The organism is Hafnia sp., assembly GCF_036648275.1.
Lineage (GTDB): Bacteria > Pseudomonadota > Gammaproteobacteria > Enterobacterales > Enterobacteriaceae > Hafnia > Hafnia alvei.
The window spans coordinates 115,344-173,014 of record NZ_JAVXIQ010000008.1 but is presented as its reverse complement, the minus strand read 5'-3'; the positions used below and the strand labels follow the sequence as shown (position 1 = coordinate 173,014).

At 51.0% G+C, this 57,671-nt stretch carries 49 protein-coding genes (1 of these 49 only partly in view); 14 read left to right on the top strand and 35 right to left on the bottom strand.

Annotated elements, in window-relative coordinates; genetic code table 11:
* Window positions 1–432, top strand: partial view of an amino-acid N-acetyltransferase gene (argA, locus tag RSC70_RS10210; RefSeq protein WP_332542344.1) — the end only. Its footprint begins 897 nt before the window's first position; only the last 432 of its 1,329 coding nucleotides appear in the window; its start codon lies beyond the left edge, outside the window; its stop codon occupies window positions 430–432.
* Between the two features lie 37 nt (window positions 433–469).
* On the opposite strand, the gene recD is transcribed toward argA, so the two are convergent.
* The 15 genes from recD to cysD form a co-directional block, all read right to left on the bottom strand.
* Entirely contained in the window at window positions 470–2,329 is a 1,860-nt protein-coding gene (gene recD / locus RSC70_RS10205; RefSeq protein ID WP_332542343.1) for an exodeoxyribonuclease V subunit alpha, read from the bottom strand.
* The gene (gene recB / locus RSC70_RS10200) at window positions 2,323–5,898 is read right to left on the bottom strand and encodes an exodeoxyribonuclease V subunit beta (RefSeq protein WP_332542342.1); all 3,576 of its coding nucleotides are present in this window, start codon (window positions 5,896–5,898) and stop codon (window positions 2,323–2,325) included. Before recB ends, recD begins: the two co-directional genes overlap by 7 nt.
* Window positions 5,898–8,804: a pitrilysin gene (gene ptrA, locus RSC70_RS10195; RefSeq protein WP_332542341.1), complete on the bottom strand. Its 2,907-nt coding sequence runs from the start codon at window positions 8,802–8,804 to the stop codon at window positions 5,898–5,900. The genes recB and ptrA overlap by 1 nt, the downstream gene beginning before the upstream one ends.
* Before the next feature lie 169 nt (window positions 8,805–8,973).
* Window positions 8,974–12,345 carry an exodeoxyribonuclease V subunit gamma gene (gene recC, locus RSC70_RS10190; RefSeq protein ID WP_332542340.1) on the bottom strand — a complete coding sequence of 1,124 codons (3,372 nt, stop codon included), beginning with the start codon at window positions 12,343–12,345 and terminating at the stop codon, window positions 8,974–8,976.
* Window positions 12,346–12,509: 164 nt separating this feature from the next.
* On the bottom strand, window positions 12,510–12,881 hold the full coding sequence (locus RSC70_RS10185; protein WP_332542339.1) for a prepilin-type N-terminal cleavage/methylation domain-containing protein: 372 nt from the start codon (window positions 12,879–12,881) through the stop codon (window positions 12,510–12,512).
* Window positions 12,875–13,342: a DUF2509 family protein gene (locus RSC70_RS10180; protein WP_130971041.1), complete on the bottom strand. Its 468-nt coding sequence runs from the start codon at window positions 13,340–13,342 to the stop codon at window positions 12,875–12,877. Before RSC70_RS10180 ends, RSC70_RS10185 begins: the two co-directional genes overlap by 7 nt.
* Complete coding sequence (locus RSC70_RS10175) at window positions 13,339–13,920, bottom strand: prepilin peptidase-dependent protein (protein ID WP_115104714.1); 582 nt, start codon at window positions 13,918–13,920, stop codon at window positions 13,339–13,341. The genes RSC70_RS10180 and RSC70_RS10175 overlap by 4 nt, the downstream gene beginning before the upstream one ends.
* Window positions 13,911–14,369 (bottom strand): prepilin-type N-terminal cleavage/methylation domain-containing protein, encoded by a 459-nt coding sequence (locus RSC70_RS10170; RefSeq protein WP_063586519.1) that lies wholly within the window; start codon window positions 14,367–14,369, stop codon window positions 13,911–13,913. The genes RSC70_RS10175 and RSC70_RS10170 overlap by 10 nt, the downstream gene beginning before the upstream one ends.
* 241 nt (window positions 14,370–14,610) lie before the next feature.
* Complete coding sequence (thyA, locus tag RSC70_RS10165; protein WP_043495300.1) at window positions 14,611–15,405, bottom strand: thymidylate synthase; 795 nt, start codon at window positions 15,403–15,405, stop codon at window positions 14,611–14,613.
* A 72-nt stretch (window positions 15,406–15,477) separates the two neighbouring features.
* Window positions 15,478–16,347 (bottom strand): prolipoprotein diacylglyceryl transferase, encoded by an 870-nt coding sequence (gene lgt, locus RSC70_RS10160; protein WP_025800256.1) that lies wholly within the window; start codon window positions 16,345–16,347, stop codon window positions 15,478–15,480.
* 210 nt (window positions 16,348–16,557) lie between these two features.
* The gene (locus RSC70_RS10155; protein WP_332542338.1) at window positions 16,558–16,950 is read right to left on the bottom strand and encodes a FlxA-like family protein; all 393 of its coding nucleotides are present in this window, start codon (window positions 16,948–16,950) and stop codon (window positions 16,558–16,560) included.
* 111 nt (window positions 16,951–17,061) lie between these two features.
* Window positions 17,062–17,388 carry a DUF3561 family protein gene (locus tag RSC70_RS10150; RefSeq protein WP_025800258.1) on the bottom strand — a complete coding sequence of 109 codons (327 nt, stop codon included), beginning with the start codon at window positions 17,386–17,388 and terminating at the stop codon, window positions 17,062–17,064.
* A gap of 58 nt (window positions 17,389–17,446) precedes the next feature.
* On the bottom strand, window positions 17,447–18,088 hold the full coding sequence (gene cysC / locus RSC70_RS10145) for an adenylyl-sulfate kinase (RefSeq protein ID WP_432707128.1): 642 nt from the start codon (window positions 18,086–18,088) through the stop codon (window positions 17,447–17,449).
* Window positions 18,089–18,090: 2 nt separating this feature from the next.
* Complete coding sequence (gene cysN, locus RSC70_RS10140; protein WP_187989647.1) at window positions 18,091–19,530, bottom strand: sulfate adenylyltransferase subunit CysN; 1,440 nt, start codon at window positions 19,528–19,530, stop codon at window positions 18,091–18,093.
* A gap of 22 nt (window positions 19,531–19,552) precedes the next feature.
* Window positions 19,553–20,461, bottom strand: coding sequence for a sulfate adenylyltransferase subunit CysD (gene cysD / locus RSC70_RS10135; protein WP_025800261.1), 909 nt, complete (start codon window positions 20,459–20,461; stop codon window positions 19,553–19,555).
* Between the two features lie 373 nt (window positions 20,462–20,834).
* On the opposite strand from cysD, the gene RSC70_RS10130 reads away from it, so the two are divergent.
* Together RSC70_RS10130 and RSC70_RS10125 are read left to right on the top strand one after the other, a co-directional pair.
* Window positions 20,835–21,875 (top strand): aminopeptidase, encoded by a 1,041-nt coding sequence (locus tag RSC70_RS10130; RefSeq protein WP_130987268.1) that lies wholly within the window; start codon window positions 20,835–20,837, stop codon window positions 21,873–21,875.
* Window positions 21,876–22,147: 272 nt separating this feature from the next.
* Window positions 22,148–22,930, top strand: coding sequence for a DUF2076 domain-containing protein (locus tag RSC70_RS10125; protein ID WP_282813821.1), 783 nt, complete (start codon window positions 22,148–22,150; stop codon window positions 22,928–22,930).
* Window positions 22,931–22,982: 52 nt separating this feature from the next.
* Here RSC70_RS10125 and fhuB read toward each other — a convergent pair whose 3' ends face one another.
* From fhuB to fhuA, 4 genes are all read right to left on the bottom strand, one after another.
* Entirely contained in the window at window positions 22,983–24,986 is a 2,004-nt protein-coding gene (gene fhuB, locus RSC70_RS10120; RefSeq protein ID WP_040045335.1) for a Fe(3+)-hydroxamate ABC transporter permease FhuB, read from the bottom strand.
* Entirely contained in the window at window positions 24,983–25,900 is a 918-nt protein-coding gene (gene fhuD / locus RSC70_RS10115) for a Fe(3+)-hydroxamate ABC transporter substrate-binding protein FhuD (protein WP_332542337.1), read from the bottom strand. Before fhuD ends, fhuB begins: the two co-directional genes overlap by 4 nt.
* Before the next feature lie 11 nt (window positions 25,901–25,911).
* On the bottom strand, window positions 25,912–26,718 hold the full coding sequence (gene fhuC / locus RSC70_RS10110) for a Fe3+-hydroxamate ABC transporter ATP-binding protein FhuC (RefSeq protein ID WP_046458929.1): 807 nt from the start codon (window positions 26,716–26,718) through the stop codon (window positions 25,912–25,914).
* Between the two features lie 69 nt (window positions 26,719–26,787).
* Complete coding sequence (fhuA, locus tag RSC70_RS10105; protein WP_442904281.1) at window positions 26,788–28,953, bottom strand: ferrichrome porin FhuA; 2,166 nt, start codon at window positions 28,951–28,953, stop codon at window positions 26,788–26,790.
* 765 nt (window positions 28,954–29,718) lie between these two features.
* Between fhuA and ompC the strand changes: the two genes are divergently transcribed.
* Window positions 29,719–30,867 carry a porin OmpC gene (gene ompC / locus RSC70_RS10100; protein WP_332542335.1) on the top strand — a complete coding sequence of 383 codons (1,149 nt, stop codon included), beginning with the start codon at window positions 29,719–29,721 and terminating at the stop codon, window positions 30,865–30,867.
* A 181-nt stretch (window positions 30,868–31,048) separates the two neighbouring features.
* On the opposite strand, the gene mrcB is transcribed toward ompC, so the two are convergent.
* A complete protein-coding gene (mrcB, locus tag RSC70_RS10095; RefSeq protein WP_332542334.1) occupies window positions 31,049–33,613 on the bottom strand; it encodes a bifunctional glycosyl transferase/transpeptidase in 2,565 nt (854 codons plus the stop codon).
* Window positions 33,614–33,719: 106 nt separating this feature from the next.
* Window positions 33,720–36,158: an ATP-dependent helicase HrpB gene (hrpB, locus tag RSC70_RS10090; RefSeq protein ID WP_332542333.1), complete on the bottom strand. Its 2,439-nt coding sequence runs from the start codon at window positions 36,156–36,158 to the stop codon at window positions 33,720–33,722.
* A gap of 91 nt (window positions 36,159–36,249) precedes the next feature.
* Between hrpB and thpR the strand changes: the two genes are divergently transcribed.
* The 9 genes from thpR to panD all read left to right on the top strand — a co-directional run bounded on the left by thpR (window position 36,250) and on the right by panD (window position 43,723).
* On the top strand, window positions 36,250–36,810 hold the full coding sequence (gene thpR / locus RSC70_RS10085; protein ID WP_332542332.1) for an RNA 2',3'-cyclic phosphodiesterase: 561 nt from the start codon (window positions 36,250–36,252) through the stop codon (window positions 36,808–36,810).
* 55 nt (window positions 36,811–36,865) lie between these two features.
* On the top strand, window positions 36,866–37,573 hold the full coding sequence (gene sfsA / locus RSC70_RS10080; RefSeq protein ID WP_063586507.1) for a DNA/RNA nuclease SfsA: 708 nt from the start codon (window positions 36,866–36,868) through the stop codon (window positions 37,571–37,573).
* 192 nt (window positions 37,574–37,765) lie between these two features.
* Window positions 37,766–38,221, top strand: coding sequence for an RNA polymerase-binding protein DksA (gene dksA, locus RSC70_RS10075; protein ID WP_025800273.1), 456 nt, complete (start codon window positions 37,766–37,768; stop codon window positions 38,219–38,221).
* A gap of 151 nt (window positions 38,222–38,372) precedes the next feature.
* The gene (gluQRS, locus tag RSC70_RS10070) at window positions 38,373–39,248 is read left to right on the top strand and encodes a tRNA glutamyl-Q(34) synthetase GluQRS (RefSeq protein ID WP_234618714.1); all 876 of its coding nucleotides are present in this window, start codon (window positions 38,373–38,375) and stop codon (window positions 39,246–39,248) included.
* A gap of 151 nt (window positions 39,249–39,399) precedes the next feature.
* A complete protein-coding gene (gene pcnB, locus RSC70_RS10065; protein WP_217492954.1) occupies window positions 39,400–40,794 on the top strand; it encodes a polynucleotide adenylyltransferase PcnB in 1,395 nt (464 codons plus the stop codon).
* Window positions 40,791–41,270 carry a 2-amino-4-hydroxy-6-hydroxymethyldihydropteridine diphosphokinase gene (gene folK, locus RSC70_RS10060; RefSeq protein WP_282806969.1) on the top strand — a complete coding sequence of 160 codons (480 nt, stop codon included), beginning with the start codon at window positions 40,791–40,793 and terminating at the stop codon, window positions 41,268–41,270. The genes pcnB and folK overlap by 4 nt, the downstream gene beginning before the upstream one ends.
* Window positions 41,271–41,491: 221 nt before the next feature.
* Window positions 41,492–42,286: a 3-methyl-2-oxobutanoate hydroxymethyltransferase gene (panB, locus tag RSC70_RS10055; RefSeq protein WP_234618716.1), complete on the top strand. Its 795-nt coding sequence runs from the start codon at window positions 41,492–41,494 to the stop codon at window positions 42,284–42,286.
* A 68-nt stretch (window positions 42,287–42,354) separates the two neighbouring features.
* Complete coding sequence (gene panC / locus RSC70_RS10050) at window positions 42,355–43,215, top strand: pantoate--beta-alanine ligase (RefSeq protein ID WP_282806970.1); 861 nt, start codon at window positions 42,355–42,357, stop codon at window positions 43,213–43,215.
* Between the two features lie 127 nt (window positions 43,216–43,342).
* On the top strand, window positions 43,343–43,723 hold the full coding sequence (panD, locus tag RSC70_RS10045) for an aspartate 1-decarboxylase (RefSeq protein WP_063586503.1): 381 nt from the start codon (window positions 43,343–43,345) through the stop codon (window positions 43,721–43,723).
* Between the two features lie 205 nt (window positions 43,724–43,928).
* Here the strand turns inward: panD and RSC70_RS10040 are convergent, their stop codons facing one another.
* From RSC70_RS10040 to RSC70_RS09980, 13 genes are all read right to left on the bottom strand, one after another.
* The gene (locus RSC70_RS10040) at window positions 43,929–45,248 is read right to left on the bottom strand and encodes a polysaccharide deacetylase family protein (protein ID WP_332542331.1); all 1,320 of its coding nucleotides are present in this window, start codon (window positions 45,246–45,248) and stop codon (window positions 43,929–43,931) included.
* Between the two features lie 500 nt (window positions 45,249–45,748).
* Complete coding sequence (locus RSC70_RS10035; protein WP_332542330.1) at window positions 45,749–46,603, bottom strand: tagatose bisphosphate family class II aldolase; 855 nt, start codon at window positions 46,601–46,603, stop codon at window positions 45,749–45,751.
* A 12-nt stretch (window positions 46,604–46,615) separates the two neighbouring features.
* Window positions 46,616–47,059: a PTS galactosamine/N-acetylgalactosamine transporter subunit IIA gene (gene agaF, locus RSC70_RS10030; RefSeq protein WP_234618719.1), complete on the bottom strand. Its 444-nt coding sequence runs from the start codon at window positions 47,057–47,059 to the stop codon at window positions 46,616–46,618.
* A gap of 9 nt (window positions 47,060–47,068) precedes the next feature.
* The gene (locus RSC70_RS10025; RefSeq protein ID WP_025800282.1) at window positions 47,069–47,962 is read right to left on the bottom strand and encodes a PTS system mannose/fructose/sorbose family transporter subunit IID; all 894 of its coding nucleotides are present in this window, start codon (window positions 47,960–47,962) and stop codon (window positions 47,069–47,071) included.
* Window positions 47,952–48,743, bottom strand: coding sequence for a PTS N-acetylgalactosamine transporter subunit IIC (agaW, locus tag RSC70_RS10020; protein ID WP_046458914.1), 792 nt, complete (start codon window positions 48,741–48,743; stop codon window positions 47,952–47,954). Before agaW ends, RSC70_RS10025 begins: the two co-directional genes overlap by 11 nt.
* Before the next feature lie 12 nt (window positions 48,744–48,755).
* Complete coding sequence (gene agaV, locus RSC70_RS10015; protein ID WP_025800284.1) at window positions 48,756–49,238, bottom strand: PTS N-acetylgalactosamine transporter subunit IIB; 483 nt, start codon at window positions 49,236–49,238, stop codon at window positions 48,756–48,758.
* 17 nt (window positions 49,239–49,255) lie between these two features.
* On the bottom strand, window positions 49,256–50,434 hold the full coding sequence (locus RSC70_RS10010) for an SIS domain-containing protein (protein WP_282807930.1): 1,179 nt from the start codon (window positions 50,432–50,434) through the stop codon (window positions 49,256–49,258).
* Window positions 50,431–51,747, bottom strand: a complete 1,317-nt coding sequence (locus RSC70_RS10005) for a D-tagatose-bisphosphate aldolase, class II, non-catalytic subunit (protein ID WP_282807931.1) — start codon at window positions 51,745–51,747, stop codon at window positions 50,431–50,433. The genes RSC70_RS10010 and RSC70_RS10005 overlap by 4 nt, the downstream gene beginning before the upstream one ends.
* 42 nt (window positions 51,748–51,789) lie before the next feature.
* Window positions 51,790–52,563: a transcriptional repressor AgaR gene (agaR, locus tag RSC70_RS10000; protein ID WP_040045358.1), complete on the bottom strand. Its 774-nt coding sequence runs from the start codon at window positions 52,561–52,563 to the stop codon at window positions 51,790–51,792.
* 480 nt (window positions 52,564–53,043) lie between these two features.
* Window positions 53,044–53,508 (bottom strand): DUF1456 family protein, encoded by a 465-nt coding sequence (locus RSC70_RS09995; RefSeq protein WP_025800288.1) that lies wholly within the window; start codon window positions 53,506–53,508, stop codon window positions 53,044–53,046.
* 129 nt (window positions 53,509–53,637) lie between these two features.
* Complete coding sequence (locus RSC70_RS09990) at window positions 53,638–54,090, bottom strand: PTS sugar transporter subunit IIA (RefSeq protein ID WP_025800289.1); 453 nt, start codon at window positions 54,088–54,090, stop codon at window positions 53,638–53,640.
* 241 nt (window positions 54,091–54,331) lie between these two features.
* Window positions 54,332–55,102 (bottom strand): ABC transporter permease, encoded by a 771-nt coding sequence (locus RSC70_RS09985; protein ID WP_040045359.1) that lies wholly within the window; start codon window positions 55,100–55,102, stop codon window positions 54,332–54,334.
* Window positions 55,099–56,046, bottom strand: coding sequence for an ABC transporter ATP-binding protein (locus tag RSC70_RS09980; RefSeq protein ID WP_025800291.1), 948 nt, complete (start codon window positions 56,044–56,046; stop codon window positions 55,099–55,101). The genes RSC70_RS09985 and RSC70_RS09980 overlap by 4 nt, the downstream gene beginning before the upstream one ends.
* 353 nt (window positions 56,047–56,399) lie before the next feature.
* Between RSC70_RS09980 and can the strand changes: the two genes are divergently transcribed.
* On the top strand, window positions 56,400–57,050 hold the full coding sequence (gene can / locus RSC70_RS09975; protein WP_025800292.1) for a carbonate dehydratase: 651 nt from the start codon (window positions 56,400–56,402) through the stop codon (window positions 57,048–57,050).
* A gap of 89 nt (window positions 57,051–57,139) precedes the next feature.
* Here can and RSC70_RS09970 read toward each other — a convergent pair whose 3' ends face one another.
* Window positions 57,140–57,508 carry a DNA-binding protein gene (locus tag RSC70_RS09970; RefSeq protein ID WP_332542329.1) on the bottom strand — a complete coding sequence of 123 codons (369 nt, stop codon included), beginning with the start codon at window positions 57,506–57,508 and terminating at the stop codon, window positions 57,140–57,142.
* Window positions 57,509–57,671 lie beyond the last annotated feature (163 nt).

The window sequence follows — 57,671 nt, the reverse complement described above, 5'->3', positions numbered from 1 at the left end:
GCCAACATTAATGATATCGGCGGTATTTTGGAACTTATCCGCCCGCTAGAGCAGCAAGGTATTTTGGTTCGCCGTTCGCGTGAACAGCTCGAACGGGAAATTGATCAATTCACCATTATTGAGCGAGATAATCTGACCATTGCCTGTGCGGCGCTCTATCCGTTCCCTGAGGAACGGATTGGCGAAATGGCCTGCGTGGCGGTACATCCAGACTATCGCAGCTCCTCTCGCGGCGAAGCCCTGCTCAAACGCGTGGCTGCACAAGCCAGACAAATGGGACTGGAAAAACTGTTTGTGCTCACCACGCGCAGCATCCATTGGTTCCAAGAGCGTGGTTTTACCCCCGCAGAAGTTGACGTGCTCCCGATGCAAAAACAGGAGCTGTACAACTACCAGCGCCGTTCCAAGATTTTGCTCGCCGACTTATCTTGAGGCTACCTCGCGCTGCCCGCAGGATGCGGACAGCCAGCTAGACGGGCAACATCATCCGTTCCATCAACCCGCTTCGACGCAGGGTTGGCGTGCGGATCGCCGTCTTTAAGATTTGCTCGCGGCTAAACAGCGTTAACCGATTTTTCGCACGGGTGATGGCCGTATACAGCAGCTCACGCGTTACGATAGGAGAAAAATCGGCAGGCAGCACCAGCAGAGTATGTTCGAACTCAGAGCCCTGCGATTTATGCACCGTCATCGCGTAGGCCGTTTCGGTCTGCGGTAAACGGCTCGGCTGGACAGATTTAATCGAGCCATCGGGCAGTTGGAAATACACGCGAATATTATTCTCGGCATCAGCCAACGCAATGCCAATATCGCCGTTAAACAATCCCAACGAGCTATCATTGCGCGTGACCATCACCGGACGACCGCTGTACCAACGCTGATGAGCCTGCGTAGGCTTGTGAATAAGCCTTGCTTTGGTTAAGGCCAGCTCAATACGATCGTTCAGTCCAGACTGCCCAAACGGCCCCTCCCGTAGTGCACAAAGCAAACGAAAACGTGAGAAACTCTCAAGAATTTCAGCCGCATCAGCCTGTTCCCATACCCGTTGCAGCGTTGAGCGATAGCCCTCAACGCAGGTTTGGATAAGCGTGGAATAGTCGTCATCCTGCGTCATCGGTGACCATGAGATATCCGAGAACTGCCCATCAAAACAGCGGCGAGCAGCGGAAAAATCTCCGCGATTAACCGCAGAGGCTAACTGCCCGATGCCTGAATTAGCGTCAAAGCGATAGCTCTTCCTGAGTAAACAAATGCTGTCGCGTACCGCAATATCCGGCAGTTCGGCTCCCGCTGGGATCGCCGTCTGACACAGTTCAGAAAGTTGTTTAGCGCGCTCAGGGCGATAGCCAAACTCACTAAAGCGACAAAGATCGCCTAAGACCGCTCCCGCTTCCACCGATGCCAACTGATCGCGATCGCCTAATAGAATCAGTCGTGCACGCTGAGGCAGCGCGGCGATAAGTTTAGACATCATCGGCAAATCCACCATCGAGGCCTCATCCACCACCAGCACATCAACATGCAACGGATTTTCGCGGTGGTAACGCAAACGAATACTGTTCGGCTGCGCACCTAGCAGGCGGTGTAACGTATACGCTTCTTGGGGAATAACTTCGCGCTCAGCGGGGGTTAATTCCAAAGCTTCAACGGCTTTACCCAATGATTCAGTCAAGCGTGCAGCCGCTTTGCCCGTTGGGGCAGCTAATTGAATACGCAGTTTACGTTGGGGATGCAAACGTACCAGCGCCGTCAACAGACGCGCAACCGTGGTCGTTTTTCCTGTACCTGGGCCACCAGAGATAACGGAAACTTGGCGCGTTGCAGCAACGGCGGCAGCGACCTGCTGCCAGTTAACCTCAGCATCTTCAGACCTTGCGGGGAAAAGCTGGGACAAAATCGCCGATAAAGCGGGCGCTGATTCATCTGACGCCGCCTCGTTGCCCGCAAAGAAAGTGGCGACGACGCCTTCATCCTGCCAAAGGCGTTGCAGATATAAGCGTTGATTTTGCAACACCAGCGGTGCGGGATAGCTGCCATCGCTGACCTCGGCCTTAGCCAGCAAACATGCCTGCCACGCAGCCTCATCCATATCACCAAACAGCTGGCTAAGCTCATAGGCAAAATCAGGAAATTGCTTGGCCAGCGAGGTTGAACTGAGCTGGCTCAGCGGCAAACAAACATGACCGGAAGCAGTTTCTAAACTCACCAGCGCCGCAGCCAAAGCCAGATGCGGTTGCCCTTGATTTGCAATTAAGCGCGCAAACTGAACATCCAGAGAACGTAGGTATTTTTGTGCGCCCATGTTTAACAGCAGATCGAAAATCAGCATGTTGCGCCCTCCGAGGCTGAACTAAAGAGCTTATCCATTCCCTCAATGAGCGCGGCATCTGGGCGACAATGGAAAACACCCTGCCCTGGCTTATCTGGCGACATCCCGCGTAGGAAGCAGTAGAAAACGCCGCCGAAATGCTGCTCGTATTGGTAATCAGGCAGCCGATGGCGCAAATAGCGATGCAGCGCCAATGAATAAAGCTGGTATTGGAAATCGTAGCGGTGTTCTGCCATCGCCCCCGCCATCGCCTCTGGAGTATAGGCATTTTCGTCGGCACCTAACCAATTGGACTTATAATCCAACACGTAATAACGCCCTTGCCAGAAAAAGACTAAGTCGATAAAGCCTTTCAACATGCCGCGCACCTGACGGAAATCTAACGGATCGCACTGAGCGGAAAGAGGATCATAACGTTTAATCAGGGCATCCAGTTCAACGCTTTTTAGCAGCTGTTCAATCGGCAGATAAAATTGTAGCTCGGCCTGAATTTGGCTTGGTGGAAGTTGTGCTAAGCAGGGCCCGTTTTCAGCTAATGGCGCGCGTAAAATAGCCTCTAGCCAACGGTCGAGTACAGGAACCCACTGGTCATCCAATCCCTGCAGAGTCACCTGCTCGCTCAGCCATTCAAGATCGCGTGGCTGAGTGAAATCCAACGGTTCTAATAAACTATGTAAAAAGGTTCCCGGTGCCGCACCTTTAGGGAACGTATGCGGCGTGAGCTCTGGCGTGGTTTCAATGTCAGACTCCCCCACCGCATCTACATCCAGTTTGGGAAGCAGGTCGAAAAACGGCGTGCTGCTGTGCTGCTGTAACCCCGAATAACTGGTGACACGCCAGTCATCTTGCATCTTGCGGGTAAACAGCTTGGCTTGAAGATCCTGTGCTTCCGGTGCATTAGGCACCCACGGTGAGGTATCTTCAGTGGAAACAGGCGTCACCACAATATCGTCATTTTGTAGGCGCTGGAGACACTCCAACAGCAACGCGGCATCACCGGGCTCACCTTTTTGCAGCAGGTATCCGATGGCGCTGTTATGCACATCGGTTTCACCCTGTTTTTTTCGACCACCTAAAAACAGAGGCGCCAGCCCGAGACTACAATGATAAACAGAGCGTGTAAGCGCAACGTAGAGCAGGCGCAAGTCTTCTGCCAAGCGCTCTTCTTCCGCCAGCTTAACCGCATCATCGTTATAGTTCAGATCGAGTACCGCTTTGAAATTATCTCTGTCGTGATACAACGGCTGTTTTTGCAGCCGATAACTGCCGATAAAAGGCAGCCAAACTATCGGAAATTCAAGCCCTTTCGATTTATGAATGGTCACCACCTGCACTAAATGGCGATCGCTTTCCAAACGAAGCTGCTGGTTTTCCGACTGCACTGCGGGGTTATCAATTTGCTGCGCTAACCAACGCAACAATGCCGGTTCGCTATCTAACGTTAGCGACGCTTCCTGCAACAGTTCACCGATGTGTAGCACATCCGTCAGACGGCGTTCACCGCCCTCACTGGCCAACAGATTCTCAGCCAGATTTCTGCTCACCATGATTTCACGCAGCATGGGTAATACACCCTGCTTTTGCCAACGCTGACGATAACCATCGAACTCATCAACCAACGCGTCCCACAAGCACTCGTCCTGATTGAAATGGTTAATCTGCTGCGAGTTCAGCCCCATCAAACTGGTTGCCAGAGCGCTGCGCAACAGTCGCTCCTGCTCAGGGGCCAGCACGGCTTGCAAAAGCCACAGTAAATCGCGCGCTTCCGGCGTTTCAAACACGTTGTCACGGTTAGATAAATAGACAGAAGGGATCGCCAGTGCGCTTAGCGCATCACGAATTAACGCTGCTTCAGCACGGCTACGCACCAGAATGGTGATGTCTGATGCTTCAACGGGTTTTGCAATCTCTCGGCCATCTTTATCTTTTTTATTGGTATAAAGCAGCGCTTTGCCCTGCTGCCCCGCCGTCAGCCAATCGCGGATTTGAGCCGCACATTGTGTTGCCAATGACTGTTGATATTCAACGGTGCCGCAGCCTTCGCCCGATTGCAGCCAAATATGCATGGCTTGCTGACGCTGCCCTTCAATTTCAAAACGCAGCGCCTGATTATTCTTGGCCGCTTCAACCGGCAAAAACGGAATATCTTCGAAAAGAAAAGGAGATTCAATCGCAGAGAAAACCCGATTGACTGCGGCGACCATACCGGGCGATGAGCGCCAGTTGGTGCCCAGCGTGTAGTGATGTTTCACTTCGCTACGCGCATACATGTAGGTAAAAATGTCTGCGCCGCGAAAAGCATAAATCGCCTGTTTAGGATCGCCAATCAGCAACAGCGCCGAGTCTGATTGTTTGGCGCTCTCTGTCTGTACATAAATCGCTTGGAAGATGCCATATTGCTGGGGATCGGTATCTTGAAACTCATCGATCATCGCCACGGGATAACGCTGGCGGATCGCCTGAGCCAGCATATCACCACCAGGTTGCTGTAACGCCTGTGAAAGGCGGCTAAGCAAATCATCAAAGCCTAACTGCGCATGTTGGCGCTTTTCCTGCTGAACGCTGGTACGTACTTCACTGAGCGCACGCGATAACAATAGGTCACGCAGAGACAATGGTTCGACCAGTAGCTGATCGATCGCGACAAACACGGCATGCTGTGGAGGCGTGCCTTTCTTGGTCTTTTCCAACAAGATGTTCTGGCCAAAACGTTTGAGCTCATCGGGTAATTGATAATCCTGCGTCTCGGCGGTAGACCAGTCACCAACCGCTGCCAGCCATTTAGGTAGATAACGGCTGCTGTAGCTGCGTTTGTCTACGCCGGAATCCGCGATCAGGCTTTCAATTTCGCCCGCGGCTGCGCACCACTGGGACTTCACGGCATCAATGCGCTCAATAATTTGCTGATGTCGCTGAGCCAGCGTTTCATCATCAGCGATCGCTTGGCGTAATTCAGGAAGTTCCCCATGCAGATAGGGCTGCAAATCACTCAACAGCTGTTCAGGGCCGCTCCACTCTTGGCTCACCACCGCCGCAATATTCAGCGGCAACGGGTAACAATGCCGACGCCAAAAATCGGCGCAGGCTTGGCGGCGCAGCGGCAGTTCATCCTGAACTAAGGTTTGCTGGAACAAAATGCCAGACTCAAAGGCATTATTGCTGAGCATTCGCTGACAAAAACCATGGATGGTATAAATAGCGGCTTCGTCCATCTGGCGCTCTGCCGCTAATAATTGGCTTACCGCATCGGTTTTGTCATCGATAAGATTGAGCAAATCAGACAACAGCGGATTGGTGCTACTGCCACGCACACAGGCCAGCCGTAGATCGTGGATATTGCTACGAATGCGCCCACGCAACTCTTCGGTCGCCGCTTCGGTAAAGGTCACAACCAGAATTTCTTCTACGGACAAGGGGCGAGGATAGGCATTTTCGCCCCCTAACCCCAACAGCAAACGCAGATACAGCGCCGCGATAGTAAATGTTTTACCCGTACCGGCTGAGGCCTCAATCAGGCGCTCCCCAATCAGCGGTAGCGCCAAAGCATCTAACGTTTGTGCCTGAGTCATTATGGAGCAACCTTAACGGGCAGGGTTTGCTGCAACGCAGAGGCGTTTTGGTAAGTAGTCCATCCTTTTGGTGCCGCGTAATGCCCATTGGCGTGACCGCCAAGCACCTGAGACAACAGCGCCATCCCTTGCGGTTTAATCACCGACTGATGGTAGAACGCCACAATATTGTCACGATGTAACATATCGATTTGTTTGATCAACTTGCCGCGCGTATTGAACTCGAAATTGCCACGGTCAAAATCATTCGCAAAGCGACCTGCTTCTTCATCCAACGTCTGTGGACGCTGGCGCAACTGATTAACCAACGCAAGTTTATACTGATTAAAATCAGCTTCTTTTAGCGCTTTCAAACGTTTATCTGCCTGACCATAAAACTCTAGGTAGCGGTTATACAGATAGTCCGGTGCCTGATTGTTACTCTGTAGCAGGAAGCCGATCCCCCATTGGTTACCAATGGATGATGGGAAAGCAAAAACTGCATATCCCAACTGTTCTTTGGTACGCAGCTGGTCGTAGAACCATGGCTGAATAATTTGGCTCAGCAGATTGCTGTAGGCCATCCCCTGAATTTCATCATATCCCGTTGGGATATAAACGGCGCCTAGCGCGGAGTCGCTGCTACTGCCGGCTCGTTGGATATTGGCAAGCTGCTTATGTTCAATCACCACATCCTTTCCATGCCACCAGAGCGTACCGCCGCACTTGAGCCGATCGCGAATGTTTTGCGCCAGGGCTTTCACCTGAATCGCGGTCATATTACCCACCACCAGCAACTCTGGCGTTGCACCTTCAATTAGCTGACTACGATAGTTTTTAATATCGCTTAGCGTAATACCGTCCAGCAGTGCTCTTCGCTCGCTACGTTCGGTGTAAGGCACGCTTGATAGCGCCTGAATAGGCTGCATAGCCTGTTCAAATGCCTTCGCTTTATCCGCTGAATCAAGCTGTTCGCGATACCATGACTTAGCCTGTTCCAGATGCTCTTCGCTGGCATCAAATCCGGCATAGCCCTCCACCAGAGTCGTCAGCAGCTGCGGTAAACGCTGGGTAAAGCCGTTGGCGTTAATGGTTAAACCATCGTTGTAGGTGGTTGAGAAACTAATCCCACCAATCGAAGCCTGATAGGCAAGCTGATCAAGTTCAATGCCCGCCAGATAATCGGTCAGGGCAAACATTACCTGCTCTTTGGCTCCATCGCGGCCAACTTTGTTACGCAGCGAAAGCGTGATATTGGCCTTCGGCTCATCGGCAAAATAGCGGCTCGGCATATACAACGCACGCAGCCCCGGCTGATCCAACACCATCTCCGGTTTTGTCAGGCGTGGTTGAACCGGCTTGATAAGCGAAAAATCATCTGGAATATAAGGATTCAGCGCTGGCAGAGATAAAGAAATACGCTGCTCTAAGTTGTTCCATGCGGCAAACTGCTGCGCGGTAATACGATCAACCTGATAAGGCGCATCAACAAAATACGCAGTTTTGTTATGGGGCTCATTCGGGCTGATAAACCAAATACGGGCATTTTCCGGCGTCATGCTGGCTAAACGTGCATTAATGGCCTGCGGATCATATTTGTCTGCCAGATAGGAAGAATCGAGAACATTTTGCACTGGCACACGCAGCATGTTGTCGACCAACCATTCGATGTAATCCATGTCGCGCGTGATGGATGGATAGCGGAAATCAAGATCGAGCACATGAGCAATTTCATCGAAATAGCTTTGCTTAACGCCCTGTTCACGCAGCAATTTTAAATAATCATACACGGCGGCAATCACACGATCGCGCTCAGCTAAACCTTTATCGGTGAGCGAAACGCTGATGGAGAATACGCCGCCGTTACGATCGATCATTGGGTCTGCACCCGCACCGATAGACTCCGCCAAACCCTGCTTTTGTAACCAATCAGATAGCGTGTTTTTGCTCCGGTTACCGATCAGATAAGCAATATAGGTATCGGTTTTGCTGCGAAACGCTGCGCTATTATTTTCAATGCGGTACTCAATTTTCAGCATCTTGCGCGGCTGCGCAGGAACGTAATGAATGATAATTCCCTGCTGTTCCGGCGTTACCGCCGGTACAGTAATAGGCGGTACGCTCGCATCGCGGTTTGGAATACGGCCAAAAGAGGTCACGGCCAGCTTGGCAAGGTTAGGAAGCGGTTGATTACTGTAAATGACGCCAACCATCAGATTAGCGGAATAATAACGGTGATAGAACGAAACCAGCTCTTGATGAAGCTTGCTGTTCGGCTTATCACTCAGCGTTTCCAGATTACCACCGGAGAAACGAGCGCTTGGATGTTCTGGGTTGAGCGTTTCGGCTGAAACCTGAGCCATTCGCATTCCATCACGTGAACGCGCCATCGTTAGCTCAGCATTCACCGCGTTACGCTCGCGGTCGGCATTCACCGGATCAAGTAAGGGTTCTGCAATAGCATCGGCTAAACGGTCAACGGCTGGCGACAAGGCGTCATTTTCGACCTCAAGATAAAACGCGGTGCGATAAGACGCCGTGCTCGCATTGTGGCTTCCTCCATGCTTTTTCAGAAACTCAGATAAGTTATCCGCCTGTGGATAGCGCTTCGACCCCATCAGAACCATATGTTCAAGATAATGAGCTAAACCCAGCTGTGAGTTAGGATCTTCAAGCGAACCCACGGGTAGTGCCAGCGCGGCAAGAGACTTAGGCGCATCTTTATCTGAAACTAAGATCACCTTCATACCGTTATCAAGCTTAATTGCCTGATAGAGTCGCGGATCGCTGGCGCTTTTATCGATCTTTTCCGCCAATGCCTGCCAGCCAGCAGGTTCAATTTTTGCTGAGCTGGCCGGTATCCACAACAGTGACGCGCTCGTCAGCAAGAATGCAAATACCGTCAGGATGGATAACTGCCTACGCATGAAAAACCTAACCATCATTTACCCCAAAATACTGTCAGCGACAGATAGTATAATGCTGAAAAATAGAGTGATTCAGATACCGTTTCAGCTTAAAAATTAATACCACGTTAAGGCAGACTTAGCGTTCACGCAAATTCAACCTCATAAATTCACACCTGTTTGACCTCTATCAGGCCAAATTACTCCGCGCTAATGGCAAATAATAGTATTCAGCCAGTTGCTGAATTTCGCGCAGTCTCTTCTCGTCCATGGTACGCATAACGCGTTGAATATAGGGATCGGAGCCTTCTCCTATCACCCGCTGGTCGCCCTGCCATGCCAGCAGCAGCTTCATTTGCGCCTTAGACTGAGTTTGTTCATCCCAATCAACAGCACCAGAATCTTTATCGAAGCAGTTATTCAGCCACGCCCAGCCCGTTTTAGGTAGCAGCAATAACGGGCTGCTGCGGCCTTGTCGATATCCTTCAATCAAGGGCAGTAACGCTTTCTCGGCTTCTGTTTTGCTCAGTGCGGCAAAATGCCACGCCGAGTTTTGACGACCAAAGCAACGGCTTTCACCGTCTCCACCGCTAAGGCAATAAAACAGGTGCTCAATCCAGAGAGCCATACCGTCTACCGCGCCCAATACCGCAGGCCGCCAGCGCACTAAGCCATTATCCTGTACCTGTTGCAGCCAGCCGGTTAGCCGCACACCGCCCAGCACATCATCAATTTCGATGCTGTGGCCCGAGGTGCGATATTCTCGAACCTTGGCTGCCACTTCTTGCATCTCTTCCTGCTGTTTTTTCCAATAGATCTCGCCAAAAGCTCCGAACGGCAACCCACCCGCCGAGCGGATACGGCGAAATAGCGTGGTGGGCTCTTCACCATTAATGAGTTGGTTTAGCAGTTGGCTATTGAGCTGATAGCGGCTGAGGTTATCCAGCGTAAACGGCTCTTCATCCGGCAATTCCGTCTCTTCTAAAATAAAGTTTACCCCAAGGCGCATTTGGAAAAAGGCGCGTACGGGATGACGGTAGAAACGAATGAGATCGTCGAGCGTGACCATCGAAATATCTTCTAGGGGCAGCGACTGAGCAAATGCCTGATGAGCCTCTCCGGCGCGCTGCGCCGCAGGTAGCCACTCAGCGGCATAGCTCTGACTTTCGCTATCATTAACATAGTTTTCAGCGGCAAAGGGCACACGCGGATGTTCAATTTGCAGATAGTCCATCACTCGCTGGGCGCTGCTATCAACATCACGCTTTTCATCACCCGGCAAATGATGGCTTTGCGCAATATATTCCATCAATTCACTGACGAGCACCGAGGGATAACGCGGCGCGTTATCCTGAATCGAGCGGCCAATATAGCTGATATACAGACGTTCCTGCGCGGAAAGCAGCGCTTCAAGAAACAGATAACGGTCATCGTCTCGACGGCTTCGATCGCCGCGCTGCACCTTGTTTGCCATCAGATCAAAGCCAAGCGGTGCAATGGTGCGAGGATAGATACCATCGTTCATGCCAAGCAGACAAACCACTTTGAAAGGGATGGAGCGCATTGGCATCAGCGTACAGAAGTTAATCGGCCCCGCCAGAAAACGTTGGCTAATGCGTTCATTATCTAGGCGCGAAACCAGCTCATCACGCAGTATTGAGAGCGGGATCGCCTGTGGATACTCAGCGCTGATCCCGTAGCCAATCACTTTTAGCCACTGCTGTTCAATCAATGCCTGAACGGTTTCCGTTTCGCTATCCTGAACGAAGAATTCATTGAGCATCTCACGGCATAACGGTTGCCATTCTTGTACCCGATATTCGCCGCTCAGGCGCGTGCGCCACTCGCTGAGCCTCATTAATAAGTCTGCAAGCTGGCCCGCGAGTTCGGCAATAAGACCGCTTGATTCGTCGTATGGGAGAACCCCATTCCAGTCACCACAGCGGCTATCCATGGCATAGCCCAGCAGCATGCGAGTTAAACCAAATTGCCACGTGTGCTGGCCTGTTGCAGGAAGATCGAGTTCACGCACGTTGTCATCATCTAGCCCCCAGCGGATCCCAGACTCATCCACCCAGTGGCGTAAGCGACGCAGCCCCTCTTCGCTAATGCCAAAATGCTCAGCTAAGGCAGGAACCTCAAGCAACGTTAAAACGTGTTCGGAGGTAAACCGGCTGTTGGGGAGCTCTAATAAGGTGAGAAATGCCTGAATCACCGGATGGGCTTGTCGCGCGCTGCGGTCAGAAATAGCGAAGGGTAAATAGCGTTCGCGCGGCGCATTACCAAATACGGCTTGGATAAACGGCGTATAGCTGTCGATATCCGCGACCATAACAATCACATCACGCGGCGTGAGAGAAGGATCTTCAGCAAATAGATCTAGCAGCCTATCGTGCAACACCTCAACTTCACGCTGAGGGCTATGGCATAGATTAACGCTAATACTGCGATCGTTCAGATCCAGCAGCCGCTTACCGTTACTGCTTTCCAAACGATCGGGTCGATCGACGATTTGGGCATGATCTTCCAGCTCCAGCAGATCGTGCTGGATACGCTTGAGTAAGTTATCGGGGGCTAGATCTACAAATGCGTGCACTTCCTGTGGTTCACGCTGCGCCAGCAGATACATGTGATCGCGCCCCAGTTTTCCCCATGATGCCAGCAGCGGATTACTTAATTCTTGCTCACCGTCTGGATTGAATAACTCAGACGCGGTTTGCGGATCGCGGAAGAGTTCGATCTCTTGCTGCCGCTGAATATGATGACGCCGTTTACGGCTCTGTAACTTGGCAAGAAATGCATAGTCCTGAATATCCCCCCAATAATAGCGGCATGGATTGGTGAACATCAGATGCACATCAATATGCTTGCCCAGCGCCTGTAGCGCATCGAGATATACCGGCGGCAGCGCCGCAATCCCACAGATAAAGACCCGTTTAGGCAGCCCAGCCGGACACTCGGTTGATTGCTCTAAGGTATGAATAAAGCGCTCATATAAATTGGCACGGTGCCATTCAGGCTGATTAAGCTGCGCGGTGTACTCTTTAAGCGCGACCCAAAGCGGAGCCTGCCACTGCTGAGCTTCGTCCAGCCCGTCAATACGCTCGCCGCGCTCCCAAATCTGTAGCCATTCAGGGCGATACACCAAATATTGGTCATACAGATCCGCCACACGAGCGGCCAGTTGGAAGTGCTTACGGCGGTCTTCATCATCAGAAAGATAACGCGCTAGTGGAGCAAAGGCTTCCTGCTCTAGCATTTGTGGCAACAGCCACATCAGCTTCCAGGTCATTGCATCTTTGCTAAAGGCGCTTTCCTTAGGGATACCCGGCATCACCTGAGTAAAGAGATTCCAAATAAAGGTGGCGGGTAAGGGGAATTCAATATTCGCCGCAATACCAAACTGTTTGGCTAACTCCATCTGCAACCACTGAGCCATACCGGGGCTTTGTACCAAAATCACTTCTTGCTCAAAAGGATTCTGCAAAGGCTGGCCTTCAATAAGCGCCGCAATAAGCTGCTTAAGCAGATCCAATTGATTCGAGTGATAAACAGTAAACATGCTTTCTCCGATAACTCAGGGTTCTGGCGAGTAACAAACGTAGCCAGCGTTGAAGCAGCTTCAAGTATTAAGGTCTATACCCAAAATAATTGGAGTTGCTTCAAGTATGCAGGGTATACACACTTTAGCCTTTCATAGGTAAGGAGGAAATCATTAGCGTTCGCTCACTCGTTCAACTGTTCGCAGATTGTTCTCTCAAGCTTTGCTTGGATGTTCAACGGCGCGGAGATCTTGGCGTTAATCATTTCACAATTCGCCTGTTGCTCAATGTTGACCTCCAACTGCCATGATGTGGGCAGAGGCAAGCGTGTCGGAATCTCCGCAACGGGCACGCCCATTCGATACAGCGTGATAGCCTGTTCGCTGAATTGCCATGCGCGTTGCTGTTGCCATAATCTCATTTGTGCCTGCGTCATCCATTGCTGGTAGTGCAACATGCCGAGAAAACCAACAGATACCAAGAGGATACCCACCATGACCTCAATCAGGCCAAAACCAGACTGACTATGCCCTTTCTGCCTCGATACGGTTAGCATAAATTTTCGCTATCTGCCGATAGATAATCAAGCCAACCGCCTGATAGCTTTAACATCCTAGGCGTTGTCGGTGAGGTCGATAGCGTACTCACCGGATTTCCAATACTCACATAGCTAAATCGTTGTATTTTCATGCCATAAATTTTCGTTTTTACGGCCACACACACTATCCCGATATCAGCACTGATAGCTTTAAAACACACGGTAGCCTGTGCTGATGTTTGGCAAACGTCGGTTAGCGGCGTCGGCCATTTATCCGATATTATCGCCAGATCTAGCGCAGACGCCGCCTGTTGGCGAAGCATCTTGAGCTGTCGCTGATAGCCTAGGTTCTGAACCTGTAACTCCAGACGCCCCTGCTGCGCCCCGACAACCAGCAGTGACAGGCTCAGCATCAGAAGTACCGAAGGCAATAGCATGCTGCCCGATTGTGGGTTGTCGTGGCTATACGCTAAATTCATTTACCCGTCACTCGACCATTCTCAGGCAGAACAAAACGCGACTGCTGCTCAGCCATAAACGGTGGTTTTAGCCGCCTTAATCCCAACAGCACTTCATACCCTCGATAAAGAGGGATCACTTTAAACAGCGAAACATTAATATCCCTTTCATCGGATACCTTTTCCCAACCGTTTCCCGAACATTGCTGTATACCACGTGCTGTTTCTAAAGCTCCGTTGCGGAGACGGTAGCCGAATGAGTCCGCATTAGCCGGTGGGGTGAGATCGATTCGTCCATTGGCGTTCAAATCGTAAAACAGAATAATGCATGAGTTGGCAGCCTCCCCCTCCGCAGATGAAATTTTCGGCTCTGACACCAAGCAGCCCCGCGCACAGAAACCAGCTCGGGTGAGATCTTTGTCCACGCGGTCGAGCAACTGGGTCATATTTTCCTGTATTTGCTGCCAGCGTTGGGTTCGAACGCTGCTGGCTCGCAGCATGACCATAATTTGACTGGTTGATAGCAGGACAATACTCGATAGCAGCAGCGTAACCAGCACGTCTGGCAGCGTCATACCGCTTTGGTGATTTAGTTGCATGGCGGTATTCCTAACAGGCGTTGAGGCTGCGCACATAGCCGAAGACGCCCCTGCGCAGACCAAATAACGCTAACCGTTCCAGCCGAATTGCTGAGATCGATATGCCCGGCTAAAGCATTATTACGCACGCCGTAAAACCCTGCGTTTTTAGTCAGTTGAGAGGCAACAGTGATATCCGATGAGGAAGGAACATACATTCGGGACGTATTCTGTATCCCCACGCTACGCTGCTCGGCATTAACCTCAATTTGCACCGTGCTGTTTTCAGCAAACGCCCGCCGTTGCGCCTGTTGCAAAAAAGTCAGTAATACTTGCCCCGCCTGCTCAAGCTGAAGCGCCATACGCTGCTGCTTAAATCCATGAAGACCATACAGTGCCATGCTTGAAACCAGCAGCATCACCACCATCATTTCCAACAGCGTAAATCCACTCATCCGTGACCATTCCATCGTAAGCCCTTAATCTCTGCCTGATAGGGAGATGACTATAAAACCTGCCTTAGAAAGGAAAAGTGAAACGAATAGCTTTAGGAATGCCCGCCGCAGTCAATTTGATTGCGCAGTGAAACGTGCATCGGAGTTTGCGAAGGACCACGTAAAACCAAGCAGTAATAAGGACGAAAGTTACGGTAAAAAAGGATAAAAAAACGCCAGCACAAGGGCTGGCGCTTTCAAAGCAAATAACGCGATATCAAATCGCAACAGGTGCTTTAATCCCTGGATGTGGGTCGTAGCCTTCGATGTCGAAATCTTCGAATTTATAGTCGAAAATAGATTCTGGCTTACGCTTAATCACTAGCTTAGGCAGCGCACGAGGCTCGCGGCTAAGCTGTAGCTGAGTTTGTTCCATGTGGTTGCTGTACAAGTGGGTATCACCACCGGTCCAGACAAAATCGCCCACTTCCAGATCCAACTGCTGCGCCATCATGTGTACCAGTAGGGCATAGCTGGCAATATTGAACGGTAGGCCAAGGAATACGTCACAAGAACGCTGATACAGCTGGCAGGAGAGCTTGCCGTCTGCCACATAAAACTGGAAGAACGCATGGCATGGCGCTAACGCCATCTGGTCTAACTCACCCACGTTCCACGCCGATACGATAATGCGGCGTGAATCTGGATCTTGTTTCAGTTGTTCCATCACCTTGCTGATCTGGTCAATTTGACGGCCATCAGCCGCGCCCCAAGCACGCCATTGTTTGCCATACACCGGACCCAGATCGCCATTTTCGTCTGCCCACTCGTCCCAAATAGTGACGTTATTTTCGCGCAGGTAAGCCGTATTGGTATCACCGTTCAGGAACCACAGCAGCTCATGAATGATGGAACGTAAATGACAACGTTTGGTGGTGACCAGCGGGAAGCCTTCTTGCAGGTTGAAACGCATCTGATGCCCAAAAATGGACACAGTGCCGGTTCCGGTACGGTCGGCCTTTTGTGTTCCCTCTGCGAGCACTTTTTTCATTAAATCCAGATACTGTTTCATGTCACCTCACGACGTTTATGCTTTTGATACCTGCCGCGGCGTGATCGTCCGCAGCAGGCTATGGAACGTTATTTAAAGAGTTTGCTGTGGCTGAGGGCGACGGTACGCCCAAATCATCATGATCACACCCGCGATAATCATTGGGATAGAAAGGATCTGTCCCATGCTGATCACGCCATCAAACAGACCGAGCTGCGCGTCTGGCTGGCGGAAGAATTCAACGATGATGCGGAATGCGCCATAGCCAATCAAGAACAGTCCAGACACGCTGCCCATCGGGCGCGGTTTGCGGATAAAGAGATTCAGGATGATAAACAGCACTACGCCTTCAAGCAGCAGTTCATACAGCTGTGACGGGTGGCGCGGCAGCACGCCATACTGGTTAAGAATCTCTTGCCACTGTGGATTGGTAGCAGCCAAAGGAATATCTTCGCTACGAGAACTCGGGAACAGCATCGCCCATGGCGTATCAGTGCTCACGCGGCCCCAAAGTTCGCCGTTAATAAAGTTGCCTAAGCGGCCAGCGCCCAAGCCAAACGGGATCAGCGGCGCAATAAAGTCTGACACTTGGAAGAAGTTACGTTTGGTGCGGTGAGCAAATACCATCATCACCACGATGACACCAATCAATCCGCCGTGGAACGACATGCCGCCGTCCCAAACTTTGAAGAGATAAAGTGGGTTTTCGAGGAACAGCGAGAAGTTATAGAACAGCACATAGCCAATACGGCCACCGAGGAATACGCCCAAGAATCCAGCGTACAACAGGTTTTCAACTTCATCTTTCGTCCAGCCACTTCCCGGCTTATTAGCACGGCGCACGGCCAACCACATAGCAAAGACAAAGCCCACTAGATACATCAGGCCATACCAATGTAAAGACACCGGCCCAATAGAGAAAATTACTGGGTCAAAACTAGGAAAATGCAGATAGCTCGTCATCTATCACCACGACAATATCGAATATTTATTCCCTATCACTCCCTTAACCAGAAGGCATTGGGATATCAGCGGGAAGGCAAGTTGCGCATGATAGCATAGGAAAGAAATAGAGCGGGCTTGAGGTTGCGGAAAAGTTATGTAAAACCGTGAATCATCTTGCAGCGGAAAACCTGTCATTTCTTCAGCAGAGATAACAGGTTTGCCAAAAAATCAGATATAAACATCGATCTGATTTTCATCGGTTGGGCGGTTAACGCCGTCACCGGTTTTACCCACTTTATCCAACTGGCTTTGCTGCGCTTGCTCCGCCTCTTGCTGGCGAATGCGGGCGATTTCGGCCTGTAACGCTTTGATTTGGTTTTGAATCAGCTCTTGCTGCTTTTTAATCTCTTCCGGTGAGCCGCCCGAACTGGCTAAATCACGCAGCTGCTGCTGAAGTTCCTGAATTTGTTTCATCAGCTGTTGGACACGGCCTGAACCGCCTCCGGACGTGCTCGCCCCCACGGTGCTACCGCTTCCACTGCCGACGCTTTCGCCGCTGCCGGTTAACGCGGGCGCCCCCCCCGCAGCGGGAACCGACATGGTGATAGATACATTTGCCATAGTAATTATCCTCTGTAACGACTAACCCCAAAGATATTTTTAAAATATCTCTGAGTTATCGGCGAAAGAGGAAAAAACCTGAGCGAAGAATTTTGTCGAACTCAGCAGGAATTACCAGCCTGTCAGCAATAAGAAGGTTTGCCAGAACAGCATCACCACCAGCACCCCACACAACGGCACGCTAATCAGCAGTCGTCCCGACACCAGCTTATTGATACCAATGCCAAGCAGCACTGAAATGGGCATCAGCGCCAGAAAAAACGGCCACGTGTAGAGCAGGAAAAAAGGAGTATTCAGACCATAGACGATAAATGGCAGAACAAAAGCTAACCAATAGAAAGAAAAGCCCAATACCCCGCCAGCAAAGGCGTAGGAAGGCTCTTCTTTCTCCAATGACTTTTTCTTGTCAGAGGGAATGTTGGCAGCGTTTATTAGCATATATCAACCCTGAATAATCATTACATTCACCAAAGGAATAAATGTAATGCAACAATAACTAGGGTTTGATAATAGCGTGATGGCGTAAAACGTCTAACATTTGTGCGACCAAATTTGTTACTAATTGTTCGCCATTTAGGTGAATTTCAGGCTGCTCGGGTGACTCATAAACCGAGCTAATTCCAGTGAAATTTTTAATCTCACCCGCGCGCGCTTTCTTGTAGAGTCCTTTAGGATCACGCTGTTCACATACGGCGAGTGGCGTATCCACAAAGACCTCGATAAAGCGCCCTTCCGGCAATAGTTCGCGTACCATCTGTCGCTCATGACGATGAGGTGAGATAAATGCAGTGAGCACTAACAAACCCGCATCCTGCATTAGTTTGGCTACCTCACCCACACGGCGAATATTCTCGATACGGTCGTCGTCGCTAAAATCCAGATCGCGCGACAGGCCATGCCGCACGTTGTCGCCATCCAGTAAGTATGTGCTCACCCCAAGCTGATGCAGTGCCTGCTCCAACGCGCCCGCAATCGACGATTTTCCCGAGCCCGAAAGCCCGGTAAACCAAATTACTGCGCCCTGATGCCCATGCAGTTTTTCGCGGCTCTCGCGGTTGACTGCATGTTCATGCCAGACGATATCAGGGTTAGAGGCGTTACTTTCAGTAGCTGGTTGTAATAAATTGATATCAGTCACCGCTATTTTCCACCCAGCAAATCGCGCGCACCCCAGTGTGGGAAGTGGCGGCGAACCAACGCATTAAGCTCAATTTCAAAAGCGCTAAAATCAGCCGTATTGGTTTGTGATGATGTCAGTGCTTCACGGATAAGCCCCGCACCCACGGTAACATTGGTGAGCCTATCGATAAAAATAAAGCTGCCGGTGTCGTGGTTTTGCGCATAGCTGTCGATAACCAACGGTTCATCAAAGGTGAGTTCAACCAAGCCAATTCCATTGAGCGGCAAAGATTCTACCGCACGCTGCGTAAGCGTGTTGATATCCACCTGATAGTCGATTCGCTCCACGCGAGCGCGGGTTTTCTTGCCACCGAGTTTAATATCAAAACTTTGCCCTTGGCTCAGCGGCTGCTCAGACATCCAGACAACATCTACCGTCGCACCCTGCACGGCAGGAATTGACGCATCGGCGGCCACGATCAGATCGCCACGGCTGATATCAATTTCATCCTCTAGAACCAGCGTGATGGCCTCTCCAGGGATGGCGCTTTGCAGGTCACCATCAAAGGTGACAATCCGAGCAACGCGCGAAGTTACCCCTGACGGTAACACCTTCACCGACTGCCCCACGCTGAGTACGCCTGCGGACAGCGTTCCTGCATAGCCGCGAAAATCCAGATTCGGGCGGTTCACGTACTGCACGGGGAAACGCAGCGGCTGCTGCTCAGCATCGTGAACCACATCAACAGTTTCCAAAATTTCTAATAACGTTGGCCCGTGATACCAGCTCATGGCCTCACTTTGTGTCGCCACATTGTCGCCATCAAGCGCAGAAAGTGGCACAAACTTAATCGCTAAATCACCGGGCAGTTGCTCGGCAAAGCTGAGATAGTCCTGTTTGATTTGCTCAAACACGTCCTGTTGATAGTCACGCAGATCCATTTTATTCACCGCCACCACCAGATGGCGAATACCGAGCAGCGTGGCAATAAAGCTATGGCGACGAGTTTGATCCAGAACGCCCTTGCGCGCGTCGATCAGTAAGATAGCCAGATCGCAGGTTGATGCACCGGTCGCCATGTTACGGGTGTACTGCTCATGCCCTGGGGTATCGGCAATAATAAATTTGCGTTTTTCTGTCGAAAAGTAGCGGTAGGCAACATCAATGGTAATGCCTTGCTCACGCTCGGCCTGAAGACCGTCAACCAGCAACGCCAAATCAAGCTTCTCGCCCTGTGTGCCAATGCGCTTGCTGTCGCTGTGCAGCGTCGTCAGCTGATCTTCATAGATTTGGCGTGTATCGTGCAGCAGGCGTCCAATCAGCGTGCTTTTACCATCATCCACGCTGCCGCAGGTCAGAAAACGCAGCAGGCTTTTATCTTGTTGTAGCTGTAAATAAGCTTCCACCCCGCCTTGCTCAGCAATTTGGTCTGCGATGGAATGGTTAATCATCTGGCTCATGGTTCTCGTCCTCTACGAATTCTTAAAAGTACCCTTGGCGCTTTTTCAGCTCCATCGAGCCAGACTGATCGCGGTCGATCATTCTTCCCTGACGCTCGCTGGTGGTGGAAACCAGCATCTCTTCGATGATTTCAGGCAGCGTTTGCGCCTGAGACTCCACCGCGCCGGTGAGCGGCCAGCAGCCTAAAGTACGGAATCGAACCATGCGTTGCTTGATCACTTCACCCGGTTGAAGATCGATACGATCGTCATCCACCATCATTAGCATGCCATCACGCTCTAAAACAGGGCGCGGCTTCGCCAAATACAGCGGAACAATATCGATATTTTCCAAGTAGATATATTGCCAAATATCGAGTTCAGTCCAGTTTGACAACGGGAAGACGCGGATGCTTTCGCCTTTGTTCACCTGACCGTTATAGTTGTGCCACAGCTCAGGGCGCTGGTTTTTCGGGTCCCAGCGATGGAAGCGGTCACGGAATGAATAGATTCTCTCTTTGGCGCGTGATTTTTCTTCATCACGACGCGCACCGCCGAAGGCGGCATCAAAACCATATTTATTCAGCGCCTGTTTTAGCCCCTCGGTTTTCATGATGTCGGTATGTTTGGCGCTACCGTGAACAAACGGGCTAATGCCCATCGCGACGCCTTCTGGATTTTTATGCACCAAAAGTTCACAGCCGTAAGCCTTGGCGGTGCGATCGCGAAATTCGTACATTTCACGGAATTTCCAGCCGGTATCAACGTGCAGCAGTGGGAACGGCAGCGTCCCCGGATAAAATGCCTTACGCGCCAAATGCAGCATCACCGAAGAATCTTTGCCGATGGAGTACATCATGACAGGGTTAGAAAACTCGGCAGCCACTTCGCGGATGATGTGAATACTCTCCGCTTCAAGCTGTCGTAAGTGCGTCAATCTTTGGTTATCCATGGACGATCCTTAAGCCAGAAATTCTCCCGAAGGCCACACCGGCACAACGGATATTTATCCAAGAGGGTTGGAGTTACAGCAAATCAAACGGAGTGAACGCAGCGGTAACTTCAAAAAGCAGGATAGGGGCACTATAAGGTGTCAGCTTTGCCCAAATGAAATGACGAAAAGGTATTTGAAATAACCGAAAGAAATATGCAGCAAGCTGAGGCGGCGCAAGATTAAGGAAGTAAACATTTCCTTAAATTTTAGGAGCGCTAGAAATTGTGTAATAAGAGCGAAGACTCCATACTAGCCGCACTGATTTATCATCCCAATTATCACGCTGTTGAACACGTTTTTGGTTTTCAGCAGCGCTAAGGACGCTTTACCCATGTTTTCCTGCCGTTCACTTAAACTGGTTTGCGCAGCGCTATGTCTCAGCAGTAGTTTCGCGGTTTCAGCCGCAGGTATTACCCATCAGCCCGTAGGTAAAATTGCCGAACAAGAAGTACGACATATCTCGACCTACTTCCCCGGCCGCATGGCAGGTAGCCCCGCCGAGCTGATGATGGCAGATTATGTTAATCAGCGTTTCCAAAGCATGGGCTATCAGAGCGACTTAAGAGATTTCAAAACTCGCTATGTGTATACCTCAAGCGAAGGTAAAAAAGATTGGCATAACGTGAACGCCACGTCAGTGATTGCGGTGAAACCCGGCAGCACCGACAAACAAATCTTAATTGTCGCCCACCTTGATACCTATACCCCAATGAGCGACAGCGATGTGAACCATAATCTTGGTGGATTAACGTTGCAGGGCGTAGATGACAACGCGTCTGGCGTTGGCGTGATGCTGGAGCTTGCCGAGCGTCTGCGCAGCGTAAAAACCAAGGCGACCATTCGCTTCCTTGCGCTCAGCGCCGAAGAGTTAGGCAGCAAAGGGGCTGAAAACTATCTCAGCAGAATGAGCAAAGCCGACAAAGACAATACGCTGTTAGTTATCAATCTCGATTCTTTGATTACCGGCGATAAACTCTATTTCCACAGCGGTGTTAACACGCCGAAAGCCATCGCCGAGAAAACCCGCAACCGCGCCCTTAAGCTTGCTAAGCGCTTTGGTATTAGCGCCGCCATTAACAACGGCCATGGCGAGCACAGTCCGAAAGGCACCGGTTGTTGCTCGGATCACGTGCCGTTCGATGCGGCCAATATTCCGGTACTCGCGGTTGAAGCCAGCAACTGGTCTCTGGGCAAAAAAGACGGCTATCAGCAAACCAGCAAGAATACGCATTTCCCAGAAGGCACCACGTGGCACCAGCCGCAATATGACAATCTTCAATATTTAGATAAACATCTGCCGGGGCGCATCAAATCGCGTACCCGAGACAGCGTGAGGATTTTACTGCCTCTGGTGGAAGAGGTGGCTAAGTAGTTTCCAGCGATAATGTCATCTGTATAGAAACCGCAGCCTTTGTGACAAAGCGTTAAGCCATATTGATCTTTAAAGAATGGGCATTACATTGATACTCATCATACTTGAAGCTGCATCGGTGTTGGCCGCATTCGCTTACCCGAATCACTTACTGAAGTAAGCTCATCAGGCTCAGCTCATTTGCCGCCTTGATGCAACTCCAATTATTTTGGGTATCGTTCAGATTGATCTGTTTTAGTGCCGCTTTGGCATCAATATTTGTTGAGGTTTCTATGTCTGATGAACAATCCGTTGAGCAACGCGTTATCTCTGGCCTTTTCTCTCGCCTACAACAGGCTGAGGCAGGTAGCGGGCCGAGGGATACTCAGGCCGAGCGTTTGATTCAGGAATGTATCGCCAAACAGCCTGCGGCGCCTTACTACATGGCTCAGGCGATGCTGGTACAAGAAGCGGCGATTAAGCGTTTAAACGATCAGGTAAATGCTCTACAGCAACAGGTGACTCAGCTACAGAATCAGCCGAAACAGAGCAGCGGCGGCTTTTTAGCGGGCCTGTTCGGCGGTGGCAGCACCAATGCAACTGAGTCACGCCCTGCCGCCGTGTCAAACAGCGGAAGCCAACCCATTCCTGGCGCGGCAAGCTATGCCAATAATCAATACGCCAACAATCAATACGCCAATAACCAGTATGCCAACAATGCGAATAGTGGTTATGCGCCAGCGCCCTCTCGTGGCGGCAGCAGCTTTTTAAGCGGCGCATTGCAGACGGCGGCCGGTGTCGCAGGCGGCGTGGTGATCGCGGATATGCTGACCGGCATGTTCCACAATAGCCGGCCGGAAGAGATCGTGAACGTGGTTGAGGAAAATACGATTGCGCAGCCCGATGCGACGCAATCTGATGTGATTCAACCAGATAACACCCAGCCCGATCTACAAAATGCGGATTGGCAGGATGATGCGTCAAATCAGAATGGGCAAGACAGCGGGTTCTTCGATTCAGGTTTTGGTAGCGATGACGACAGCTACAATAACAGCGACGATGATTCGTTCTTCTAAAACTATCGCGTAGATATCATATCCGCCGCATGACGCGGCGGATTGAATCTACTTATTTCCCTTGCTTGCGCAGCAAGAAAATAAAGTACGGTGCGCCGATAAACGTTGCTAACAATCCGGCGGGAATTTGATAAGGGAACATCACCATCCGTCCGCACCAATCCGCAAACATCATCAGAAAACCACCGATTAACGCAGCAACCATCAGCTGCGGCATCGCTCGTTTAAAACCTAGCATTCGCGCCATATGAGGCGCCATCAGGCCAACAAAACTGAGCGGGCCGGTCATTAGCGTCGCGGCAGCGGTTAACGCCGATGCAATCAACAAAATAGCGACACGCGAAGGCATCAGCGCTACGCCTACCGCTTTCGCCGTCACCGAGCCTAAAGGTAATAGCATGAGCCAACGGCGGCACAGCGGCGTTGCCGCAATCAGCACCACGGCAACGCCCACGGTACGTAACGCCTGCGCGCTGTCCACGCCATAGGTCGAGCCCGCCAGCCATGTGAGCAACATGCCGGTACGCGGATCGCCGCTTGCCAGCACCATCACCACCAGCGTACTAAATACCGTACTCACTGCAATACCGGCCAACAACATACGCTGAGCGGAAAATCCGTTACGACTTGACGTGATCATCACCAGCAATAACGTCAGCGCGGCACCGAGGCTCCCCGCCGGAAGTAGCCATACAAACGCATTACCCGGCACCAACAGCAGCAACACCAAAACGCCAAGGGCGGCGCCCGACGTAATCCCCAACACTTCTGGGCTTGCCATCGGGTTACCGGTAAGCTTTTGAATCATGGTTCCTGCTACGGCTAGCATCATTCCCGCAGCCAAAGCAGCCACCACACGCGGCCAGCGCCAAGGCATCAGTGCGTCTATCTGAGCGCCCTGCGCCCAATACCAGCCTTCGCTACCGCGTCCAAACAGCAAAGCAACGGCCAGAGCTAACGCCAGGAGAACCATGCCGATAACCATCCAACGCCACAAATGGTGACGTTCTGGCGTAACACGGTCGCCTTGGTTCATATCCGGCATATTGCCGTTGGTGCGCAGCTTCGGTAATAACCACAGCAGTACCGGCGCGCCAATGAGCGCGGTGGCTGAGCCGGTTGGAATTTCGTGCCAAACTACGGCCAGCCATTGCACCACCTGATCGGTAAGCCACAGCAGCAAAGCGCCGATAAAAGGCGCCATCAACAATCGTTGAGATAATCGGCGCGCGCCACAAATGCGCGCCAACAGCGGCGAAAATAGGCCGATAAAACCGATCACGCCCACGGCATTCACCATCTGTGCGCTAATTAACACCGCCAGCGCGAGGGTAGCCAAACGAGCGCTGCTTAGGCCAAGCCCCAAGTTTTTAGCCACACCGTCGTCCAATCCCAACAGCGTCAAAGGGCGAATCAGCAAAGCGGAAAGCAGTAAAGCTACCAGCAAACGCGGAGCCAGCTCAGTCACATTATGCCAATCGTGTTGGTTCAATGCCCCGCTCGCCCACACAAACATGCCCTGTAGGGATTCGTAATTAAACAGCGCCATCAGGGAGTTCAGTGCACCGCAGTAAAGCCCCATCACCAGCCCCGCCAAAATCAACGTAACCGGCGACATGCGTTTACCCCACGACAGGCCAAATACGATAAGTGCAACCAGCACGGCACCCAGCAGAGCCGCTAGCTGCATCATCCAGCTTTCGGGCGAAACGGCCAATAGCACCGCAGCCGTTACCCCAAACTGAGCACCGGCGGAAACCCCCAGCGTGGCAGGTTCCGCCAACGGGTTTTTTAATACCTGTTGGAACAGTAGCCCTGCAAGACCAAGCCCAGCCCCCACCAGCAAAGAAACAACGTCACGTGGCAGAATGCTGTAATGCATGACAACCTGCTGGATATTATCCATATCCGGCGCAGTCGCAGCCTGCCACCATTGGTTAAACGGTAGCTGGTGATGCAGATTGAATAGGGTTAATCCCAGCGCAGGCAATGCCAGCAACAGCGGGATCAACCACAGGCCGAATTTAGCCTGAGATGCTTTTACGTTAGCGTTCATGGTTTCACTCCTAACGCAGACTCCAGCAAATCACAGAAACGCATCGCGGAGAGCGTGGCGCCATAGAACCAAACACCCGGCTGGCTGATAACTTTTTGCCCTCGCACAAAAGGCAGTGCCTGCCACAGCGGGGTTTTCTGCACCTGAGCAAACAATGCATCATTGCCGTGACTGAAGAAAATGGCCTGCGCCTGCGGAGAAACCGTCGCTAGCTGTTCAATGCCAACGATCGCGCTGCCCCAAAAATTGGTAGCGCCCGTCCACGCATTTTTTAAATCCAGTTCATCCATCACTTCTTGGAACATGCTGCCTTTACCAAATACCAAAGCATGTCCGGCGTCTAACAGCGTAAACAGCAACAGTGGCGTATTGTCCCACGCCCTCAGGCGCTGTTTACTTTGTGCCAACCGCTGTTGGAATAGCGCGAGGTGTGCGGTAGCGCGTTCAGGCACACCGAGTTTTTCCGCCAGATTTTGCAATGACTTTTTAGCCAATTTCAGCGGCAGGCCTGAGCCATCGTTAAAGGAAAAGCCCATCGCAGGAGCAATGCTTTGCATTTTCGCCACTGAGGGGCCAAATCCATCGGAATAGAGGATCAGCGAAGGATCAATCTGTTGCAGCAGCTCCATATTTGGCTCTGTGCGGTTGCCGAGATCGATGACCTTGGGTGCCAATTCAGGCTCTTGTACCCAAAGGCGATAATTGGCGATTTCAGCCACGGCAAGCGGCGTAATGCCGAGCGTCAGCAGAAGCTCAATCGGCAGCCATTCGAGCGCCACAATACGATTGAGATCGGGATATGTCGTACTGGTCAGCGCAGAGGCCTGCACCGAAAGCGGAAGTAAAAATGGCGACAACGCCAGCGCCGTGATCAAACGGCGACGGCCAAAATCAGGAGAGTTGGGATCACGCATTGAATCTTGCATCAGTAAACGAAGCTCACGGGTGCACCACCGCTTGGGTGCGGCAGCGTGCCCATCGGTATACCGTAGATTTTCTCCAGTACATCGCCCTGCATAATGTCAGCAGGCGTACCTTGAGCAATCAGTTCACCACCGCGCAGCGCCATCAAATAATCGCAATAGCGTGCAGCCATGTTGATGTCATGCAGAACCGCAATCACGGTTAAACCACGTTCGCGGCTGAGGCGTTGAATAAGGGCCAACACTTCAACCTGATGAGCGATATCCAGCGCCGATGTCGGTTCATCGAGTAATAAACAGCGGCTATTTTGTGCCACCGTCATCGCCAGCCATGCGCGCTGACGCTCACCGCCGGATAAGCTGTCAACCAAACGCCCTGCCAACGGTTTAAGATCGACCAAGGCAATGGCCTCTTCCACTCGTTCACGATCTTCGCTACGAAAGCGCCCTAGCGCACCATGCCAAGGATAGCGACCAATGGCCACCAGCTCACGCACCGTCATTCCCTCAGCCGCGGGCAGCTGTTGAGGAAGATAGGCCACTTCACGGGCAAACGCTTTGCTATCCCATTCAGCCAGCGGTTTATCGCCCAGCAAAATCTGGCCAACGCTTGCCGCCTGATGGCGACCGAGCATTTTTAGCAGCGTCGATTTCCCCGAGCCATTGTGACCAATCAGGCCACAAACCTGACCTTCAGGAAAAGTGAGAGAAACGTTTTGCAGCAATGTGCGGCCAGGCACAGTGAAGCTGACCTGTTGCAAAGTGAACGTTGACGGGGTGGAGATCGCGGTTTTACTCAATTCCGGCATAGCCTTTAGTCTTATGTTCTTTGCAGAAAAGAACGGGCGCGGTAACCGCGCCCTTGAGTGTATATCTTACTAGAAACGGAAAGTCGCCGTTGCCACAACCTGACGCTCTGCGCCCCAGAAGCAGCCATAGGTATCGAAGCAGCTAGCTACGTATTCGCGGTCCAGCAGGTTATTCACGTTAACCGCAATGCTAGAGCCCGGCAGGTTGAAGCGCGCCAGATCATATTTGATCACCGCATCCATCACCGCTGCGCTGCCTACTTTGAAGGTGTTCGCCGGATCGCCGTAGCTTGAACCAATGAATCGACCGCCTGTACCCAGCGTTAAACCACTTAAAGCACCTTCGTTAAAGGTGTAATCACCCCACAGGGAAGCCATATGTTTTGGCACCTGAACCGGCGTATTGCCCTTTAAGTTGGTATCTTTGGTATATTCTGCCTCTGTATAGGTATAAGACGCCGTCATGTTGATATTGGCATTAACGGCAGCTTTTGCTTCAAATTCAAAACCGCGTGAGCGAATTTCACCCGCTGGGATTTGATTCAACGCATTCGTTGGATCAGCCATCAAGTTGTCAGTTTTGGTTAACTGATAAACTGCGCCAGTGACCACAATCGGCATATCTTTCGGCACATATTTCACACCAGCTTCGTACTGCTCACCTTTCGACGGCGCATAGGCTACGCGTGGTGTGCTGTAGAGGCTAAAGGCATTCGGCTCGAAAGATTGGCTGTAGCTGAAATACGGTGAAATACCGTTGTCGAACAAATAGTTCACACCACCACGCCAGGTAAACTGCTGATCTTTACGCTCAATGTAACCATTATCGCTGCGAACAGTCGTAGCCTGAGTAGACCAGTCATAGCGACCGCCCAAGGTCAGAACCCATTTGTTCCACTCAGCCTGATCCTGAACATAAAGTCCAGTTTGCTTACTTTCGTTCATCTGATAAGGAACCGCGCTACCGAAATCAACATCGGTACGATCGGGTAAATTATCCAGATCCAGTGAAGGTGCATTGCCAAACAGTGCGCTGATGTCATTACGCATACGCATGTAATCAACACCGGTTAACAGGGTATGACCCACGTCGCCCGTCGCAAACTTACTCTGTAGCTGAGTATCAACGCTAAAGTTCTGTAAACGCTCATGATCAACAACCGTACCGCGTCCCAAGTAATGGGCCTTATCAGCATCAGAAAGCGACTGACAGTACGCGTTAAAACCATTCATGCTGTTATTACACAGCCCGGTACCGTATGCACTTTTCTGAGCCGTTTTCATCTCAGAGAAACGCAGGTTCTGGCGCACAGTAAAAGTGTCATTGAAACTATGGTCAAAACTATAGCCGACCATTTTCTGGTTGCGGGAATAAGTGTTGTTGGTTGCGCCTTCATTGAAACTAGTCGGTAGACGACCACCGTTTGGCAATGGCTCTACGGTTCCTTCTTTCGGCAACCAGCCGTAGTAGCCTGTTTCTGGCTCGTTCTGGAAATATGACAAGAACGTGAAGTTAGTTTGCTCGCTCGGACGCCAAGAGAACGTTGGGGCAATTGCATAACGTTTCTGCTTCGCACCGTCCTGCTGTTCGTTATTAGAACGTGCCATGCCAGTTAAACGGTATGAGAACTCTCCGTTATCATCCAACGCATCGCTGAAATCAAAACCCGTTTGGAACAGGTTATCTGTCCCCATTTTAAACTGCACTTCTTTCAACGGTTCTGTCGTCGGACGCTTGCTGACCATAGAGATGATCCCGCCAGGATTGCTTTTTCCATAAAGCACTGACGTTGGCCCACGCATGAGTTCGACACGCTCAAGCATATAAGGATCAATGACGGCATCGTTATAGAAGTCGCCCTGCAGTTTCAAACCGTTCAGATAGTTATTTTGGTTCAAACCGACCGAAGAGAAACCACGAATGATGGCAAAGTCATAGGTGCTGGAGGCACCGCGGCTATTAACCGTTACGCCTGGCGTATAGCCCAGAGCCTCTTTGACCGATTTCGGCTGGCGGATTTGCATTTCTTCATAGGTCACAACCGAGACAGACTGTGGTGTCTTCTCAATTGGTGTATCGGTTTTCGTTGCCGTTGCGCTGCGCTTAGCGGCAATTGTTGGCGCTGGACCCCATGCGCTTTCCTGCTGAACACCACCGCCGGCGGTGACAACCAGCGTATCGTCATTTTGATTTTTTTGAGTTGTATCAGCAGCATTGGCGAAAGAGGCCCACATCCCCAAGCTGGCAGCAATAGAAACTGCAACCTTGGTTCGTGAATATTTGAACGATGGTAAAGTCATGTTGGTTTCTCTGGCGAAAGACAAATAATAAAGCAAACGAGAATGATTATTATAAAGATCGCATTTTATGCGTAACTAAATGTAAAGTTCAAGAGAAATTAATCCTTATAAGAACCAAGGGAACAAAAAATAGCCTTTATTTTGATAAGGCTTAAATCAATAGGTTTTAACTATCTTAAGAAGGGTATCGAATCATGATGTAAATATGAATGAGACGTATTTCATGGTTATGCGATTGTTATATTTGGTTTGCATAAATGGTTTCACTAAAACCATGCAAATAGTAGATTTAAAGAAGTCCTGCCGAGGCTATATTTTATTTATTAGACTGACTCATCACCACGCTATTTTTCACCTCAAAAAGTCAGGCCACATCTGCTTCTAAGCGTTACCGTCACCTCTTAGTTAAACCACACAAAATACTTAATTAAATATTAATTAGATAAATGAAATTTAATATTAAATTAAATAAATCACTCCTTACTTACTCATTAAAAAATATAAATACCGGCAAATCATAACCCACCAATATTGTAATTTATTATATTTATATTCCTCGTCACAAAATTAATTATTTATTTTATGAACCATATTGTCTTTTAATAACCAAGCGCATTATCCTGCTGATGTCTTAAAAGGAATCCTTATTAATCATAGGGAATAAGAATAATACAAAAGCGTCAATTCAAGGAAATGATAATGAAGCGTAAAATTCTAGCAGTGGTGATTCCTTCTTTATTAGTAGCTGGTATGGTAAATGCGGCTGAGGTTTATAATAAAGACGGTAATAAATTAGATTTATATGGCAAGGTCGATGCTCGTCACGTGTTCTCTGACGATAAAGGCCAAGACGGCGATAACACCTACATCCGTGTCGGCTTTAAGGGCGAAACCCAGATTACCGATCAGCTGATAGGTTATGGCCAGTGGGAATATAACGTTCAGGCTAACAATACTGAAGGTACTGGCACCAAAGGCAACGCAACCCGTCTGGGCTTTGCTGGCCTGAAATTCGGTGATTACGGCTCATTTGACTACGGTCGTAACTACGGCGTGGTGTACGACGTAGAAGCATGGACCGATATGCTGCCAGTGTTCGGTGGTGATAGCTACACATACACCGATAACTACATGGTTGGACGCTCAAATGGCTTAGCCACCTACCGTAACAACAACTTCTTTGGTTTGGTTGATGGCCTGAGCTTTGCGCTGCAATATCAGGGCGAGAATGGCCGTGGTGGTGGTGAGTCTGATTGGGATCACCACGATCGCAATCAAGAAACAAATAATGGCCGTAGTACCAACGCACAAAACGGTGATGGCTTCGGTTTCTCAACAACTTATGACACAGGCATGGGTATCACCGTTGGTGGTGCATTCAGTACCTCAGATCGTACCGACGATCAGGAGTTCCGCTCTACTGCCGGCGGGTCTAACGCCGATGCTTGGACTCTGGGCGCTAAATACGATGCCAATAATGTTTATTTAGCTGCAATGTATTCACAAACTGAAAATATGACACCGTTCGGCGGAAATGATGGGCAGATTGCCAACAAAACGCAAAACGTTGAAGTCACAGCACAGTATCAGTTTGATTTCGGTCTGCGCCCATCTTTAGCCTATGTTTACTCCAAGGGTAAAGATCTGGGATATAACACGACTAATCATAAGTACGACAGCCAAGATTTAGTGAATTACATTGATGTCGGTACTTACTACTACTTCAATAAAAATATGTCTACCTACGTTGACTATAAAATCAACTTGATAAATGACAACGAATTCACCCGTACTGCAAACATCAACACCGACAACGTTGTTGGCGTTGGTTTGGTTTACCAGTTCTAATTTAGCTTAATTATTGTTTAAATGAATATCGCGGGTGGCTTAGGCTGCCCGTTTTTATTTGTATATTAAATGATCGCCAAGCGGGTTTAATACCCTATTTGACACCTTGCTTATTATTCATTATTCATCTAATAAAAAAGGCCTCTTAACAAGAGGCCTTTTCGTTCACGCAAGAATATTATTAGTTACTGCCAAACATATCCTTAATCCAACCGGCTACACCATCACTACTTTGTTGTTGCTGTTGCGCTGGCTGCTGACCTTCAGTTTGCGGCTGCTGAGTCTGTGCTGCTGGTTGCTGCGCTGCAGATGCGGCACATAGACCTTCTGGATTTTCTGTCCATACCGGAATGCTACGTGAACCGCCACCGTTGCACACAAAGTTGCCTGACTCATCAATATTCATCGTGGTAATCCCTTCCGGCGGCACCAAGTTCAGCGGCAGCGGAGTCTGGTTTTCCAGATAGCGACGATAAAGCGTCAGCGCACCGTTTGCACCGGTTAACTTAGCCGGGCCATTGTTATCACGCCCAACCCACGCAATCGTCACTTCTTTGCCATCAACACCGGCAAACCAGCTATCACGCAGATCGTTAGTGGTACCCGTTTTTGCAGCCAAATGATAATTGCCAAATTTAGCCGTCAGAGAACGCGATGTCCCACGTGCAACAACCTGCTGCATACCATACAGCGTCAGATAGGCCGCCTGCGGTGGTACCACGCTTTGTGCCTGCGGTAAGCTTTGATACAGCACGGTTCCATCTTCTGCAATCACCGAACGAACGGCTGACAGCGGCGCGCGATTACCACCGCTGGCAATCGTTTGATACTCCTGCGCAACTTCCATCGGCGTGAGGCTAATCGCCCCCAGCAGCATAGCTGGAACCGGATTAATCACATCTTTAGGAATACCTAAACGCTGCAATGTCGCGCTGATTTGATCTAATCCTACGGCCATTCCCAGATTCACCGTTGGTACGTTCAGCGAGTTCGCCAACGCGTCCACCAGCATCACCTGACCACGATACTGACGATCATAGTTTTTCGGCTGCCAGATGCTGCCATTTGGCTGCTTCAGCGAAAGCGGCTGATCCGCTAACCACGTGTTCAGGCGATATTTGTCTGGCTCGCTCAGAGCGGTGAGATAAGTCGGTGGTTTTGCCAAAGAACCCACTGAACGGCGGGCATCCATCGCACGGTTAAAGCCGGCAAACTGAGGCTGAGCACCGCCAACCATGGCTCGAACTTCGCCGCTGAAACGGTCTACAATCACCATGGCAGCTTCAAGATCGCTTACATGACGCGCCGCTTTCAGCGCAGGAACGCCATCTTCCACCGCTTTTTCCGCCGCGTCTTGCGACACCGGATCGAGCGTGGTGAAGATTTTTACCCCAGACAAATCGTTAATCTTGTTGCCCAGTTTTTGCTGTAGCTCTTGGCGAACCATTTGCATAAACGCAGGCTGTGGCGAGATAACGCCGCCTTTTGGCTGCACGCCGAGCGGACGAGCACTCAGCATATCGTAAAGCTCTTGGTCGATGATCTGCTGGTTTTCCAGCAATTTCAGCACCAGATTACGACGCTCTAACGCCAGTTTCGGGTTTCGCCACGGGTTATACAGCGAAGCGCCTTTAACCATGCCCACCAGCAATGCTTGCTGATCGAGGCTAAGTTCATCAACGGGACGTCCGAAGTAATAGAGGCTCGCTAACGGGAAGCCACGGATCTGATCGCTTCCACTCTGTCCCAGATACACTTCGTTAAGATACAATTCCAAGATACGATCTTTGCTATAGCGATAATCGACGATCAGCGCCATATACGCCTCGTTGATCTTACGCCACAGCGAACGTTCGTTGGATAAGAACAGGTTTTTAACCAGCTGCTGCGTCAGCGTACTGCCGCCCTGCACTGCGCGTCCGGCTGTTAGGTTCGCCACCACGGCGCGGCCAATCGAATAGAAACTGATGCCATCGTGCTGATAAAAATGACGGTCTTCGGTCGCGATCAGCGTATCCACTAACAGATCGGGGAATCCGTTGCGCGGTACAAATAAGCGTTGCTCACCGTTGGGGGACTGCAACATGGTGATTAAGCGCGGATCCAAGCGGAAGAAACCAAACTGGCGCTGGTTATCCATATTTTGGATCTGGCTTAAACGATCGTTACTGAACACCAAGCGTGCGTGAATCTGCCCTTCTTTTCCATCTGGGAAATCAAACGGGCGGCGCAGCAAATCAATATTATTGCCGCTCACCGAGAATTCACCCGGGCGCGTAATACGGCTCACCTGACGGTATTGCATACCTTCCAGCAAATTCACCATCTCTTTTTTGCTGTAGGACATCCCAGGTTCTAGATCGACCATCCGGCCATAGACCGTCGCTGGCAGCTGCCAAACCTTACCGTCAATACGACCACGGATCTGCTGATCCAAATAGAAACCGTAAATCGCCAGCAGCACAAAGACGATCAGCGCTAGCTTGATCAGCAAACCTAACAGCTTGCGTTTACGCGATTTTTTCACTTTCTTACGCGCCACGTCGTCCTCTCTGTCTTCATCATCATAATCATCATCTTCTTCGTATTCGTCATGATCGTCCGCGGTATCACGGAAATCATCGCGATAGTCATCGTCTTCGTCGTCATAGCGACGACGGCGATTAGGTACCGCTTTACGGGACGGTGGAGTGCCACCTTTTTTACCTTTACGTCCGATCGGCTCGCGATCGTCATCCCTAGACATTGTTCAACTCTCCGGCAGTGGCGCCTAATCTGTTCCTCACCGCCGAAAGGGGGAAGAGGAAACCTCCGAAATTAGCGCAGCATCATGGCTGCGCCGTAGGAATTTCTTACTGGTAGCGTTTTGTTCGACGCGTCGGCAGCGCATTTCCCGGATCGTCCGGCCATGCATGCTTTGGATAACGCCCTTTCATCTCTTTTTGCACTTCACGGTATGAGCCCTGCCAAAACGCGGCCAAATCACGGGTAATTTGCAGCGGGCGATGGGCTGGCGATAGCAATTCCAACACTAACGCCACTCGCCCTTCGGCGATTTTAGGGCTGTGCTGCTCACCAAAGACCTCTTGCAAGCGCACGGCTAACACCGGTGGTTTATCGCTAAAATACTGTAGCGGTAAACGCGATCCTGTCGGCACAGTGTAATGAGTCGGCAGCGCACTATCTAGACGTTGTCGCATCGACCAATCCATTAAGCCCAACAGCGCATCGGTCAGATTGATGTTCTGTAAACCGCGCAGATCGCGCACACCGTCTAGCGCAGGCAATAGCCAGCTTTCTAACGAATCCAGCAGACTATCATCATCTACCGCAGGCCAGTTAACTTCTGGTAACCACTGCGCTGCACACTGTAACCGTAAACGCAGCTGCTTGGCAGAGTCGCTCCAATTCAAAGCACTAATGCCCTGATTGCGAACCCAATTTAGTAGCGCCAGCGACAGCTCTTCAGCCGATGGTTTAGCCAGCGGCTGTGCCTTAATCACTAAGCGCCCTAGCTGCTGGCGTTTCCATGCGCGTAGCGTACCTTTCGCGTCATCCCACTCCACGCTGGTTTGCTCGCTAATCAGGTGCGGCAAGCGTGCAGCTAAAAGATCAATATCACAAGGCAACGCCAGCAAAATACGTGCTTCACTGTTATTCACGCCCTGCAAAAGGTTCGCCACAATCAACCACGGCGTACGCGCCAGCGCGTCATCGGCTTCCATTGCAGCACCGAGACCATTCGCCAACAAATAACGCCCATCTTGCCCACGTAGATTAGCAATACGATCGGGAAAGGCATGAGCGAGCCAAAATGCAGCATCATCGGGTTCTACACGGCCCCGACCGTTCCCCAAACGCTTAGTCAGCTGATTTGCACGGCGTTGCCAATGACTCTGCGGATGATAAAGCGCATTGCGTAGATCGACGCCGCCGTTACGCGGAGGCTCTTCAATGATGGCGGCCAGCAGCGCCGCCGTAGCAAGCGCATCCTCACCGACGCTTTGCGCGGCACAGAGCATGGCCGCCAAACGCGGATCGCTCCCGGCATCGCTCATAGCGCGGCCTGTTTGGGTTAAGCCACCCTGCTCATTAATGGCTCCTAGCTGAAATAACAGCCGCTGCGCCGCAGAAATCGCAGCAGGTGGCGGCATATCCAGCCATTTTAACTGAGTGGTATCGTGGCATCCCCACTGCAAAAGATTCAGCCACAGGCTGCTCAAGTCGCTATGGAGAATTTCGGCTTCGCTGTATTCTGCCGTGCGTTCAGCCTGTTCTGCCGCCATTAAATGCCAGCAAATCCCCGGTTCTAAGCGCCCTGCGCGCCCAGCACGCTGCGTCATGGATGCCTGACTGGTTCTCTGTGTAACCAGCTTCGTGAGCCCGCTGCGCACATCGAATTGGCTAACACGCTCAAGCGTGCTGTCGATGACTAAACGAATGCCGTCGATGGTTAAACTCGTTTCCGCAATATTGGTAGCCAGTACGACTTTGCGCCGCCCAGCCGGTGACGGGTCAATTGCCTTCTGTTGCTCAGCCAGCGGCAACGCCCCATAAAGCGGGCAAATATCGGTATTGGCATCAACGCGCTGTTCAAGCAGTTCGGCGGTGCGCTTAATTTCTCCCACGCCGGGTAAAAACAGCAGCAACGAGCCTGATTCTTGGCGTAACAAATTCAATGCGGCATGAGAGGCGCTTTGATCCAGCCGTTCATGCGCTGACACCGGCATGTAACTGCGCACCACGGGGAAGCTCCGCCCTTCGGAACGGATCACCGGTGCATCGGGCAGTAAATGAGTCAAACGCGCGTCGTCCAGCGTGGCAGACATAATCAGCAACCGCAGATCGTCACGCAATCCTTCCTGCACATCCAACAACAGCGCCAAGGCTAAATCAGCCTGCAAGCTGCGCTCATGGAACTCATCGAGGATGACCAGCGATACGCCTGATAGCTCGGGATCCTGCTGAAGCATACGGGTCAAAATACCTTCGGTAACCACTTCCAGCCGCGTTTGCGCGCTAACTTTGGTTTCGGCTCGCATGCGATAGCCTACGGTTTGCCCCACACTTTCACCCAGCTGTTGCGCTAAGCGATGGGCCACGCTGCGCGCCGCCAACCGGCGAGGCTCAAGCATGATGATTTTACCGTTCAGCCAATCAGCCTTAAGCAATTGCAACGGTAGCCAAGTAGACTTACCTGCACCGGTTGGTGCATTCAGTAGCACCTGAGCTGAAGATTGCAGCGCGGCCAGTAATGATTCAAGAACCGCAGCAACAGGAAGTAAAGACACGAAGGCTCCAAACTAATTAGGATTAAATGCTTTAACATCGACTAGACGGCATTGTAGCATTCAGCGGTGAAACTAAGAGAAACCAGAAAGCATGTCTGATACCCGCCGCCTATTTTTTGCCTTACCGATACCGCCCAAAACCCAACGTGCGTTGGTGAAATGGCGTGCAGATCAGTTTTCTGCCGAAGCGGGAGGCCCTATTGCCGCCGCCAATCTGCACATCACCTTGGCATTTTTAGGTGACATCAGCGAACAGAAATCTCAGGCCCTGCAAAATATGGCTGCGCGGATTAAACAACCGGCTTTTAGCCTCGATCTCGACGACGCAGGCCATTGGCCGGGCGCGGGTGTTGTCTGGCTGGGCACGCGCCGCGCACCACGGGGGCTGCTGCAATTGGCCGAACTTTTACGATCGCAGGCGGCACGTAGCGGGTGTTATCAAAGCCCTCTCCCGTTTCACCCCCATGTCACGCTGCTGCGCGGGGCGACAAAAGCCGTATCGCTACCGCCCTCAGGGTTTCATTGGCCGATTGATTTTGAAAATTTCGCGCTCTACTCGTCGGAATTTCGTCGTGGCCGAACCCGCTATGAGCAAATTGCCGCTTGGCCGCTCATTGCGCCTAAAAAACCTGCAGAAAACGCGGAACTCTGAATTTTCAGAATAATCTCGACATATATATAGAAAGAAAAATAACAGAGAGAGACTTATGATTTTTTCACCCTCGCTACAATCAGCGCGCCTACTTCAACGCTACAAACGTTTTTTAGCCGACGTTCGCCTTAATGACGGCACTGAAATGACGATGCACTGCGCCAATACCGGTGCAATGACGGGCTGTGCGACGCCAGGTGATACGGTTTGGTATTCCACGTCAGACAACCCCAAAAGAAAATATGCACATTCTTGGGAGCTCACTCAGACTCAGCAAGATCACTGGATTTGTGTAAATACCATGCGTGCCAATACGTTAGTGCAAGAAGCCATCGAGGCTGGACGCATCAACGAATTATCTGGTTACACAAAACTACGCACCGAGGTGCGCTACGGTGAAGAAAAAAGCCGTATCGACTTGTTATTACAGGCAGAAAATCGACCTGACTGCTATATTGAGGTGAAGTCTGTGACCCTGCTAGAACAGGATTGTGGTTACTTTCCCGATGCTGTTACGCTACGCGGGCAAAAGCACCTTCGGGAGCTGGCGCTGCAGGTACAAAGCGGACAACGCGCAGTACTGTTTTTTGCCGTACTGCATACCGGTATTACGAAGGTTGCGCCAGCACAACATATTGACCCGCAATACGCGGAATTACTGGCGCAAGCCTGTGCGCTTGGCGTAGAAGTTATATGCTATGGTGCGCAGATTAACGCGGAAGGAATGGAGCTAAACATCCCGCTGCCGTTTGGGTTGTCCTGAGCCCGCTATTTCGTCTTCTGTTGAAAAAAACGACAAAAAACGCAGAGCAGCTCGCCAAATACGCCGTCCTTCACACCATTGTCAAGCATTATGCAGGAATAATTGCCAACGTTAACGGCATCTGCTATTTATAGCGGCCTGATTTTTCCCCCATTTGGGGATCGCTAATGCGTGTTATGTAGGAGAAGCAACATGCAAGAAGGGCAAAACCGTAAACCGTCGTCCTTAAGCATTCTCGCCATCGCTGGGGTGGAGCCGTACCAAGAGAAGCCAGGCGAAGAGTACATGAATGAAGCCCAGCTGGGTCATTTCAAACTGATTCTTGAAGCGTGGCGTAACCAGCTCCGTGACGAAGTTGACCGCACTGTGTCCCATATGCAGGACGAGGCGTCGAACTTCCCGGACCCGGTAGACCGTGCGGCACAGGAAGAAGAATTCAGCTTAGAACTGCGCAACCGCGATCGTGAGCGCAAACTGATTAAAAAGATCGAAAAAACTCTGAAGAAAGTCGAAGACGACGATTTCGGCTTCTGTGAGTCTTGCGGTGTTGAGATCGGTATTCGTCGCTTAGAAGCGCGCCCAACGGCCGATCTCTGCATCGACTGTAAAACTCTGGCTGAAATCCGCGAAAAGCAGATGGCCGGTTAATCTGGGATATTAAGATCCTCCAACGCCCTAAATGGGCGTTGATAGTTTCACTAACCCAGCCTCACCACGGCGTTAATGCAGGAAGCCAACACCGTGGTGAATTCTTCCCGTACTGCGGCATGACGCCGACGTAACGAAATTCATCAAACCCATGCCATCACATCATTATATTGGCCGCTTTGCCCCTTCTCCATCCGGTGATTTACACTTTGGTTCGCTTATCGCCGCTCTCGGTAGTTATTTACAGGCTCGCTCACAGCAAGGCCGTTGGCTCGTCCGCATCGAAGATATCGATCCGCCTCGCGAAGTTCCCGGTGCCGCCAGCCGTATTTTGCGGACGCTTGAGCACTATCAACTGCACTGGGATGGCAGCGTGCTGTATCAATCGCACCGCCACGATGCCTACCGCGCCGCACTCGACTCCCTGCGCCATGAGCACAAAGCCTATTTCTGTACCTGCACCCGCAGCCGCATTCATTCCCTCGGCGGATTTTACGATGGTCACTGCCGCGCTCTGCATTTGGGGCCTGAGCACGCCGCGCTGCGCTTACAGCAAACCGAACCGGTGTATGGATTTGAAGACGCGCTCCATGGCTGGCTAGCCGCCGACCGCGCCATGGCAGAGGAGGATTTTATTATTCACCGACGCGATGGCCTGTTTGCCTACAATCTGGCCGTGGTGGTGGACGATCATTTTCAGGGTATTACTGAAATTGTGCGCGGCGCCGATCTTATTGAACCAACGGTGCGTCAGATGGCGCTGTATCAGCAGTTGGGTTGGCAAGCACCACGCTATCTGCACCTGCCTTTGGCGCTGAACCACGATGGAAACAAGCTGTCGAAGCAGAATCACGCTGAACCTATTCCGATGAGCGATCCTCGCCCTGTGCTCATTTCTGCACTCGGCTTTTTGGGGCAGCCGGTACCAAACGGTTGGGAAGATTTAACCACCGAAGCGCTGCTAGAATATGCAGTAGCCCATTGGGACGTGCAGCAAATACCCAAAAACTCACGATTAATGCCGTGAATTTATCAGCGGCATTCTCAAAATGCCCTGCTTAGGCTATGATGACCCGCTATTTTTTCTGCATATACTCATCAGACCTCAAGTTGCTGGCATTAGCTAGGGCTTGAATGATTCAGAGCATACGACTAACAAGACACTATCGAGGTGCACCATTTTTACCCGAGTCGCCAACTTTTGCCGTAAGGTTTTAAGCCGAGAGGCGGAGAGCGCACAAGCGGAGGAGTCACGTTCAATGACGGTGATCCCGCGCGATCAACATAACATTTCGCGCCAACAAATCAGTGAGAACGCCCTCAAGGTTCTCTATCGCCTGAACAAATCAGGATACGAAGCGTATCTGGTTGGTGGTGGCGTGCGCGATCTGCTGCTCGGTAAACAGCCTAAAGATTTTGACATCACCACCAGCGCGACGCCGGAACAAGTGCGTAAACTGTTCCGCAATTGCCGTCTCGTTGGCCGCCGCTTCCGCTTGGCCCATGTGATGTTCGGCCCTGAAATTATCGAAGTTGCCACCTTCCGTGGCCACCATGAACACGCCGGTGATGGCAAAAATATCTCCCAGCAGGCCCAGAACGGCATGCTGCTGCGCGACAACGTCTATGGCAACATCGAAGAAGATGCCCAGCGTCGCGATTTCACCATCAACAGCCTGTATTACAGTATTTCAGATTTCACGGTGCGTGATTACACCGGCGGCCTGCGTGATTTGCAGGAAGGCCGTATTCGCCTGATTGGCGATCCTGAAACTCGCTACCGCGAAGATCCTGTTCGCATGCTGCGTGCGGTGCGCTTTGCTGCCAAACTGGACATGAGCATCTGTCCACAAACCGGCGAACCGATCCCACGTTTAGCTTCGTTGCTGCATGAGATCCCATCGGCTCGTCTGTTTGAAGAGTCGCTGAAACTACTGCAATCTGGCTATGGTTTTGCAACTTACACGCTGCTGTGCGAATACCAGTTGTTCCAACCGTTATTCCCAGTGATTGCGCGCCATTTCACGCCAAACGGCGATAGCCCGATGGAACGCATCATCAATCAGGTGCTGAAAAACACCGATCATCGTTTGCAAAACGATATGCGTGTGAATCCAGCATTCCTCTTTGCGGCCATGCTGTGGTATCCGCTGATTGAGCTAGCGCAGAAAATCAATGACGAGAGCGGTCTGACCTATTACGACGCGTTTGCATTAGCGATGAACGATATTCTGGATGAGCAATGCCGCACGCTGGCTATTCCAAAACGTATTACCGCATTAGTGCGTGATATTTGGTCATTGCAGCTGCGCTTATCTCGCCGTCAGGGCAAACGCGCGCATAAACTGATGGAACAACCGAAGTTCCGCGCGGCCTTTGACCTGCTGGCGCTGCGCGCACAGGCAGAGAATAACCATGAGCTGCAACGTTTGACGCAGTGGTGGGATGAGTTCCAGAAAGCGCCTCTAACACGTCAGAAGAGCATGGCGAATGAGCTGGGAGATGATGGTGTTCGTCGCCGTCCGCGTCGCCCACGTCGTCGCGCACCGCGCCGTGAAGGCAGCAGCGAATGACACGCGTCTATATAGCCTTAGGCAGCAATTTGGCTAATCCTCTGCATCAGGTTCAGTCGGCGCTTAACGCGCTGGCCGAACTGCCGCAGACGAAGCTGATTGCAACCTCATCGCTATATCGCACACCGCCGCTCGGGCCTCAGGATCAGCCTGATTACCTGAATGCGGTGGTGGCATTAGACACAGATTTATCCGCTGAAAATCTGCTCGACCATACGCAAAAAATCGAGCTGGAACACGGTCGCGTGCGTAAAGATGAACGCTGGGGTCCACGCACGTTGGATCTCGATATTTTGCTGTTCGGCGATGAAATAATAAACACCGAACGCTTAACCGTACCGCATTACGACATGAAAAACCGCCAATTCATGCTATATCCGCTAGCAGAAATTGCCCCCGAATTGTATTTTCCTACCGGCGAAAGCCTGCAATCTGCCATGACACAGCTCGGCGCTGAACCGCTCACACGGTGGTAACTGCTGCAGTTATACCAATGAAATAACTATAAATAATTATTCTACGATATATATCCTTTCCTTTCTGTTTTACCCAATTCCCTTTTTATTTCCATGAGTTACTGAGGTTTTACCCCTAATACCTTTCCTGTGCGGTAGGCCAATAAAGCGCTATCCCTAGGGCATAACATCTCTTAGAATGCGCTTTTGTTTCAGTCTGAATGAAGCCGTCAGGGGACACCATGAAGCCGACCAGCATCACCCATCTGTTACAGTTAAAACAACAAAAAACAAAATTCGCCACCATCACCGCTTACGATGCCAGCTTCGCCAAGCTGTTTGAAGATCAGGGCATCCGCGTCATGTTAGTGGGTGATTCACTCGGTATGACGCTACAAGGGCACGATTCCACGCTGCCTGTCACCATTGAAGATATCGCCTACCATACGCGCTCCGTACGTCATGGCGCACCACACTGCCTTTTACTCGCCGATTTGCCTTTCATGACCTATGCCACACCGGAACAAGCCTGCATAAATTCAGCCACGCTTATGCGAGCCGGAGCCAACATGGTCAAGCTGGAAGGCGGCAGCTGGCTCGTTGAAACGGTGGAAATGCTAACCGAGCGCGCAGTGCCAGTTTGTGCACACCTTGGCTTAACACCGCAGTCTGTGAATATCTTTGGCGGCTATAAAGTTCAGGGCCGTGACAAAGACGGTGCCGATAAGCTGCTGGAAGATGCGCTGGCATTGGAATCAGCCGGTGCTCAGCTGTTAGTTTTAGAATGTGTGCCTGCGGCACTGGCAAAAACCATCACTGAAGCGCTGCGTATTCCGGTTATCGGTATTGGTGCAGGTAAAGATACCGACGGCCAGATTTTAGTCATGCACGACGCCTTGGGGATTACCGGTGGACATACGCCTAAATTTGCCAAGAATTTCTTAGCGGGCCAAAGTGATATTCGCGCAGCCATTCGTCTATACATTGAAGAGGTTGAACAGGGTTTGTATCCGGCAGCGGAGCATACTTTCAACTGATCGGTCAGTCCGTGGCTAACCTCCCGTCAAGGGGAGGTTAGCGTGGCTCATAAGTTTGGAGAACCACTGTGGTAATCATTGAAACAACCCCTTTGCTACGTCGTGAAATCCGCCGTTGGCGTCAGGAAGGCAAGCGCGTTGCGCTGGTGCCTACCATGGGAAATCTGCACGAAGGTCATCTCACGCTGGTTGAAGAAGCAAAAGCGCGAGCTGATATCGTTGTCGTTAGCGTATTTGTGAATCCGATGCAGTTTGATCGCCCTGACGACCTCGCTCGCTATCCGCGTACGTTGCAGGAAGATTGTGAAAAATTAACGCGCCTAGGCGTGGATTTGGTGTTCGCTCCGTCTGAAAAAGAAATCTATCCGAAAGGCTTAGAACAGCAGACCTATGTCGATGTGCCGTCACTCTCTACCATGCTGGAAGGTGCAAGTCGTCCTGGACATTTTCGCGGCGTCTCTACCATCGTGAGCAAACTGTTCAATCTCATCCAGCCAGATATTGCCTGTTTCGGCGAGAAAGATTTCCAGCAGTTGGCGCTGATCCGCAAAATGGTTGCCGACCTGAGTTTTGATATTGATATCGTGGGCGTGCCTATCGTTCGCGGTCAGGATGGACTGGCGCTGAGCTCACGTAATGGCTACCTGACGCCTGATGAACGTCGCCTAGCCCCTCGCCTGTATAACATCATGAGTCATTTAGCGACTCAGTTGGAAAACGGCGAACGCAACATCGACGAGCTGTTAGAACAAACCGCAGGGCGCTTGCGGGAGGCCGGTTTGCAGCCAGACGAGCTGTTCGTCCGCGACGCTGACACTCTGCTAGACGTGAATGTGGATACACAAACTGCGGTGATTTTGGTTTCTGCATGGCTAGGTAAAGCACGTCTGATTGATAACATGCGCGTGCCGTTCAACGCCGAAAGTTAATTGTTTTGCATACAGTGGTAAACTTATTTATTAAAATATAGTAAACCACTTAATCGATAACAAAGAGAACTGCCGCCTCTGATTTCAGAGATGGCCGCCATCAATAGATGTTAATGAAGGTATTGTTATGGTACGCACTATGTTGCAAGGCAAACTGCACCGCGTCAAAGTGACTCAGGCAGATTTGCACTACGAAGGTTCCTGCGCCATCGATCAGGATTTTTTAGATGCAGCGGGGATCCTGCAATATGAAGCCATCGATATCTACAACGTAGATAACGGTCAGCGCTTCTCGACCTACGCGATTGCCGCCGAACGCGGTTCAAAAATTATTTCCGTCAACGGCGCGGCGGCTCGCTGTGCATGCGTTGGCGACACCATGATCATCTGTTCTTACGTACAGATGCCTGATGAACAAGCCCGCTCACACAATCCTAAAGTTGCCTATTTTGAAGGTGATAATGTGATGAAGCGCTTGGCAAAAGCCGTTCCGGTGCAGGTGGCGTAATTCTTTATTTTCCCCGCTTTAATTGACCCCACCCTAACCCTCCCCTTCACAGGGGAGGGAACTGTTCGGTGATGTTTATATGAATCTCGAGCGGCTCCTCCCCTTCGCAGGAGGGAACTGTTCGGTGATGTTTGTATGAATCTCGATCGGCTCCTCCCCCTGCGAAGGGGGAGGTTGGGAGGGGGTCTTTCACAACAGCAAAATATTATTTCACCGCCGCCGCTGGTACCTTAACCACTCCAGCATCCGGATTTTCTGGCACAGGCTGTGGCTTGTTAGCAATCAATGACGCCATGCTTTGCACCGAATCCGTACGCAGTACATATAAACGCTTCAACGCGAACGGGTTGTCCCCCATTCGAACCCTTCCCTTAACCGTCGTCACCGCTAGATGAAATCCTGCATCGCGCGCCGCATCCATCGCCTTTTGGTTATAACCACCAAAGGGATACGACAAATATTGAACATGCGGATTAAACTGCGAAAGCGCCCTTCTCGAATGTTGGAAATCAAACAAAATATTATGATAAGAACGGCTGAATAAAATCGGCTGTTTGTTCGCACTCACGCGATGTAAAAAGTGCGTATGCGACTGAATATCAAATACATCCTGCATCTCACGCAGTTCTGAAATGCTCGTAAACTGTAACCCGTTAGGGTTCCAAGCCTGCGGATGGCGTTTGATGCGCGAAGAGATAATAAACGCCGTAGCGCGTTGCCCATTCTGTTTGAGCACCGGATACGCATAGCGATAGACCGATTTGAGTCCATCATCAAACGTCAGCACTACCGCTTTGGCGGGTAAGTTCATGGTGCCGTTTAAGTATCCTTCCAACTGATACATCGAGAGCGTGGTATAGCCCGCCTGTTTCAAATAGGCCATTTGGTTGCTAAATGCCACGTCAGACGTTGTGGTCGACGTATGGCGAAAACGCTTATTCTCTTCATTTTTCAGGATATGATGGTAAGTCAGTATCGCAATGCCGTTATCCAGCTCCGCGTCCAGTTCGCTCACATAACCAAGACGATCGCCTAAGTTGATTTCATACCATGTCTGGTTAAGGCGATCCTTTTGTTTATTCAGGATCGGATAACGCAGGTTTTCCTCCAGCGTGGCGACTGGCGCACTTTGATTATCAGCTTGGCTATACACGGTCACCGAGCGACTGGTGACGAGATTTTGAAAACTTTTCTTGCGCAGATCGCCCAAGTTATCACGCGGCGCTTCAGGGTTTTTACGCTCGCTCAAATCTTCACGCGCGATAAAGCCTGTACCGTTGCCAAAGCGAAACTCGTAATACTCAGCGTCGGCCTGAAAGACGTTCAGCACCTGTCCCTGCTTAATTTGTCCAACGGGGATCACATGCTCTCCCACCAGCGAATAAATTTCACTATCACGCTCGGCTTGCATGTATTGATATTGCTGCCAGCTATCGGGCAACAAGTCTGCAAGGGCCGTTTGCGGTATAAAAATAACATAGAGAGAAAACAGCAATCCGGCTGTTATTGATTGAATTAGCTTCATTTTTATATTTAGAAAAGTCAGGTGCCATCAGGCAAAGAAATCATTCAGGAACAACAGAATAGCATGGGTGATGGGTTAGGTGCATGGTTAAAAGAGGAACAGGAAATGGTGGTGTAAACTTGTGAGGCCCCCCCCCCTCCCAACCTCCCCCTTCGCAGGGGGAGGAGCAGATCGAGATTCGTATAAACGTCGCCGAACAGTTCCCTCCCCTGTGAAGGGGAGGGTTAGGGTGGGGTCAATTCAGTATTGCTGCAACCCCCTCCCAACCTCCCCCTTCACAGGGGAAGGAGCCGCTCGAGATTCGTATAAACATCGCCGAACAGTTCCCTCCCCTGTGAAGGGGAGGGTTAGGGTGGGGTCAATTCAGTATTGCTGCAACCCCCTCCCAACCTCCCCCTTCACAGGGGAAGGAGCCGCTCGAGATTCGTATAAACATCGCCGAACAGTTCCCTCCCCTGTGAAGGGGAGGGTTAGGGTGGGGTCAACTCTGCAATCCCCAGCTAAAGCTTCCCCTCACTCCCACAGATTCTAATCTTCTCCTCAACCACTTCGCGCATGGCCTGTTTACCCGGTGTGATATATTTGCGCGGATCATTCGCGTCAGGATGCTCGGTAAAGTAGCTTTTTACCGCATCTGCAAACGCGATTTTCAGATCGGTGGCAACGTTCACTTTGCAGATCCCAAGCCCTATCGCTTCACGCACCATGTGTTCTGGAATACCCGATGCGCCATGCAGCACAAGCGGTATATCAACGGCCTTGCGCACTTCGGCCAAGCGTGCGAAATCCAAATGCGGTTCACCGTGGTACAAGCCGTGCGCCGAGCCAATTGCCACGGCGAGGGAATCAATGCCAGTACGCTGAACAAACTCACATGCTGCGGCAGGATCGGTAAAGAAGCTGTCTGCACTATCAACGTTCAGGTCATCTTCTTGCCCACCTAATCGTCCTAGTTCAGCTTCCACGCTCACGTCATAACGCTGGCATAGACGTACCACTTCAGCCACCGTGCGAATATTCTCTTCAAACGCAAAGTGCGAACCATCAATCATGACCGAGCGCACGCCGGCGGTCACTTTGGCGCGAATATCGTCCAGTTTTTCGTGGTGATCCAAATGCAACGCTAGCGGTAAATCATGCAGATGGGCAGCTTCTTGGCAAATAGACACCAGATAATCGGTACCTGCATAGGTAAATGTGCCTGGGGTACCGGCTAAAATCACTGGCGATCTCAGCGCAGCGGCGGTTTCCACCACCACTTGTACAGTTTCTAAATTGTGAACGTTGAATGCGGGTACGGCGTAACCTTCGCGCTGAGCCTTTTTGAGAATTTCCCGGTTTGAAATCAGGTACATAAAATGGGCTCCTTAAATACCGTCTAAGCTGACGGAATCATTTTGTTGTTGATTACACTTTTGTTCTTCGTGCCACAGGCTGGTCACACCGCGCCGCCCACACTCCAGCGCCATATCGCGAAACGACTGAGGATTCATCCCTTCTCGCTCTAGCATCATCTCTGCCGCAAGCTGCATATTGGTGCCGGTAATCACTTGATAATCTGCATGTTGTTTGGCAATTATCGCGGCCTGTCGAAACGGCGACCCTCCCAGTAAATCGCTCAGGATCACCACGCCTTCCCCGCTATCACAGGACGCACAGGCTTGCTCTAACATCACCATAAGTTCAGCGGTACTTACGCCCTCAGGAAAATCCACCGCACAGCATTGCGACTGCTCACCAACCACCTGTTCCACGCCCTGCAACAGACCGCTGGCAAAGCGGCCATGTCCGGTAATCACTAGACCTAACATCGCGCCTCCTTAAAGGAATCCAATAAACTTGCCTACCACGCCAAACAACACCGTTAAACCGATCAGTTTCACCGGTGAAAAACCACGTTTCATTAGCCAGAACACCAGCAGCGTGAAGCACAGCGGCAGAAGATTGGGCATCAGCTTATCTAGCACGTCTTTCTGGAGCGCTACGCTGGCTTTACCCGCATGCATAACTAACGGCGTTGAGAGATGAACGTACGACGCCACCAGCGCCCCGATCACCGTCATCCCGACAATTGACGCCGCATGAGATATCTTTTTGGTGTGGGTTTTTAGCAGCGCCAACGCGCTGGTGCCTGCATGGTAGCCGTAGTGAGCCAGCCCGAAACGCAGGCCAAAATGCACAACGTTGAACATCAGTAGGAAGACAATCGGCCCAAACAGGCTGCCCTGAAGCGCTAACGAAGCACCGATACCGGCGCAGATTGGCAGCAACGTGAGCCAAAACAGCGCATCACCAATGCCGCCCAACGGCCCCATCAGCGCCACTTTGACTGCTCGAATAGTGGATACCTTTTCTTTGCTGCCTTCCATCGCCAGCACGAGGCCGGAAAGGAATGTCACATCAAAGGGATGCACATTGATAAATTCCATGTGCATTTTCATCGAGTTCGCCAGATCCTGAGGGTTCTTATGGATCTTGCGCAGTCCAGGGATCAGGGTATACAGCCAACCGCCCGCCTGCATACGCTCATAGTTGAACGACGCTTGTAACAGCAGAGAACGCCACGCCATCCGATTTAGGTCTTGCTTGGTTAAGGCTTCCGCTGGCGTGCTATCGATATAGTCGTCTTGCTCAACTTGGCTAGTCGCCAAGGCCTGCGCCATACGCTGCTCGGCTTTGGCCGCCATCACAGCTTCGTTGTCATTAAATCCCATCTTCCATCTCCTGAGCATGAGTCGAAGAAGAAGGCGCGTTAGTCTCGCCATCCTGTTCGTTGCGGGAACGGTTAAAGAAGTCGATCAACGCGATGGCGAATGCGCCCAAAGCAACGGCGATAATCGGCATATTGAGAAAGGTCACGGAAATAAAACCGAGGATGAAATAAGCCACATAGGTCTTTTTCATCATGATTTTCATCAGCAGTGAGAAACCGATGGCAGGCATCATTCCACCTGCAACGGCCAGACCATCCAGCAGCCACGTTGGCGCTTTCTGCACCATCGCACTGGCGGCGTCGGCACCGAAGTAAACCGGCAAGAAGGCCACAATGAAGTAGAAGCAGAACAGGATCGCAATGCCGAGATAGTTCACGCGTTCAATGCCGCGCCAATTGAGTTCTTGTACCATTTTGTCGCACTTGTGCATCATCGGCGAAAACGCTGTGAACAGCAGAGTGATACACCCCTGCACCGCGATAGCAAAAGGCACCGCAATGCCTATCGCCACTTTGGGGTCGGCATGGGTCAGAATGGCAAACGCGGTGCCAATGACTCCGCCAATGACTACGTTTGGCGGCTGAGCCCCCGCCAGCGGCACCATTCCCATCCAAACGAGCTCTAATGAACCACCGACCAGCAGGCCGGTTTGCACATCGCCTAAAATCAGCCCGACCAACGGGCCAATTACCACCGGACGATGGAAATGGGTGAGACCATCGAACAGGTCTACCCCCGCCAGTCCGGCTAATAAGCCAATCAATAACGCATCTGTAAACATGGTTTACTCCGGTTATGCTAAGAGTTTGGCAATGGATTCACCGGACTCATCCGGCACGCGCCGAACTTCACAGGTGATACCCAGTCTCTCCAGTTCGCGAAACGCCGCCGTATCGCTGTCATTCACGGATACGGTTTTGTGTATCTGCCGTTTTCCCTCGGCAAAGTGCATATTGCCGACGTTGACGAAATTGATTGGCACTCCGCCTTTCACCAACGTGAGAACATCCTGTGGGGTTTTGCATACGATGAAAATTTTCTGCCGATCGGCCGCTTTATGAATCACGTCGATGGTTTTCTCCAGCGTGAAATAGCGGGTTTGAACGCCTTCAGCCACCACCATATCCATCAGGTTTTGCTGTACCGGATCGGCTGCTGCGGCGTCATTGGCAACCAAAACCAAATTAGCCCCTAGCGTATTTGTCCACGTCACACCTACCTGCCCGTGAACTAATCGGTTATCAATGCGGGTCATTAAAATATTCGGGGTCGACATGCTCCACTCCTGACTTGTTATTTTGCTAAATGAGTGTTGATGGAACGAACTGCGGTAAACGGATAGATTTCCACCCCTTTCACCACGCGGTTGACTTCCCCTGTCGGGCACGGATTATCTGGCGTCATGCCCAGTGCCAAAGACGTTTCAAACGCCAACATCTGCAAATACATCAGATAAGGAAATAGCAGCCAGATATCATCCAGATCGCTATCGAGTACGGTATGGAAATCTCCCGGCGTACCGCTTAGCGCCACGATCTGCTTAGCCAGATCGTCATGGCGTAGTTCACGCAATAAATCAGCGTCGTAGCGGTGGCAATAAGCCTCGGAAGACATCATCAGCAGCACTAGCGTGTCGCCATCCACCATGAATTTCGGCCCATGGCGTACGCCCATTGATGAGTCATAGCGCGTGGCAATCCGCCCGGCGGTGAGTTCGAGCATCTTCAGCGCGGCTTCCTCGGCGATACCGGTAAAACAGCGTCCACCTAATACCATCGCGCGCTTAAATCCGCTGTTCGCCAGCGTTTTTACCTGCTGTTGCCAATGCTGTTGTTCACGACAACACAACGCGGTCATCTGTTGTAATGCTGGCGCGCTCTGCGCCAGCGTTAACGGTCCTAGCAGCAGAACGGTAGCCAGCGTCATGCAGCTAAAGCTGGAGGTCATGGCAAAACTTTGATCGTGCGAACCCTGCGGCATAATCAGCGAGCAGACATTGCGTCGCCCTTCTGCATAGCGCGCCAGTGCCCCATCGGGGTTACAGGTCAGCATTAAATGGTGGCAATGCGGCAATATCTGATCGGCTAAGCGCACGGCCGCGACGCTTTCAGGGCTATTTCCCGAACGGCCATAGGACACCAGCAACGTAGGCCGCTCAGGGTCCAGATATTGCAGCGGCGAAGGCACAATATCGGTGGTGCCATAGGCCACTACGTCCAAACCACATTGCTCACGCAGCCAAGGAGCTAGCGCACGTCCCACAAATGCAGAGGAACCTGCGCCGCACAACACAATTTGCAGAGTTGGATCGGCCAATAGCGGCTGCAAAAACGGTTTCCAATATCCCTGACTCTCGCTCAACTCATCGTGTAGCTGTCGCCACAGACGTGGCTGCTGATCGATTTCACGCGCGGTATGTAGCGCATGGTGCTCATGTAGCCATGCTTCAGAATAGGAAAACAGCTCACTCATGCTAAGGCTCCTTGCGCCTGAGATTGGATAGTTTCAGCTTTGGGTTCACAGGCTTCGGCGTAGCTCAAAAGTACCCGCTGTATTTTGTCCAGAACCCACAGCTGTGGATCTTTACCCAGCGTTCCAGCGTTCAACGCCTGTGCCTGTTCGGGGAGATACTGGCTGAGTAGCGCCATCGGCACCGGATGGCTGCGCAGATTACTCATCAGTAAATCAACGGCCTGCTGTACCTGAGGATGAGGCCAGTAATAGCGAACGCGGTCGCTGAGGCTGTATTGGCGATCGATAAATTGTTGGTGTGGCGAACCGTGGTAATAGCGATTCCACTGCTGCGGTTGTTCGCGCATCACTTGTTCCAACGTGTCGCGCAGATGTGCCGCTTTAAGTTCACCGTTCCATTCACGATCGATACGATCGAGAGCAAACAGGGCTTCACGCAGCGCAAAGGTTAAGGCAGGGCCGACTTTTAAGATCGCAAAGTGATCGCGTACCAGCTCGCGATAGGCATGCGGCGTTTGGTAGTCGGTGGAATGAGCTTCATAAATCATATGCGGCTGGCTTTCGATAAACTGGCTCAGCGCCTGTGCTTTTTCCGGCTGGTAATGCACCACGCTGTGATGATCAAACTCAACGCCCGGCTGTACCACCAGCGCAATCACTCTTTCCCATACGCTGTCCAGTCCAGCCTTGTGCCATGCCTTTTGGTGGATATCCAACGTCGCCGCCGCGGCCTGTGGCGTGGTGACCTGCATGCCATCCATATCTTCTTGAGCACCGCCGGGAACCGGAACTTCAGTGCCAATCACATACACCGGACGTTCGCCGCCCGCCTGCTGCCACGCCTTCTCTGCCACCGCACAAAGACGAGCCGCACGCGCAGCAACTTCCATATCCCCCAAAGGGACAGGATCGCCGAGGCATGACATAGAACAATCGAGATGGATCTTGCGAAAACCGGCGCTCACGTAATCATGGATCAGCGTTTCCGCGAGCTGCATGGCTTCATCTGCGCTGCGATCCTGCCAAGCATTGGGCCCGAGATGATCGCCGCCCAACCACACCCGATCGCGCGATAATCCAACGCGGTCGGCCTGTGCCCAAAGCGCATCACGGAACTGCGCGGGAGTCATCCCGGTATAGCCACCAAACTGATTGACCTGATTTGAGGTTGCTTCAATCAAAACCGCGCTGTGACGGGCTTTAGCCAGCAATAAGGCACTTTCTAATACCCACGGATGCGCGGAACAGACCGAATAGATCCCCACCGCCTCGCCCGATTTGTGGCGACGGATAAGCTGTAATAAAGGCTGCATGATGTCTCCATGCAGGCATATTTAATCGATCAAGGATGTCGATCAGTCGTCGGCAATAATCACTTCTACGCCGAGTTCCGTTAATGCCCGCTTGTAGTTGTCGGGGATCCGGCTATCTGTGATCAGCCGGTGGATCTGACCGGCCTCACGGATCATGCAGAAGCTTTTGCGACCAAATTTACTGGAGTCCACCACGGCGATAATTTCATGTGCCACCTCGCACATCACGCGATTGAGGTGAGCTTCGCCGGTATGTGGCGTGGTTATCCCTGCTTCCAGGTCAAACCCATCGACGCCAAGAAATAAGGTATCAAAGCGATGTTGACGCAATTGCTGTTCTGCAGCCGGACCATAGAGCGAATAGGAGTTCTGACGAACGCTTCCGCCCAGTACCATCACTTCAATCCGTTCAAACCCCGCCAGTTCATAGGCGATGTTCAACGCGTTAGTCATGACCACCAGATCGCGCCGCCCTTTGAGGTATGGCGTAATCTGCGTCGTGGTCGATCCAGAATCTAAAATCAGCGTATCGCCGTCTTTCACGTACTCTGCCGCTTTGGCAGCGATGCGCGATTTAACGTCGCGGTTCATACGCCCTTTGTCTTGCAAAGGCCTATCAAACGCGAATTGCTGATTAAGCATGGCGCCGCCGTAAGAGCGCAGCGCACAGCCTTTTTGTTCCAGATAACGCAGGTCGTTACGGATGGTGACGCTCGATACCCCAAACCGCGCGCTGAGAGGCTCAACGCGCACGCTGCCCTCGTGGCACAACAGGTCAATAATCTGCTCGCGGCGTTTTACGGTATCTAACGTCATATCCATGACTCCTTGGAGTGTGGTGTTTGAATCAAGAAGCTTTCGCTCTCTTTCGAATGCATTACAGCAAAGGCAGTGAAGTGAAATTGTGATCGCGGTTACAGCCTACTTTTTGGGCAAAATAGGCCAAAAAACCTTTCGATGTAAAATACAGTGAAAGCCAGACAACGAAACAACAAACAGGGAGATTTGTGAGTTGAATAGCTATCTAGCGCTTCTCACAGAGAAAATACCCGTCAAAAAACGAAAGCAGGTTCTTTTGAAGTGAAGGGATAAGATTTTATTTAGTGAAGTGATCGTGATCACATTTTAAAAAGTTAGCAATAAATCTGACGCGACTTTGCTGTCTGATTTTGGCTATGGGTATGGTGGCTGTTAGGCAGGTAATATCGACATACAGATGGCGGTTTTAACACGGCGAGAAATAAAAAAACCGCTACAACGGCAGAACCGTGAGCGGTTTTTTTAACGCGGTTAGGATTAGCCTTTACGCACGCGTGCAGCTAAACCTTTCAGGAAGTAACGCAGCAGTTGGTCGCCACATTCACGGTAGTGTTTGTGACCGTCGGCGCGGAAAATAGCGCTCAGTTCGGATTCAGTAATCGCGAAATCTTGAGATTTTAAGATCTCAATAATATCCACGGATTTCAGCTCAAATGCCACGCGCAGTTTTTTCAGAATAATGTTGTTGGTGATACGGCGTTCAACTTTTGGCGCAGGATATTTTTCGTCTTTGCCACGTTTGAAGAAGATCAGGCCATTCAGGAAATATCCCATTACGACGTCAGGGCAAACCTTAAAACCTTCTTCGCCTTCTTTGGTTACGAAGCTCGCCATTTCTTCCAGCGTCACCTTGGTGTCGGCCAGAGCTAAGATGCTGATCATTTTCTCATTATTCAGATTCAGCATGTAGCGAACGCTGCGTAAAACATCATTATTCATCATTACCGGGTACATCCTCTCGATTTTAGTTCGCAAAAAGCGTCAGGGCGCATTATAGAGATATTCTGTGCTTCACGTTGAAGAAATCGTCATCCGTTTGCATTGAGAGCTCTATTCCCACGCTTTTGGCTTCTAATTCTCGATGTTACAGGCCTCTGAGCTACGCACCATCACCGTTGGATGGCGGTTTTGTTCGTGCCACAAGCTGGTCGCTTGCCCACGCGTTAGCTCTAACGCATGGTCGCGGAACGCAGAAGCGGTGAGTACCCCACGCTGAGGGAACAACTGAATCATCGCACCTAAGCTAATTCCCACCACCACTTCGCATTTAGAATGCTTATGGCTCATCAACGCTGCGCTGCGAAACGGTGCCGCGCCTAAAATATCGGTAATAAAGACTACGCCATCACCGCTGTCTGCGGCGTGCAGCGCATCGCACATCATTCGGCTGAGCATATTGGTGCTCAGCCAATCAGTATATTCCACGCTGATACATTGCTCTGGCAGCGCCCCCAGCAAATGCTTGAGTGATTTTAGCGTGCCACTGGCAAAGCCAGTATGTCCTGCTAAGACAATCCCTAACATGCGCGTTCTCCCCTTGCTGCTTGATACGGCATCCTGCCGTTCGTCGCCATAATAAATAATAAGATCTGCTGCTGGCTTTTAGGAGCAGGCTCTCAGATTAGTCTCATAAGTATTAGGGTTTATCAGGAAATGGCGTTCACCGCAGCAAACATAATCAATGACGATGCAGGAGTGTGAGATAAGGCAGAAATGATGCTATTTAAAACAAAAAAGCCCCCGTTTTCACGGAGGCTTGGGGCGATTAGGAACGCAGGCCGCGCCCACGCTCAATGAGATACCACGCCAGCAGATAGAACACCACGATAAACGCCAGCAGTACCACGAAGGTAAAGATAAGCGGCACATCGTTAATGCCTAAGAACCCAAAGCGGAAGCCGCTGATCATATAGACGATAGGATTCAGCTTAGATATCGCCTGCCAAACAGGAGGCAGCAGGGTCAGCGAATAGAATACGCCACCCAGATAGGTCAATGGCGTCAGCACAAAAGTTGGCACCAGACTGATATCGTCAAAGGTTTTGGCAAATACGGCGTTCAGCAACCCGCCCAGCGAGAACAAAATCGCGGTACACAACAGCGTTGCAGCGACAACGCCCCAGCTGTGAACATGGAATGGTACGAAGAATAATGAAACCAGCGTCACCAGAATCCCTACGCAGACGCCACGCGCCACGCCGCCGCCGACGAAACCGGCGATAATCACGTGTGTTGGCACCGGTGCAACCAGAAGTTCTTCAATGTTGCGCTGAAACTTCGCGCTGAAAAACGACGATGCTACGTTGGCATAAGAGTTCGTAATCACCGACATCATGATAAGACCCGGCACGATAAACTGCATGTAATCAAAACCATGCATTTCGCCGATGCGAGAACCGATCAGATTGCCGAAAATGATGAAGTACAGCGTCATGGTGATGACCGGTGGCACCAACGTTTGGATCCAAATTCGGGCAAAACGATGGACTTCTTTGGTCCAGATACTTTTCAGCGCGACCCAATAGAGTGCGTTCATGCCTTTTTCTCCGTATTCACACGCGGTTTTTCATCATGGTCGTGGACTAAGGTCACGAACAGCTCTTCCAAACGGTTGGCTTTGTTACGCATGCTCAACACCTGAATTCCCTGCGCGCTTAGCTGGCTGAATACGCCATTCAAACCTTGCTCACGCAGCACTTCAACTTCCAGCGTTGAGGTATCACGCAGGTGGTGCTTATAACCGTCAAGCTTCGGTAATGGGCTTTTCGCCGCTAAATCCAAAATGAAGGTTTCAGATTTCAGCTTGGAAAGCAGCTCTTTCATCGAGGTGTTTTCGACCAACTCACCGTTCTGGATAATGCCGATGTTGCGGCACAGCATCTCAGCTTCTTCCAGATAGTGCGTGGTCAGAATAATGGTGGTTCCCTGAGCATTAAGCTCTTTCAAGAATCCCCACATTGAGCGGCGCAGTTCAATATCGACGCCCGCGGTCGGTTCATCAAGAATCAGTAGTTTTGGCTCATGCATCAGCGCACGTGCAATCATCAAACGGCGTTTCATACCGCCAGAAAGCATCCGAGCCCGCTCGTCACGTTTCCCCCAAAGATCCAACTGCTTGAGGTATTTCTCCGCACGAACCAAGGCTTCTGAATGCGTGACGCCGTAATAGCCCGCCTGATGAACAACTATCTGCATCACCGTTTCAAACGGGTTGAAGTTGAACTCCTGCGGCACCAAACCCAACTGGCGTTTAGCGTTAACGATGTCACGATCGATGTCATAACCGAACACGTTGACCTTACCGGAGGATTTATTCACCAAGGAGCTAATAATGCCGATGGTGGTCGACTTCCCTGCGCCATTTGGCCCAAGCAGGGCATAGAAATCGCCAGCCTCAACCTGTAAATCAATACCGCGCAGCGCCTGCACGCCACCCGCATACGTTTTGGTGAGCTGGGAAAGTTCCAGTGCGTTTGTCATTATGATTAGCGTACCTTTGCGCCTGAGCTATCAGGCTTTTTTTGGAACGGTTTCAAAACAATAATAAGCAGAAACCGTCAATAATCGGGATGTGAACGTTGACCGAAGAGTGCCTATTTTACATAGCCATAACAGTATTAGCTACCGTATTTAAGGCTTATAGGCACCTGATGCTAAGATACTTTATGAGGAACATTTGCATAACTTAATGTTAACGGATGGTAATTTTTTCAAGGAATAACGCCGTTATTTTCTATGCCATTTTTTGCTGAAGGCACTGTTCCGATTTCAAAACTGTGACGATTAGCCTATATTAACCATCGCAAACCGCATGTTACAGACGATTAACCTCAATGAAAGAAATCGAAAAACTTATTGCGAATAACCATGCATGGTCGGATACCGTGAGCCAAGAAGACCCTGAATTTTTTGGTCGTCTTGCTCAATCACAACGTCCGCGCTTTCTATGGATTGGTTGTTCTGACAGCCGTGTACCGGCTGAACAGTTAACAGGGCTGGAAGCTGGCGAACTTTTTGTTCACCGTAATGTTGCCAACCTCGTTATCCACACCGACTTGAATTGCCTGTCGGTTGTTCAATATGCCGTCGACGTATTACAGGTTGAGCATATTATTATCTGTGGCCACTTGGGCTGCGGCGGGATTGAGGCTGCGGTCGAAAATCCTGAGCTTGGGCTGATTAATAACTGGCTGCTGCACATTCGCGACCTGTGGTACAAACACAGTTCTCTACTGGGTGAGCTACCGCCAGAAAAACGTTTAGATACTCTGTGCGAACTGAACGTGGTTGAGCAGGTCTATAACCTCGGCCATTCCACCATCATGCAATCGGCATGGAAACGTGGACAAAAAGTGATGATCCACGGATGGGTTTATGGTCTGAAAGATGGCCGCCTGCGCGATCTGGATATCACCACCACGAGCCGTGAAACCCTCGAACTGCGTTATCGCAACGCCATGTCTACCCTGCTGCAACAAGGCTAATTAGACACTTGCATGACAACACAACCGCTGACGTTCTTAATGTGATAACAGCGGTTGTGTTTCCTTTCCAATAAACGTTGTCGACATCTCTAGCGCAACGCTAATGATGATGCCAAACGAAAAAACAACGCATTAACCCCTTCTAATAATGCCAGCTCAACGAGCTTTTCGCGTTGCAGCAACGGTATTTTTTCACACACATCGTCCCATAACTGTGCCCCAATGCTGTCATCATTCGACTTGAGTTGATAAAACGCTCTCGTCTCGTTTACCTGATGTAAATGCAGCACCTCTTTAACCTCTTCTGGCAGGCTATCGATATGGTATTCAATCGTTTTCCCATCGCGCTTGCGCCTTATCCATTCCGATTTTCTCGCATGCGAATGCAACCCCTGCGGCGTTGTGGGCAAAGGCGCTATCTCGGTGAGTTGTTTCGCCGTAAACCATTCTGATTCCATAATCACTTCCTTCCCAAGGGATACTCGGTATCCACATTAATAGAAATTGCTGTAACGGGAATTAGTAATAACACTATTTCTTAAAATTGGTAATTTAAGAATGTTTTATAGAAAATTAACTAATTAAATTCAACCATAGAAATAAACAATTAATAAAAACAAA

Excerpts from the sequence above, each read along its gene's own strand:
- fhuC (WP_046458929.1), bottom strand. The coding sequence starts at position 26,718 with ATGCCGGAATTGAGTAAAACCGCGATCTCCACCCCGTCAACGTTCACT.
- folK (WP_282806969.1), top strand. The coding sequence starts at position 40,791 with ATGACACGCGTCTATATAGCCTTAGGCAGCAATTTGGCTAATCCTCTG.
- RSC70_RS10180 (WP_130971041.1), bottom strand. The coding sequence starts at position 13,342 with ATGAATTTAGCGTATAGCCACGACAACCCACAATCGGGCAGCATGCTA.
- dksA (WP_025800273.1), top strand. The coding sequence starts at position 37,766 with ATGCAAGAAGGGCAAAACCGTAAACCGTCGTCCTTAAGCATTCTCGCC.
- fhuD (WP_332542337.1), bottom strand. The coding sequence starts at position 25,900 with ATGCGTGATCCCAACTCTCCTGATTTTGGCCGTCGCCGTTTGATCACG.
- RSC70_RS10025 (WP_025800282.1), bottom strand. The coding sequence starts at position 47,962 with ATGGGATTTAATGACAACGAAGCTGTGATGGCGGCCAAAGCCGAGCAG.
- agaR (WP_040045358.1), bottom strand. The coding sequence starts at position 52,563 with ATGACGTTAGATACCGTAAAACGCCGCGAGCAGATTATTGACCTGTTG.
- thyA (WP_043495300.1), bottom strand. The coding sequence starts at position 15,405 with ATGAAACAGTATCTGGATTTAATGAAAAAAGTGCTCGCAGAGGGAACA.
- can (WP_025800292.1), top strand. The coding sequence starts at position 56,400 with ATGAAAGAAATCGAAAAACTTATTGCGAATAACCATGCATGGTCGGAT.
- RSC70_RS10010 (WP_282807930.1), bottom strand. The coding sequence starts at position 50,434 with ATGAGTGAGCTGTTTTCCTATTCTGAAGCATGGCTACATGAGCACCAT.
- fhuB (WP_040045335.1), bottom strand. The coding sequence starts at position 24,986 with ATGAACGCTAACGTAAAAGCATCTCAGGCTAAATTCGGCCTGTGGTTG.
- mrcB (WP_332542334.1), bottom strand. The coding sequence starts at position 33,613 with ATGTCTAGGGATGACGATCGCGAGCCGATCGGACGTAAAGGTAAAAAA.
- recC (WP_332542340.1), bottom strand. The coding sequence starts at position 12,345 with ATGTTTACTGTTTATCACTCGAATCAATTGGATCTGCTTAAGCAGCTT.
- RSC70_RS10185 (WP_332542339.1), bottom strand. The coding sequence starts at position 12,881 with ATGCTAACCGTATCGAGGCAGAAAGGGCATAGTCAGTCTGGTTTTGGC.
- RSC70_RS10125 (WP_282813821.1), top strand. The coding sequence starts at position 22,148 with ATGTCTGATGAACAATCCGTTGAGCAACGCGTTATCTCTGGCCTTTTC.
- RSC70_RS10155 (WP_332542338.1), bottom strand. The coding sequence starts at position 16,950 with ATGGCAAATGTATCTATCACCATGTCGGTTCCCGCTGCGGGGGGGGCG.
- RSC70_RS10150 (WP_025800258.1), bottom strand. The coding sequence starts at position 17,388 with ATGCTAATAAACGCTGCCAACATTCCCTCTGACAAGAAAAAGTCATTG.
- sfsA (WP_063586507.1), top strand. The coding sequence starts at position 36,866 with ATGATTTTTTCACCCTCGCTACAATCAGCGCGCCTACTTCAACGCTAC.
- RSC70_RS09980 (WP_025800291.1), bottom strand. The coding sequence starts at position 56,046 with ATGACAAACGCACTGGAACTTTCCCAGCTCACCAAAACGTATGCGGGT.
- ptrA (WP_332542341.1), bottom strand. The coding sequence starts at position 8,804 with ATGCGTAGGCAGTTATCCATCCTGACGGTATTTGCATTCTTGCTGACG.
- agaF (WP_234618719.1), bottom strand. The coding sequence starts at position 47,059 with ATGTTAGGTCTAGTGATTACCGGACATGGCCGCTTTGCCAGCGGTCTG.
- RSC70_RS10005 (WP_282807931.1), bottom strand. The coding sequence starts at position 51,747 with ATGCAGCCTTTATTACAGCTTATCCGTCGCCACAAATCGGGCGAGGCG.
- gluQRS (WP_234618714.1), top strand. The coding sequence starts at position 38,373 with ATGCCATCACATCATTATATTGGCCGCTTTGCCCCTTCTCCATCCGGT.
- thpR (WP_332542332.1), top strand. The coding sequence starts at position 36,250 with ATGTCTGATACCCGCCGCCTATTTTTTGCCTTACCGATACCGCCCAAA.
- RSC70_RS09995 (WP_025800288.1), bottom strand. The coding sequence starts at position 53,508 with ATGATGAATAATGATGTTTTACGCAGCGTTCGCTACATGCTGAATCTG.
- cysN (WP_187989647.1), bottom strand. The coding sequence starts at position 19,530 with ATGAGCCAGATGATTAACCATTCCATCGCAGACCAAATTGCTGAGCAA.
- lgt (WP_025800256.1), bottom strand. The coding sequence starts at position 16,347 with ATGACGAGCTATCTGCATTTTCCTAGTTTTGACCCAGTAATTTTCTCT.
- RSC70_RS10035 (WP_332542330.1), bottom strand. The coding sequence starts at position 46,603 with ATGTACCTGATTTCAAACCGGGAAATTCTCAAAAAGGCTCAGCGCGAA.
- RSC70_RS09985 (WP_040045359.1), bottom strand. The coding sequence starts at position 55,102 with ATGAACGCACTCTATTGGGTCGCGCTGAAAAGTATCTGGACCAAAGAA.
- RSC70_RS09990 (WP_025800289.1), bottom strand. The coding sequence starts at position 54,090 with ATGTTAGGGATTGTCTTAGCAGGACATACTGGCTTTGCCAGTGGCACG.
- ompC (WP_332542335.1), top strand. The coding sequence starts at position 29,719 with ATGAAGCGTAAAATTCTAGCAGTGGTGATTCCTTCTTTATTAGTAGCT.
- RSC70_RS10040 (WP_332542331.1), bottom strand. The coding sequence starts at position 45,248 with ATGAAGCTAATTCAATCAATAACAGCCGGATTGCTGTTTTCTCTCTAT.
- RSC70_RS10130 (WP_130987268.1), top strand. The coding sequence starts at position 20,835 with ATGTTTTCCTGCCGTTCACTTAAACTGGTTTGCGCAGCGCTATGTCTC.
- panD (WP_063586503.1), top strand. The coding sequence starts at position 43,343 with ATGGTACGCACTATGTTGCAAGGCAAACTGCACCGCGTCAAAGTGACT.
- RSC70_RS10170 (WP_063586519.1), bottom strand. The coding sequence starts at position 14,369 with ATGGAATGGTCACGGATGAGTGGATTTACGCTGTTGGAAATGATGGTG.
- RSC70_RS10175 (WP_115104714.1), bottom strand. The coding sequence starts at position 13,920 with ATGCAACTAAATCACCAAAGCGGTATGACGCTGCCAGACGTGCTGGTT.
- cysD (WP_025800261.1), bottom strand. The coding sequence starts at position 20,461 with ATGGATAACCAAAGATTGACGCACTTACGACAGCTTGAAGCGGAGAGT.
- agaW (WP_046458914.1), bottom strand. The coding sequence starts at position 48,743 with ATGTTTACAGATGCGTTATTGATTGGCTTATTAGCCGGACTGGCGGGG.
- recB (WP_332542342.1), bottom strand. The coding sequence starts at position 5,898 with ATGACTCAGGCACAAACGTTAGATGCTTTGGCGCTACCGCTGATTGGG.
- fhuA (WP_442904281.1), bottom strand. The coding sequence starts at position 28,953 with ATGTGGGCCTCTTTCGCCAATGCTGCTGATACAACTCAAAAAAATCAA.
- agaV (WP_025800284.1), bottom strand. The coding sequence starts at position 49,238 with ATGTCGACCCCGAATATTTTAATGACCCGCATTGATAACCGATTAGTT.
- panB (WP_234618716.1), top strand. The coding sequence starts at position 41,492 with ATGAAGCCGACCAGCATCACCCATCTGTTACAGTTAAAACAACAAAAA.
- recD (WP_332542343.1), bottom strand. The coding sequence starts at position 2,329 with ATGCTGATTTTCGATCTGCTGTTAAACATGGGCGCACAAAAATACCTA.
- RSC70_RS09970 (WP_332542329.1), bottom strand. The coding sequence starts at position 57,508 with ATGGAATCAGAATGGTTTACGGCGAAACAACTCACCGAGATAGCGCCT.